The organism is Shewanella fodinae (genome assembly GCF_014651955.1).
GTDB classification, from domain to species: domain Bacteria; phylum Pseudomonadota; class Gammaproteobacteria; order Enterobacterales; family Shewanellaceae; genus Shewanella; species Shewanella fodinae.
Genome location: NZ_BMXW01000005.1, coordinates 173,014 through 221,954, shown reverse-complemented (window position 1 = coordinate 221,954; position 48,941 = coordinate 173,014). Strand labels below are relative to the sequence as shown.

The window sequence follows — 48,941 nt, the reverse complement described above, 5'->3', positions numbered from 1 at the left end:
TTTACGGGCCGTAAGTAATCGCTTTATGCAAATGTCAGATCGCGATGCGCCTGCTAGGGCGCTGCTGGTAGGAGAGCCTTATAGGCGCATATGAAAAACCTCCGGCTATGCCGGAGGATATTTTTTTATGGGCGGAGGTAACAATGAAATGGTATGTACTGATGGCATTCCTCTGGTCTGTAAGTGTTAACGCCGGACAAGTAGTGGTCAGAGATGCAAGCGAACCTTTTGATGCTTTTGCCGTAAGAGCTGAATTAATGCGGCAGCATGAGTGGCAGGAACAACTTCGTAACCAACAACAGCTTCAGATCTTGCAAGTACTTCCCTTAGGTTGTTTGCAATTGACTACGCCTTATGTGCATTTTCACTGTGGTGCTTCGTGGTATCGGCCCTATTCATATCTGGGACAACAAATTTATATTGCTATTCCACGTCCATCACGGTGATCTCCCTCAGCCGCAGGCAATGCAGTAAAAGCTGATATAAGCTTATATAAACCTCTTTGGAGGGGAGCAACTGCATGTCGGTGGCCGTACAGCGTTTTACCATGGTTATCATGCTGGTGGGTATTTGTGCCTGCACAGTGGTTCCTAAACCCTCAGCCGATATCTCTTCACTGTGGCAAGATCAGTATTTCCAATCAGTGCCAGTGCTTGACCCTGCTGCAATTTTTGCACTTCCGGTAGAGGTCGTGCGCGAGGTCAGACTCGATTTCCAACAACAACACTTAGCACAGCAATTATCGCCTCAGATGTGGTTAGCCCAATATCTCAGTGCTGCAGATGGCGGGTTTCGGTATCAGGATAATGATACTCGTGTTGCGGCAGATACCTTCTATCAGCGCCACGGTAACTGTATGTCGTTGGTGGTTCTGACCGCAGCGTTGGCAAAAGTGTTGGATGTGAAGGTGGTTTTTCAAAGTGTTCAGGTGCCTCCTGTTTGGGATCATCAGGGCAACTTCAACTTGTTGAATGGCCATATTAATGTCAGGCTAAAAGCGGCAGAAGGAGGTAACGTTTATCATGCGTTGGCCACAGATCTATTGGTGGATTTTGTGCCAACGGAAACGCTCAGAGCTTACCGAACAGAGCGCATTGATGAAGCTACGGTGCTGGCAATGTTTTTTAATAATCTTGCTGCCGAGGCGATGGTCACTCACCAGTGGGATCGGGCCTACGCATTGTTGAAGGTCAGTTTATCGCAACAACCGCAATTTATCGCGGCGCTGAATAATTTGGCGATACTCTACCGTAATAACCACCAGTTAGTGATGGCAGAACGGGTATATCGATTTGCCTTACAGCTACAGCCGCAAAATCTGACAACGCTTTATAACTTTGCGGTACTGTTAGACAGCGAAGGGCGCTTGGACGAATGGATTGAAGTCAATCGGATCTTAGAACTGGAACGTATTCGTAATCCTTATTATTACTATGGTATAGCGCAACAAGCTTATCGTGAACAACGTTTTGCGGAAGCCATTCATTGGTACCGTTTAGCCATTGAAAAGGCGGATTATCGGCATGAGTTTTATTTTGGACTAGCTCGCAGTTACTGGGCTTTAGGGGAGCGTAAGCAGGCTGCCAGCAGTCTGAAAAAAGCGTTGCAGTTGAGTCGTGATGATAGCTGGACGCACAGGTATCAGGCAAAACTCAATGCACTGGAGCGGCATTAAACTGAGGGGCCTTACGTATCAAAATTCAAGGCAAAAGCTCATTGCATCAGGCAGGTATACAGGCTAGATTTGTCCCTTGCCCCTAAAAAAACCAATGAGCTGGAGTTACAGAAAGATTATGTCGTACCAGAATGATGATGTCAGGATTAAAGAGGTTAAACAGTTACTGCCCCCAATCGCAATTCTGGAACGATTTCCCGTAACCGATAATGCCTCTGCCACCGTGTTTAATGCCAGACACTGTATTCATCAGATGTTGCGGGCCGAAGACGATCGCTTGTTGGTCATTATAGGTCCCTGTTCAATCCATGATCCTGAGGCTGCAATCGACTATGGTCAACGCCTGCTGGAACTCAGAGCGCGTTATAAAGATCAGTTAGAAGTGGTCATGCGAGTGTATTTTGAGAAGCCTAGGACAACCGTTGGCTGGAAAGGCTTGATCAACGATCCCTATATGGATAAAAGTTTCCAGCTCAACGATGGCTTACGCAAGGCGCGCAAGCTGTTACTGGATCTGAATGATAGTGGTATGCCAACGGCCGGTGAGTTTCTGGATATGATAACTCCACAGTATGTCGCCGATTTGATGTGCTGGGGGGCGATTGGCGCAAGAACCACTGAGTCTCAAGTGCATCGCGAACTTGCTTCCGGTTTATCTTGTCCTGTCGGTTTCAAAAATGGCACAGATGGCAATATCAAAATTGCCATTGATGCTATTGGTGCTGCTAGTGCCTCTCATTATTTTCTGTCAGTCACAAAATTTGGCCACTCAGCGATTGTCTCCACTAAAGGTAATGAAGATTGCCATATTATTTTACGTGGAGGCAAAGAGCCAAACTATGACGCAGCCTCTGTTGCTGCCACCAAGGAACAACTGCAAAAAGCCGGATTGCCATGCAATATTATGATTGATATCAGCCATGCAAACTCTCGTAAGGATTTTAAACGGCAGATGATTGTGGCTGAAGAGGTTTGCCAGCAATTACGGCAGGGAGAGCGCAGTATTTTCGGCTTAATGGTGGAAAGCAATTTGGTTGAAGGTAACCAAGCGTTAAAAATCGGTCAGCCCCTGCGTTATGGCCAGAGTATTACAGATGCTTGTATTGGCTGGGATGACACAGAACAACTATTGGCGATGCTTAATGATAGTGTGCTGCAGCGCCGCCGATTTAAATGAAGCTGCTATCCACAGAAAAGGCACCTTCGGGTGCCTTTTGCGTTGCAGCTCTGACTCTTTTTGACAGAAGATTTTTTTATTTCAGTTGCTGCTGCAAGTATTCATTGGCCTTTGCCAGACTACCAAAAGAGGCAATGAGGTTATTACGGCCTTTTTCCTGAATTTCAGGATTTTCAGATTCGACCATCATCCATACCCAAGTCTGAATGAGAGGAAGCGGTGGATACTGAACTTTTGAATCCATGATGCTTAGGTCCTTTAACGTAACGGTCTAATTGAGCTTCAACAAAAGGGCCCACAATCCAAGTGGTAATATAACGTCCTGAAAGCGGCTATAGCGTAGCAAATTCTATTGCTGGATATAACACAATTCACATTAATACTTTGTTCGAAAATGTAAAAGCAGCTACCGCCAGCAAAACCGAACTTTTAACATATTTCATCAGTTAATGGTACTGCGGCATTGTGACAATTTAGCGATAACTCCCTGTATCAACGCATTTGTTCCATCCCTAATTCATAGATTTTTTGTGCGAAATAACGTGCGGTAATTCAGTACTGATTCAGCAAGACGATTGCATACTGACGCTGCAGTTCACTTAATCTATCAGGAGGTGATGCTATGGAGAACATTGCACTGCTGGTAAACCTTGAAGGCACCAAAAAAAGAGTAACCACAGATTGGCGCAGTTTGGCTGCAACATTGCAACAGCGCGGCGTTGGTGAATGTGCATTACAACAGCTACATACAGAATTGCGGGCCGGGTTAATTGTATCCACCCGAGGTTTGACACTGTGTATGAAAGCTCAGCCCAAACCACGCTATGAATTGGACTGGGGGGCTATTAACCAATCTAAACTGGTGTCTGAGCAGTCACAAATGGCCCATTTTTGAAGATAACAGGGAATGTTTATCTGACTATTTATTGGAGGCAGACCGGCGTGTCTGCCATCCGTCACAAAGGATACTGACACAGCCATCTTGCTCAGAGATTGGTTTGAGTCCAGTGATTTTACCGCCACGGTAACACAGCATTTCACCTTCGATCTCAATCAACCGACTACAACTCTGGCAGCTTAAAGAAGCATTCTTGCTACAGTCGGCAGGAATAGGAATCCGACTGACATAAGTGGTCTTCACTTTAAACTCTCCCATTGTGAACCCGTCAGTATGTGGTTTTTGAGCATACTAACATTTTTTGTGAGCTGGCGCACAATCTAACTTAGGTAATAATTTCTGTTTATGCAATGGCTAATTTAGCGATTGCTGCATTTACTTTAATAGCAAAAATTTGCCACCACACATCCTGTTGAATGGCTTTCATTTCAGCGGAGCTTAAGTGGTCAGCATGTTAGGACGTTGTCGCATGACGCTTAAATAGAGATAAGGAAAATTAAAGTTGTGCAAAAAATGTCCGATAATTAGTTTTGAGTAACTAGTTAAGAGGAAAGGAAGATGGAGATCCAGAATCACGGTTCCCAGGTATCTCAAGTTGCCAAAGATAAGGACGCGACCGTTGATGGAAGTCATGGTAAAGTGGTGTCAGAGGTTGCCAATAATACCAGTGTACGCCATGTGAGTCGGCAATTAATGAATCAAGCAATTCTGTCTGCCCAAGAGCAAGTGACTATTAGCAGTGGTGATAAGCCAATGCAGCTTTTGTACCGGACGGCTATAGATGCAATTAATCAGGAATTGAAAGCATCCATGGGTGAAACTGCTTTTCAGCAGCAACAACAACAGCAAGTTGATTACTCTCCAGAGGCGACTGCCGGACGGATCGTCGATTTTGCTACCAAGTTCTATACCACCTATCAACAACAGAACGCAGATAAAAGTCCCGAAGATCAGCTTAATGGATTTATGGATATCATAGGTGGTGCCATTGATAAGGGGTTTTCCGAAGCCCGAAATATTTTGGATAAGTTGAAAGTCCTTGATGGCGATATTGCTGATGGGGTGGATGCGACTTACAGTCATGTGCAAAAAGGCTTACAGGCGTTCCGTGACAGTTTTACTACTAGTGAACAGTAGCTCATACAGCAGCTAGTGTGTCGTTGCAATTTATCAAACCCCTTTATTATAAGGGGTTTTTGTTATGTACTCGGTAGCGTATGCTTTAATCCACCAGACACTTTCTATGAGGAGAGCATATGTGGCAAGTTGGTAAGGTGATTGATCGAACTGACTGGAATGAGCGGCTCTTCAGCTTGAAAATTGCGGTAGATATTGGCCCTTATTTGGCTGGCCAGTTTATCAAGTTGGCAATGTCGCTACAGGATAAAAGAGTGGCTAGGGCATACTCTATTATCAATCCTCCAGGTAGCGATTACATTGAGGTGTTAGCGGTAACTGTTCCTGATGGTCAGCTGTCTCCAGCATTGCATCTACTGCAGCCAGGAGATGTTATTGATGTTAGTGTTCCCGCCACGGGATTTCTGACGTTGAATGAATTACCTCAAGGCGAGATACAGGGGCGGCATTTGTGGTTGCTGGCAACAGGAACAGCTGTCGGGCCATTTCTTGCAATACTGGACACCGCCGAGCCCTGGCAGCGCTTTGAAAAGATAGTGTTGGTTTATGGTGCCAGAAGGGCCGATGAACTTGCATATTTTGCCAAGTTGCAGGCATTGGCAATGCAACGGCCACAGTTCCGCTTTTTACCTGCAATTACCCGGGAAGAACACCCAGGAATGTTGCATTGCCGTATCCCTGATGGATTAGCATCGGGGAGCATTGAGCGGCACGCAGGGATCTCGATAGCAGCTGCTGACTCTCAGATAATGTTGTGTGGCAATCCTGGGATGATCCGCGACAGCATCTCGATTCTTACCGATAGAGAACTGCGTAAAAATCTACGACGGGCGCCAGGACAAATCACCACAGAGAAGTATTGGTAAAAGTGCTATACGAGTGGATCCCCAATGCCTGCAGCTACTTGCCGGTATTGTCATCGCCAAATTGCTGAAGCTGATGCTCAAAAGTCGCACCATATCATAGGTTTTTCCGCAGTGGCTGGTGAGGGCAACTACAGTGAGACATATTCATCATCGATGTAATAGTACTTATCTTGAGCGTCAGTAGCGTCGGTGGCGTCGGTGGCTGCTGTTTGCTCAGTCACATCGTTATGAATGGCAACAGATCTCACAATGATTAAAAGCTATGGCGGTAAGAGGTAATTTCTTAACTTCGTTTCCGTGAAATTTACTTAAGTTCCGGCGTGTTTATCTCTTGAGTGCGGCGGTCAGCAGTTTTCTGGCGTCGTTCTTTTTCTCCTAACGTACCGTATAGATCGGTCACTATACCAATTTTCAGGCGGCGGTCGCTGTTGTGAGCGCGGCGATCTTCATGGTGAATATAGCGACATTTACAGCTTGCATTATTGCAGGTCGCAAGGGGGATACTTGGCGCATCGTTGGGCAGGAAACGCTTATTGCTGAGTTTTGATACGGCCTTGCAGGGAAAACCTAAACACTCAATACTGACGGCTCGAAACGGCAAAATTTTTGCTGATACAGTTTTTGTGCGGGTTTCTTTATGACGTTGATTACCAGACCAGCGATGACGAAAAAGGTAGCCGAGGAGCATAATCGCCAGCAACAAAAACGTGCTTTCTAACATCGTATTCTCCTAACTTAGGGGTAAAAATATGGTGATTGTCTTTAATTCTAGTCAATAAGTTAAGTATTTGGGCGTAAGCTGACTGGCACCATCCATTACCTATGGGAGATAATTGTTTCAAGACGTTGCTCTCTATAATTAATTCATCATACTTGTGTTACGTTTAATGCCTCCCAGAATCATTCTGTTAACTGTCATATGACCATCCGAAACATCTATGCTATGTGGAAACATCACGTTTTTGCCTTATTTGCGGTGATTTGTAGCTCATCTATTGGCTTTTCTGCCCATGTTCTTGCTTATGATCGGGTGACCGGAAAGGCATTTGCCAGTCGCTCAGAAGTGTATGCCACTCATGGTATGGCGGCTACTAGTCAGCCGTTGGCGACTCAGGTTGCATTGGATATTCTTAAGCACGGTGGCAGTGCTGTAGACGCGGCCATTGCGGCGGACGCCATGTTGGGGTTAGTAGAGCCAACTGGCGCAGGAATTGGTGGTGATTTGTTTGCCGTTGTTTGGAGCGCCAAAGACAAGAAATTATATGGCCTTAATGCGTCTGGTCGCAGTCCTAAATCGCTGACATTGGAGATGCTCAAAGCCAAAGGGCTGGATTATCTGCCGCCATTCGGCCCGTTACCTGTGTCAGTTCCTGGTGCTGTCGATGGCTGGTATCAACTACACGACAAGTTTGGCAAACTGCCCATGGCAGATAACTTAGCGCCTGCCATTAGTTACGCCAAAGAGGGATTTCCGGTTTCGGAGTTGATTGCCTTTTATATGCAGTTAAGTGCTAAAAGACTGGCTAAATATCCCGGTTTTAAAGAGACATATATGCCCAATGGCAAGATGCCTAATGTTGGTGAGATATTTAGAAATCCAGCGCTTGCTAACACCTATGAAAAAATTGCCAAAGGTGGTCGTGATGAGTTCTATAAAGGCAGCATTGCTCGCAGTATCGCCGCTTATATGAAGGCCCAGGGCGGCTATCTTAGTTACGAGGATCTGGCTGCTCACCACAGTGATTGGGTTCAGCCGGTCTCTGCTAATTACCGGGGTTATGATGTTTGGGAGTTGCCGCCTAATGGACAGGGAATTGCAGCTTTGCAGATCCTGAAGACCATGGAACCTTTTAATCTGAAAGCGATGGGACAGACGAGTCCAGAGTATGTTCACTTATTTGTTGAGGCTAAGAAATTGGCATTTGCGGATCGGGCAAAATTTTATGCAGATCCGGCATTTAATGACATTCCGGTTAAACAGCTTATCTCTCAAGAGTATAACTACCAACGCGCAAAGTTAATTGATCCGCATAAGGCCGCTAAGAGTGTTGAGCCGGGTAATCCTAATCTGCTTCATGGCGATACTGTGTATCTTACTACCGCTGATCAGGAGGGCAATATGGTGTCACTGATCCAAAGTAATTATCGCGGAATGGGGTCAGGTATGACGCCGCCAGATTTGGGCTTTGTGCTACAGGATCGTGGTCAACTGTTTGATTTGACACCTGGTCATTTCAACAGTTATGCGCCGGGCAAACGACCTTTTCACACTATTATTCCAGCCTTTGTTACAAAAGATGGCAAACCTTGGCTGAGTTTTGGGGTGATGGGCGGCGCAACACAGCCTCAGATGCATGCACAAATCTTAATCAATATCATTGACTTCGGTATGAATTTGCAAGAGGCGGGCGATGCTCCCAGAATCTTGCATACCGGTTCAACGCAACCTACAGGTGAACAAATGAATGACGGTGGTTACGTTAGCCTTGAGTCCGGTTTTCCTATGGAAACCCGTCGAGAATTAAGTAAGAAAGGCCATATTTTACAGGATTCTTTGGGAGCCTTTGGCGGTTACCAGGCGATTGCACGTGACCCGCAAACTGGGGTTTACCGTGGCGCTTCAGAAAGTCGTAAAGATGGGCAAGTAGCCGGTTATTGATGCCTTGGCTCTCAAAACCCTTTGTTTCAGTGTAAATTTTGGCTTAATTAACAGATAATAGTGCCGAATACGGTTTAAGCTGATAAGGGATCTTTAGATGGGTACATTGGATATGCCACGCGAACAATTGGGTATCTGTGCTGAAGGTAATTTGCACGCAGTTTATTTGATGTTCAATGCTAATGATGGCGTTGAGGCGCAGATGCGCCCATGTCTTGCCAACATCGCTCAGTATATTTACGAATTGGCTGATCAATATGCCGACAGTGCTTTCAATGGCTTTGTCGCGATTGGTGCCAATTATTGGGATGCCTTGTACCCAGACGCCCGTCCAGCAGAACTGCGTCCTTTCCCGGCGATGGAGAGTGGCAACCGTGATGCACCGGCCATAGAGTATGACCTTTTTTTTCATCTGCGTTGTGATCGTATGGATATTCTGCACCTAGTAGCCAATGAGGTTTATGGCATGCTGGAAGGGCTGGCAGAACTGGAAGATGAAGAAAGAGGCTTCCGCTTTATGGATGCCCGAGATTTAACGGGGTTTGTGGATGGCACCGAAAACCCGAAAGGGCGCAACCGACAGCAGGTTGCATTAGTTGATGAGCAGGATCCTGAGTTTAGAGGGGGCAGCTATATCCATGTGCAGAAGTATGTACACAACCTGCGTAAGTGGCAACGGTTACCCACCCAAAAACAAGAAGATATTATTGGACGCACTAAACAAGACAATATTGAATATGAGTCTGAGGACAAGCCGTTAACAGCACATATAAAGCGAGTGAATCTTAAGGATGAAAATGGTCAATCGCTGGAGATCCTCAGACAGAGCCTACCTTTTGGTACCGTTAGACAACAAGGACTGATGTTTATCTCGACCTGTAAGACGCCTGAACATTTTGAGAAAATGTTGCATAGCATGATAGTGGGTGACGGTGCTGGTAATCACGATCACTTAATGCATTTTACTCAGGCAGTTACTGGCTCTTCTTTTTTTGCGCCATCGCTGGATTTCATTATTCAGTTTAGTGAGTAATTTCGCCACAGAAACAAAAAACGCACCTTAATGGTGCGTTTTTTGTTTAATTATGTGGTTAATCTGCATAATTAAAAAGAGATTTCACTGTTTCCAATGTATCTTCAATCGCTTTGATACTCGACGGGCAGATAAATATGGTATCGTCGCCAGCGATAGTGCCCAATATTCCCTCGGGTTTGCCGATAGAGTCGAGCAATCGAGCAATCAGTTGTGCGGCGCCAGGACTGGTGCGGACGACAATCATGGCTTGATTATGGTCAACATCGAGTACTAGATTTTTCAACGGACTACCAGCCGTAGGGACGCCCAATTCAGCGGGAAGACAGTAAACCATCTCTTGTTTGGCATTTCGGGTCCGTACCGCACCAAACTTACTCAGCATCCGCGAGACTTTGGACTGATTGATGTTTGAGAAGCCCTCAGTCTGCAGTGCAGTAACTATTTCGCTCTGCGACCCAAAGCGTTCTTCTTTTAAAATTGCCTTGAACGTCCTGATAAGATCGTCTTGGTTCTTGGTTACGGTCATGTTTGTTCCGGGTCTCTATTCATCCTGATCGGGCCATAGTGCATATTGAACGTTTTATTGTCAAGGAATAGTCATTTTTCATGAATAAAAATTCAATATTGATCAAGTTGTAGTGGCCGTGGGATAGAAACGTTAGTTTGCCGTGAAGGAACTGAATCTTTATAAAGGGTTATGTGACTAATGGATAATTGCTATTTAATGGTCAATGTCATAGATTTTGGCCACGATAAAACAAGATCTATGTCACATAAATCCCGAGAATGACGGAGAGTACTATGAAAGTTGCTGTACTTGGCGCCGCTGGTGGTATTGGTCAGGCCCTCGCCCTGCTGTTAAAAACCCAGCTGCCTGCTGGTTCTGAATTATCACTGTATGACATTGCGCCGGTCACACCAGGTGTCGCCGTAGATTTGAGCCATATCCCAACTGCAGTTACTGTGAAAGGTTTTGCAGGCGAAGATCCTTCTCCGGCATTGGTTGGTGCTGACGTTGTGCTTATATCTGCAGGCGTCGCCCGTAAGCCCGGCATGGATCGTTCTGATCTATTCAACATTAATGCGGGAATTGTGCGCAATCTGGTTGAGAAAGTTGCGGTAGTTTGTCCCTCAGCGTTGATTGGCATTATCACTAATCCTGTGAATACCACAGTGGCTATTGCCGCCGAAGTACTAAAAAAAGCCGGAGTTTATGATAAGAATCGTCTGTTCGGTGTCACCACCCTCGACGTTATTCGTTCAGAAACTTTCATTGCTGAACTTAAAGGACTGGATGTTGCAGATGTAAAAGTGAACGTTATTGGTGGTCATAGTGGTGTCACTATTTTGCCATTATTATCGCAGGTTGAAGGCGTCAGTTTCACCGATGAAGAAGTTGCCGCTTTGACAAAACGTATCCAGAATGCCGGTACTGAAGTGGTAGAAGCTAAAGCTGGTGGTGGCAGCGCTACTTTATCCATGGGGCAGGCGGCTTTCCGTTTCTGTATGTCACTAATACGAGGGTTGCAGGGCGAAACCAATGTGGTTGAATGTGCCTATATTGCCGGCGACAGTGAGTATGCGCCACTGTTCGCGCAACCCGTGCTGTTGGGTAAGCAGGGGATAGAGAAGATACTGGCAGTCGGTGAGCTGAGTGCGTTCGAAGTCCAGGCTCGCGACAGTATGCTCGATACCCTGAAAGCTGACATTCAGTTAGGCGTAGATTTTGTAAAGTAGCGTTGTTGTTCATTAAACATAAAAAAAGCGGCTAAAAGCCGCTTTTTTTATCAGATAACCAATAAATTTATCAATTACTGGTTAGTGACTGCGTGAAACTGCTATTTTAGCAAGACTTATCAACGCTTGTTTAAAATCGCTATCCGGTAAGATATCGATGGCACTGATGGCATTATCGGCTTCCTGTAATGCACGCTGATAAGTGTATTCAAGTGCACCGCAGGTATTTAGCGTCTCAACAATAGTTTCGATGTGTTCAGTGCCATTACCTTCTTCAATGGCTTTGCGGATGACCTGCTTGGCATGCTCATCACCGTGAGCCATCGCATATATTAGTGGTAATGTGGGTTTTCCTTCGGCTAAATCGTCACCGATATTCTTCCCTAACTCTTCTGTTTCCGCGGTGTAATCCAGCAGATCGTCAGTTAACTGGAACGCCGTGCCGAGATACTTCCCGTAGTCAGCAAGTGCTTGTTCTAATTCTTGGGGACACTTTGCCAATACACCGGCTAAACGAGTCGCGGCTTCAAACAACTTGGCTGTTTTACAATAGATGACGCGCATGTAGCTGGCTTCTGTGGTATCGGGATCGTTACAGTTCATCAACTGCAATACTTCACCTTCAGCGAGTACATTGGTGGTGTCAGCCAGTACTTTAAGTACTACCATCGAGTCCAATTCGGTCATCATTTGAAACGCTCGGGTATAAAGAAAATCGCCCACCAGCACGCTGGCACTGTTGCCAAATAACGAGTTAGCGGTTTCTCTGCCACGCCGCAATGTAGACTCATCGACGACATCATCGTGCAATAAAGAAGCTGTATGGATAAATTCGACGATTGCGGCCAACTTAAGATGAGCTTGACCTTCATAACCAATAGCTCTGGCGGCCAATACCGATAACAGTGGGCGCATTCTTTTACCACCACCGTTAATAATGTAAAAACCTAATTGATTGATCAGTGCAACATCGGATTCCAGCTGCTTGTATATCAGTTGGTTGACTGCCTGCATATCCGCATCAGCCAGCTGACGGATAATGGTTAAATCCATAGTAGACTCTGATTGAGCGGGACCGCATGAGAGCCCCGATAAAGTGTTATAATGTACGCAAGTTTACCTAAAATAATTGTATAAGACAGTAGTTAAGCAGCGTTTGTGGGCGATAACCTTAGCTTTTTTTGATCTTGCCCATTTTGGACTTGCCAGCTAGCAATTCTTCGCGTAGAATCCGCGCCCATTGTCATTAAAGTTTTTGTAGCACCCGGACCAGCAAACGGCCGGTGTGTTAGGAATTTCGGAGTAAAATAGCTATGTACGCTGTTTTTCAAAGTGGTGGTAAGCAGCACCGTGTTGCTGAAGGTCACACTGTACGCTTGGAAAAAATTGAAGTTGCTACAGGTGAAACCATTGAATTTGACCAGGTATTGTTGGTTGCTAATGGTGAAGACGTAAAAGTTGGCACTCCGTTGGTCGCTGGTGGCAAAGTGCTTGCTACCGTTGTAAGCCACGGTCGTGACGAAAAAGTAACTATTCAGAAGTTTCGTCGTCGTAAACACCACGAGAAGAAAATGGGCCACCGTCAGTGGTTCACTGAAGTTAAAATCACTGCAATCAATGCTTAATTAGGAGTCTGACTCATGGCACACAAAAAAGCTGGCGGTTCTACTCGTAACGGCCGCGATTCAGAAAGTAAACGTCTTGGCGTAAAACGCTTTGGCGGTGAGTCTGTACTGGCAGGCAACATTATTGTTCGTCAACGTGGTACTAAGTTCCACGCCGGTGTAAACGTAGGTATTGGTCGTGACCATACTCTGTTTGCCCTGACTGACGGCAAAGTGAAATTTGAAGTAAAGGGTCCTGAGAACCGCAAGTTCGTCAGTATCGAAGAGTAATCTTCAACCTTTGCTGCAAAGCCCCGCCATTGGTGGGGCTTTTGTTTTGGTTAATTTGTTTTTTGGTGCCAACCGGATTTAACAGATATAATTCTTGCATTCGGTGGTATCAGGAGAGTTTATGAAGTTTGTTGATGAGGCAGTAATTAGAGTCGATGCTGGCGATGGCGGAAACGGCTGCGTCAGCTTCAGGCGTGAGAAGTATCTGCCTGATGGTGGCCCCGACGGTGGTGACGGTGGTGACGGTGGCAGTGTATATCTGCAGGCAGATGAAAACCTCAACACCCTGATTGATTACCGTTTTGAACGTTTCCATGCGGCAGAACGGGGTGAGAATGGCCGTAGCCGTGATTGTACTGGTCACGGCGGTCAAGACCTTATCCTGAGGGTGCCTGTCGGTACCCGTGCAGTTGACGAAGATACTGACGAGGTCTTGGGTGACTTGACTCAGCACGGTCAAAAGTTATTGGTCGCTAAAGGTGGATTCCACGGGCTTGGCAATACTCGTTTTAAAAGCAGTGTTAACCGCGCTCCTAGGCAGAAAACTATGGGAACTCAAGGCGAAGTCCGTAGTTTGAGATTGGAGTTGTTGCTGTTGGCGGATGTGGGTTTGCTCGGGATGCCAAATGCCGGTAAATCTACTTTTATTCGTGCGGTTTCTCGAGCCACACCCAAAGTGGCTGATTATCCCTTTACCACACTAGTGCCCAATCTGGGGGTTGTAAATCCACGTCCAGGGCAGAGTTTTGTTATTGCCGATATTCCTGGTTTGATCGAAGGTGCGGCAGAAGGTGCCGGGCTTGGTATTCGTTTCCTGAAGCACCTGGAGCGTTGCCGGGTATTACTTCATATCGTCGATATTGAACCTGTAGATGGTAGCGACCCTGCAGAATCAGCTCGCGCAATTGTGGCAGAATTGGAGAAATACTCCCCTAAACTGGCAGGTAAACCACGTTGGTTGGTGTTTAATAAGGCTGATTTGTTGCTTGAAGAGGAACTTCAGGAAAAAGTTGCCAAGGTGGTCGCAGACATCGGCTGGGAAGGCGAGGTATATACCATGTCTGCCTACACCCGAGAAGGGACAGCAGCGCTGGCGGAAAAGTTATATGACTTCATCAGTAAGCTGCCCGTAGAAAAACAAGATAATGACCCGGATGACGAGGTCGAGTTCAAATGGAGTAGTGATCATCTGGAAAACGCTGACGATCTCAACGAAGAATATGATGATGAATTTGACGATGACTTCGATGACGATGATTATGATGTCGAGGTTATATATCAACGCTAATCGCTGATAAAGAGAGCCTGAACTCCTGTGTACGCTGATACCCAAAATGATATCACCCGGCAGGTAGTCCGGGCTGCGCAGCTTTTGCTGGCCTATGGTGCCGAGTCTGACTTAGTGGAAGAACTGAGCCAGCGCTTAGGACAAGCACTGGGGCTAGCTAGTGTCGAACTATCTATCTCATCAAATTCACTGGTGTTGACCAGTCTGGTCCATGGGCGGTGTGTCACCACGACCAGACGTATTCGGCAACATGGCATCAATATGGCGGTGGTTTGTGAGTTACAGCGGATCTGTCTGCTGACAGAAAAGGGGCTGTATGGTCCTAATGACGTGCGCAAAAGATTGGCGCATATTCACCCTCGTACCTATCCGAATTGGGTCCTTATCCCATCGGTAGCACTATCCTGTGGTAGTTTTTGCCATCTGTCTGGTGGTGATGCTGCGGCATGTTTTATCACTTTCCTGGCCGCTGCTGTCGGCATGTATGTACGTCTGGCGATGGCGGCAAAGCACTTTAATGTGCTGGTAAATTTCGCCGTGACTGCCTTTGTCACTAGTGTGCTGGCTCAAGTGGGTTTTATGTATCCATTAACGGCTACTCCTAGGCTTGCTGTCGCTGCCTCGGTATTGATGTTAGTGCCGGGGTTTCCAATGATTAATGCCATATCGGATATGGTTAAAGGCCATATGAATGTAGGTATTGCTCGTTGGGGGCAGGCAACGCTGATGACGGTTGCATCGGTGATTGGTATCACCATCGCTATGCAATTAGGGGGATTGTTGAAGTGATGGAACTATTGCTTAAACTCGCTGATGATGCTTTTTTTTCCTCATTTCCTGCCGTTGGCTTTGCCATGCTGTTCAATGTGCCACGGCGTTTTTTACCTTATTGCGCTTTGGCTGGTGCCGTTGGTCACTGTTTTCGTACTCTATTAATGCAGTTTTTGTCAGTACCTATTGAATGGGCCACTTTTATGGCTGCGGCGCTGATTGGCATTATGACTATCATGTTTGCCAAGCGCCATCTGGCGCCTCCACTGTTGTATGGCGTTGCGGCCATTATTCCGATGATCCCCGGCTCATATGCTTATAACACTGTTATCGCGTTAGTGGAGTTGGCCGCTCATTCAGAAGTTCGCCCAGACGTTTTGAATCAGGTCGTGCTTAATGGCGTTAAAACGGTGTTTATTCTGGGAGCATTGTCGGTTGGATTGGCGATGCCATCATTGGTGTATTATCGAACTCGTCCGATTATTTAACTCGATAGCTACGGAGTCTTCATGCGAATCGCCTTGATAGCCGCAATGGCCAATAATCGTGTCATCGGTAAGGATAACCAGATGCCTTGGCATTTGCCGGAGGATCTGCGACATTTTAAACAGGTGACCATGGGTAAGCCAGTAGTGATGGGGCGGCGGACATATGAGTCTATTGGTAAACCGCTCCCAGGCAGACAGAATATCGTTATCACCCGCAACAGTGATATGACAATTCCTGGGGTGACCATGGTGAGCTCTCTATCTGAGGCATTTGACCAAGCCAATGTATGCGATGAATTGATGATTATTGGCGGTGGGCAGTTATACGCTGAAGCGCTGCCTTGTGCAGACATACTTTATTTAACGCAAATTTCATTGGATGTGGACGGCGATACTTATTTCCCCTTCTGGGATGATGGTCAGTGGGTCAAATCCTCCGACGATTCAGGGATCAGCGCTAATGGACTGGAATTTCACTTTTTAAAATACGTTAAAAAGTGTTAAATTTGGCGTGTATTTTTAATACCCTGTATGAGGCCGGCAATAGCTGGTAAACAAAACTATAAAAACTTAAGGAGTGAATGATGCGTCTGTTCCCTGTGGCTATAGCTGCGTTGGTCGCTGTATCCTCGATCTCAATACCTGCGCCAGCAAAGGCTGCTGACGATGTCGCGTTGATTGCCAGTATTTGCGATTATGTGAAATCAAATGACAAGAATCGATTGCGTAAAAAGCTTAAGGAAAATCGTGTAAAACTACGTAACGTATATCAGGGCATTGTGTGTGATGGCAATAGCTTATTACGAACTGCGTACTTGGCCAAAGCTGAGGAAACGGGTGAGTTTGTTGCTAAACGATTGTCAACTAATGAACTCGGAGTGGCCGAATCTGACGGTAAAACCATTCTGGCCTGGGCCGAGGCCAATGGCTTTAGCAGCGGTGCAATTACTGCGGCGATTAAAGATCGTTTAGGCGGTAGCGGTGGGGAAGAAGATTAATCCCTGACCTCAGAAAAATAAAAAGCCGCTTTTTGAGCGGCTTTTTAGTTGTGCGTCGTATTTTTATACGTTGAATTCTCGTACAGACAGCTGCAGTTCTTCAGCTAGTTTTGCAACCTGATGACTGGATTGTGCAGTCTGATCGGCTCCGGTAGCGGTCTCTTCGGAAATCTGGGCGATATGCTCCAGTTTCTCTGAAACTTGCTGACTGACCAGATTCTGTTCTTGCGCGGCGCCAGCAATTTGAGTTCCCGCATCATGTGCTTGGCGAACCGAATCGCTGATGGCCAGCAGCGCGTTGTTCGACTGTTCGTTTTTCTCAACGCAGAGTTGTGCCTGTGATTGACCAAATTCCATGACGCTTACTGCTTCTTTAGTGCCTTTTTGCAGTACTTCAATCATCTGTTGAATTTCTGCAGTGGATTGCTGCGTCCGGGATGCAAGGCTACGGACTTCATCGGCAACTACCGCAAAACCACGGCCTTGTTCACCTGCTCGTGCTGCTTCAATGGCCGCATTCAACGCCAGCAGATTTGTTTGCTCAGCAACACCTCGGATAACATCTAAGATAGAGCCAATCGCACCACTGTCAGAGTGAACTTTATTGATCACCTTGGCGGCTTTGGCAACTTCGTTGGCAAGTGATTCAATTGTATGGCGATTTTCTTCCGCGATGCCGTGCATATTTTGCGCTTGCTCATCCGCTTTCTTGATTTGCGCCAACGCATGGTCAGCACTCAAGGATACCTGTTGGGCACTGGAACTTAACTCTGTGGTAGCAGTAGCTGCCTGAACCACTTGGCCTTTTTGCTCCTGAATACTCACCGTGGTTTGAGACGTAATAGCAGAGGTTTCTTCTGCCGCCGCCGCCAGTTGATTAGACCGATCTAAAATACCGGTGATAAGCTGCCGTAAACTGTCGACGAGTCGGTTGCAGTTGCGGGACAATTCAGCAAACTCGTCATGTCCTGAATCGTCGAGTTTATGAGTCAGATCCCCTGATGCCACCACACTTAGGGCATGGTTAATCTGCTTAAGTGCTGTTGTTAAAGGTCGGATGACTGCGATACTAACACCAATGGCAACCAGAATCGCAATAATGACCACCATTAACGTTTTAATGCTGGCAGAGTTAATGCTATTGAGGATATTGGCATTGACATCATTCGACAGCTTTTCAATTGCAGTGGAGAGATGTTTCATTGCATTAACAGCATTACCTTTTAATGCTTCGGACTGCTCCAAATCTTTACTAGTACTCAGTAACAGTTGTACTTGTTGACCTTTTCTCTCTTGGATGGAGCCGCTGCCCTGCAGCAACTTAAAGATTTTCGCTGTTTGTTGATTGATGGCTTTCAGGACTTCTGGTTTGACTACGCCATCACCGTGACGACCAATATAGTCGAGTTTAGTTTGCGCCTCGCCAATAATGTAGCCGAGTTCTTTATTGATCAGTTCATACTTACTCTGCTCCGTGGTGGCAACCAGATCATAAACCGTGCTGACGATGCTGGTGATACTGCTGTCGACAGAAGATGCGGCAGCGGCAATATCTCGTTTGGTTGCATCGCTGGCGTTTTCCATATCTACCAGGTCCAGCAATAATGAACCGGCATCATCGGACTCAGAATCCAACTGATCGCGGGTTTTTATCAAACCTTCTTGCAACTGCAGTGCTTGCAGTTTGTTATCCATCATTCTCTTACCAAGGCCAGTGAATTCTTGGTAACTGCTGTTAACCTCTGGCAGGATGCTTTGGATCTCTTCTCTGCCCTGCAATAGTGATATCAGCGTGTTGTATTTATCATCAAATGTGCTGTTTTGTTGTGCAAATTTGTTATTGACTTCAGGCATTTTTGAAGAGATCTGAATATGAAAAGCGACTAGGATCAGTCGTTGTTGTTCGCTGAGAATTTCGGATAAGGCATTGGTGGTGTCTAGCGCTGGCAGACTTAATTTCTGAGTAATCTGCGTCGCTTGCTTTAGCTCATTATTGGTCAGCCAGGAAACTGTGCCAAGAATCAGCAGCAACAGGGTCACTACCGTAAACCCGGCAATTACTCGGGTGGCCATGTTCAACTTCATAGGGTTACTCCGGAACAATTATTATTTTTTGTATGAGGGTAATCAGGCGCAATAGCAAGTTCATCGGCCGAATAAGGCGTTAGTTTAACTCTTTTTTAACCGCTTTTGCGTGATTTTTTGATTTGACTCCAGATGCCATAATGTCAGGTACTGATCCCAGCAGCAACCGGTATCTAGGGCTTGTATCTTGGGATTACCGGTTTCACCCATCAACGCAGCCCAGTGACCAAAAACTTTAATGTAATTATCGGTTTTAGAGGGGAATAGAAACCAAGGCTTCAGGTCAGAATCGACACATTCTTCTGGTGGAAGTTTGCAGGCAAAATCTAGACGACCATCACTGTACAAAAAGCGGATTCTGGTGAGTGCATTTATGCAATAACGGATCCGTTCATAATGATCGAGGTCTGGGTTCCAACCTTCTGGCGCATCGGTATACATACGGCTGATGATCACATCAAGATAGTCTGGTTGCTTTAACGCCTCAGATACACGAGTTGCTTCTTGACGTAGTGTGTCTACATCCCATTGCGGTGGTATGCCCGCATGAGTCATCAGTAGTTGGTGTTCAGGCATTTCGTGCAGCAGCGGTTGTAACCTTAACCACTCCAGCAACCGCGGGAAGTCGTCTGATGCAATAAGCTCAGTAAGCTGACAGGAAGGGCGGGGGGTGCGTATCCCAGCGTTGATACCAAAAAGATTAAGCTCGTGGTTGCCAAGCACCATTCTGGCAGCGTTGTCCAAATGCTCGAAAAAACGCAGTGTTGCCAGTGACTCTGAACCTCTGGCGATCAGATCGCCCACTGACCAAAGCACATCCCTTGATTGATTAAAATCCACGGTTTCCAGCAGCTTTTTTAACTCGCTGAAACAACCGTGAATGTCACCTACAAAATAATTAGCCACAGTACATTCCTTTCTAATGGATCATTCCGGGTACAGCCAGGCGAAATGCATTTATGGGAACATAAAAGCTCCGGCCCTGATCCGTTTCCATCAGATAACGACCTTCCATCACACCAAGTGGGGTTTCAAGCACTGTGCCACTGCTGTATTGGTATGCAGTGTTTGGCTGAATTTTTGGGGTTTCTCCAACCACACCAGCCCCCTGTACTTCTGTCTTTTTACCGTTAGCATCAGTAATAATCCAGTGGCGGCTCTTTAAGGTGACGCTTTCGTCACCCAAATTGATGATGGTAATGGTATAGCTGAACAGATATCTGTCCTCATTGGGCGCAGACTGATGGGCGATGTACTCGGTTTTTACTTCAACTCTGACAGAATTGTACTGTGCCATTTCCCTTCCTGTTGTGTGACTTGATGGGGAAACGCGGGACGCTAAAAAAGCGTCCCCGCTGTCTAGATTCTTTTATTGTACAGATAGTTGGCCATTGCCACATATTGACTAACACTTATCTGCTCAGGTCGCAGCCCCGCATCAATACCCAGTGAGGAAAAGTCTTCATCGCTGAATAACTGCTTCAGATTGTTCCTTAACGTCTTGCGGCGCATATTAAACGCAGTAGCGGTGATGCTCTCCAGCAATTTAATGTCTTTGCAGGGCCAAGGTCGCTGCTCATAAGGCACTAGGCGGACCACGGCAGAATCAACTTTGGGTGGCGGGGTGAAACTCTCCGGCGGCACTTCTAGTACGGGCACTACTTGACAATAATACTGTGCCATCACTGTCAAGCGTCCATAGGTTTTACTGCCAGGCGCCGCCGATAACCTTAGTACCACTTCCTTCTGTAACATAAAATGCATATTGCTGATATGTTCAGCAAAACTAAACAGATGAAACATCAGCGGCGTGGAGATGTTGTAAGGCAGGTTGCCAAACACTTTTAACTTCTTGCCATCGCGTAGCAGCTGTTTGAAATCAAACTGCAGCGCGTCACCCTGGTGAATTTCTAGCTTATCTTTCAACATCGGGTGATGCTGTAATCGCTCTACTAGGTCTCGGTCCAGCTCAATAACAGTCAAACTGTCAATGCTTTCGGCTACAGGTTCGGTCAATGCGGCTAAACCAGGGCCAATCTCCACCATGATATGGTCATTGTCAGGAGCAATCGCGGAAACAATGCGATTGATAATATTACTGTCTGTCAGAAAATTCTGACCAAAGCGTTTTCTGGCCGTATGGCCTAAATGTACTTTATTACTCATTAATGCTCAGTTGGGATTAGTTTTTATGTGCCAGTTCAATGGCTTTGTTTAAGGCACAGACAAAGCTGCCAAGATCTGCTTTACCGGTACCTGCAAGTTCCAGCGCAGTCCCGTGATCAACCGATGTCCTGATATATGGCAGCCCTAGGGTGATATTGACCGATTTACCAAATCCCATGGACTTCAGCACAGGTAACCCTTGATCATGGTACATGGATAAGACCACATCGGCATCTTGCAGATATTTAGGTTGAAACAGCGTATCAGCCGGCAATGGGCCGACAATCCGCATTCCCTGCTGCCTTAGTTCATCAAGCGCCGGAATAATCACATCTAGTTCTTCGCGCCCTAGGTGACCGTTTTCCCCGGCATGAGGGTTGAGACCACAAACATAAATTTTCGGGTTTTCCAGCGCGAAGCGGTTGACCAGATCATGATGCAGAATATTGATCACTTGGTGCAAGCGATCGCGGGTGATGGCTTTGGCAACATAGGCGAGCGGGATATGGGTGGTGACCAGCGCCACCTGCAATCCTGGGCAGGCCAACATCATGACCACATCCTTACAACCCGCTTGATGGGCAAAAAATTCTGTATGCCCAGAGAACGGTATTCCGGCCTGATTAATGATGCCTTTGTGTACGGGGCCGGTAACCACAGCGTCAAATTCGCCGTTCATGTTTTTCTCACCAGCATAACTTAACGTTTCAACCACGTAGGCACTATTTTGTTCATCCAGTACGCCACAACGCGCCTCTGCCGCCATCTGAAATGGGACGATAGTCAGTGTCCCCGCTTCTTGTGGCTTTGGTGCCTGTGACGGCTGATAGGGCCGTAGCTGCAAGCTCAACCCAAGCATTTTTGCCCGTGACTGCAACAATGACGGATCAGCGCACACGACCAGCTCTGCTGGCCAACTGCGCTGAGCCAGTTGTACTACCAGTTCCGGGCCGATTCCGGCAGGGTCGCCGGCGGTGATGGCAATACGTTTAGTGTCCAAACTGCTTAACCTCTGTTAGGTTGAGGATCGAAAACTTCAATGTATGCGCTTGCCCGCATTTCGTCCAGCCAGTTCTGCAATTCCTCATTGAACTTCCGACGGAAGATCAATTCATGAGCGCGGTTGGTGTTGAATTCTTTGGTGGCATCTGTAGTCCGGCGGCCTTCGAGCTGTACTATGTGCCAGCCAAAAGAGGAACGGAACGGTTCACTGATTTCGCCATCTTTCAGATGTGACAAGGTTTGTGCAAATTCTGGAACATAAATAGAAGGCTCAGCCCAACCCAATTCACCGCCTTTAGCGGCAGAACCGGGATCTTCAGAGTACTGTTTGGCCAAATCTGCAAACTTGGCCTTACCGCTTTTGATGTCCTTAATGAACTGTTCTAACGTGGCTTTAGCGCGTTCTTCTGAAAGGATCGGTGATGGCTTCAACAGAATATGACGGGCATTGACTTCTTGAACCTCTTTAGTTTCCATGCCCCGCGTATCCATAACCTTAATAATATGGAAGCCGGCACTGCTCTTAATTGGGCCAATAATGTCGCCTTTTTTGGCATTATTAACCACTTCGGCAAACAGTGTGGGCATTTCGTTAATATTCATGTAATCCCAAATACCGCCTTCCAAGGCTTTGGGTCCCGCTGAAGAGGCGATTGCCAATTCACGAAAATCAGCACCCTCTTTAAGGCGGCTTAACACATTTTCAGCACGTTTGCGGGCACTTTCCAGCTGTTCTGGTGTTGGATTCTGTGGTACTTCAATCAGGATATGGCCTATCTGAAATTCTACGTTCTTAAGCCCCTGTTCTTGGATCAGTTTCACTAGGTGATTGATTTCCTGAGGCGATACCTGGATCCGACGTTGTACCTGGATACGTTGAATCTCACCTAAGGTGATATCTTCTCGCAGCTGCTCACGATACTGGCTGAAGCTCTGACCATCGGCCTCAATTTTGGCCTGTAGCTGTGGCACCGTCATATTTTGCTGTTTGGCGATATTGGCAATGGTCTGGTCTAGTTGCAGGTCACCGATATGTAAGCCGATTCGATCTGCGGTTTGCAACTGCAGTTTAGTGAGGATCAGACGTTCAATTACCTGGGTGCGCAAGGCATTATCCGAAGGTAATTTTTGGCCTTTTTCTTGTGCACTGGCTTTAATTTCCGCCATCATATTCTGCACTTCACTTTCCAGCACTACACCGTTGTTTACCTGTACCGCAATGCGATCCAGCGGTTGCGGTTCCGCCACGGCAAAATGGCTCACTACCAGCGCACATAATGCAAACACTAAACTTTTACTGGGGGTCATTAACAAAATCCTTGCCACATTTTTATTTGGTCGGCAGCATTTCGCCACCGCAGTTGTCCAGTTTTTGACTGTCAGTTTTGTCTGAGGTTCAGCAATCTACCACAAATCCGCGCTAATTCCTCAGATAAAGTGGTTTTCGATAATTGAACAAGCCGTCATTCATCATGTCATCGACACCGAGTGGCCCTGTACCACCCAACCCTTTGATAACAAAGTTAAGATAGAAACCTGTTTCAAATAATTCACGATTATCAATCGCCGGATTGTAGTTGTCCTGATAGTTGGTCTTAATGTGGTAGTGATAGGCTAAACGCACTGCCCAGCAACAGGATTCATATTGGAAGCCGGTATAGGTTTCGACAGAACGGTCTTCGTTCAGGTCGTAATACCAGTTACCGACAAAGTACAGACTGTTAGTGACTGGCCATGTAGTTCTGAAGCCTGCTTGAGAAATGTCTACGCGATCATTGGTGTTTCGGTTGAGCAGATCGGGTACAAAGCGGTAACTGAGCTGTACCAACTTGTTGGGGCCCGGTCGATAGTCCAGGGTGACCTCGCTCTTTTTGTTTTCTTTATAGCGAGTGTCATATTGAATTGCGCCGCTAATAAACCAGTCGCTATAGAGATGGGCATCCAATTCCGCCGCCAACACTGAAGTAGAACTCTCCTGTCGCAGCTCATCGGAATAGAGATTGACCTTGCTGTTTTCAAAATACAGGATCTGCCCCAGACTGAATTTCAGTTGCTCCAGATTGTGCTCATCAAATAGCCGGGTGGTTAACCCTAATGTCAGCTGGTTGGCATCAGCGATTCGGTCTAGACCTGAATAACGACGGTCGCGGAACAGACCGGTATAATCTTGCTGCAGGTCGGCGCTGTCGTAGATGCCAATTTCGTCTTGGTTTCTATAGCCCACGTAGAGATATTGGAATTGGGGTTCAAGCGTTTGGCGGTAATTTTCGTCGAAATAATTGGTCTGACGTTCAAAATTGATTTGGCCGTGAACCCTTACTTGCGGCAATGTCCGGTTAACCGTCTCCTGTAACTCATTGTCGCTAATATTGTGTTGCCAGTAGTTAGTCTGTAACAGTTTTAGTTCACTGGTAAGTGAGCCGGCAGGCCCTTGAATAGGCAATGTTATTGTCGGTTCAAAATGCAGGCGATCAGCGGAGTTCCAGTCTTCTCCTCGATGCTCAAAATTGGTTAATTCAGAATACAGGCTAAAATCCAGTCCTTGCCAAAAGCGCGGCGCTCGGAAATTGTATGTTAGCTGGGGCATCACCTGATAGGGTGATTCGTCTTCTCCCAACACTTTGATGTCCTGCACTCGCACACCAAAGTCCCAATTATCAGTGTAGTAACCCAAGTCGCCGACGCGGTTAAGTTGATTATCGGTGGCTCGGTTCACATCTGATTTCAGGTCATTGAAATAGTTATTATCAGACACATCCGTGAAATTGGCGCGTACTCGCCAGTTTTCATCCAGCGCCCCTTGCTGTTGCCAGTGAAACATGTAGCGATCCGGGCTGTTTTCCAATTTGCCATCACTACCGAGATATTCCAAATTGACTTGTCCCTGCTGGTCATCTCCGGCCAAATAGCGGAATTCTGTTTTGGTGAACAGGCCGCGAGAACTCATATATGTGGGCGTAAAGGTAAGGTCATATTCTGGCGAAATATTCCAGTAATAAGGCGTAGATACTTCAATACCGTTAGTGGTGCTGGAACTAAATGTTGGAAACAAAAAGCCTGTTTTGCGTTTATCGGTAATCGGTATGGTCATATACGGAATATAAAACACCGGAACACCGCCCACGCGTAACTTAGCATCCCAGATTTCACCCCATTCATCTTTGGAGTCAATGCGGATGCGGCGAGCTTCTAGTACCCAGGATTCGTTCTCTGGGGGACAAGTGGTAAAACTGCTATCCTGCAGGATCAAATTGTTATTCTTAGTGATTTGCAGGTTTTTAGCTTTACCATGTAATTGCTGACCATGTAACCAATATTGAGCACCCGTCAATGACGCAACGTTAGATCGCATTTGCGCCTGCATTGACTCAGCCGTAACCGTTATCATCGAATCCTGAAATACGAGACTGCCATCTGCTGACAATTGTTGCAGCCGTTGATCGACCGACGCCTTATCTGCGGTGATCCGTCTATCTGCCTGTGATAACGATACATCGCCCTGAAAGACCGCACTCTGTCCCAACTTACTTTCAGAATAATCTGACGAAATTTCAATTTGCTGATTATTCTTGTTAGTGTCTTCCGTTGTTGGAGGATTATAAGGAACGGGAGGCACAATGATACACTGGCCGTAGGTTTCATCCGTCTGTGGGTCGGTGGCTGCTATTGCCACGGGGGTGACGAGGCTCAGAGCCAGTATCAGTCGCTTCCGCATCTTGGGTCTTTATCGGTTCTTCTTTGTCTGGAATCGTGTTTCGGAGAGTATAGTTGCATCTGTTAAGTTGCAACTCCAGCCAGGGAAAAACTCTGTCACCACAGGCTGTTTCCTGTTTTTTCCGCCGCTATAATAAAGCAATTTTATCCTAAGAGCCACGAGGTGACCTTGTCGGACTCCAGATTTCTTCAATTACAGCAATGGTTAGCGTGTCATTTTGGTGTTCCAGTGAACATGACCTTAATCTCCGGCGATGCCAGTTTCCGTCGTTACTTTCGCGTTGTCACTGGGGCCAAAAGCTATATTGTCGCCGATTCACCTCCTGAACAACTGGATAACAGGCCTTTTTTGGCGCTGGCTCAGGCGTACCATCAAGCAAATATCCCAGTGCCCACGATTATTGCTGTAAATGAAACAGAGGGTTTTATTTTGCAGCAAGATCTTGGTGACCAGCAGTTACTGTCGCGGCTGAACATTGACAATGTGAGCGACTTGTATCGGCAAGCGTTGGCGCTGTTACCTAAAATAGCCAAGGTCACCCGTAGCGGTTTAGCGCCCTTGCCTCAATATGATGCTGCTTTTGTACAACGTGAACTCACTATCTTTCCAGAATGGTTACTGGCGAAACATTGGCAGTTATCACTGGATAGCAGCGAGCAACAGTTGTTGCAGCGAGTTTTTGAGGTGTTAACCGAAAATGCGTTGGCGCAACCTAGGGTAGGGATGCATCGGGATTTCCATAGCCGGAATCTGATGGTATACCATCAGCAGTTGTATGTGATTGATTTTCAAGATGCTGTTCAAGGGCCTATTACCTATGACGCGGTATCTTTGCTGCGTGACTGTTATATTCGTTGGCCGGATTCCGTCGTTGATGAACTCCGTGATGCTTTTTATCAACAGTGTTTGACTCAGCAGTTGCTGGATAGCCAAGTCACTGCTGAGCAATTTGGCCGTTGGTTCGATCTGATGGGACTTCAGCGCCATATCAAGGCGGCAGGCATTTTTGCTAGACTGCTGCATCGTGATGGCAAGTCAGGTTATATAAAGGATATTCCGCTTACACTGGGCTACATTGCCGATGTCAGTGAGCGTTATCCTCAATTGCAGCCGTTTGGCAATTGGGTGCGGCACCGATTATTCCCCTTGTGTGGAGAGCACTGTTGATGCGCGCAATGATTCTAGCGGCCGGAAGAGGGGAGCGTTTGCGGCCGCTCACAGATACCTTACCTAAACCGTTAGTCCCGGTAGCCGGAAAACCATTGATTGCTTACCATCTGCAACATCTGGCTGAGTCAGGTATCCAAGAGGTGGTGATTAACTGTGCTTGGTTAGCGCCGTTACTGATGGAGACGCTGGGTGATGGTGGGCGCTATGGGGTAAAGATTCACTATAGCGTTGAAGCGCAAGCGCTAGAAACTGGTGGCGGTATTAAGCAGGCATTGCCGCTGTTGGGCAACGAGCCTTTTTTGGTGATCAACGGCGATATTTTTGTCGATAAGCTGCCACAGTTACCTGTGCTGAAGGATAATTGCCTCGCGCATTTGTGGTTGGTGGATAACCCGCTTCATCATCCTCAGGGAGACTTTGTCTTGAAAGAGGATTTTTTGGTGGCGGAAGAGGGGGCAAAACTGACCTTCTCAGGCATGGGTATTTATCATCCGCAACTATTTGCTGGCATAGACGAAACCCGTTTTTCATTGGGGCCGCTGCTTAGACAGAAGATAGCGGATGGACTCGTTAGTGCGGAGTACTGGCCTGCTTACTGGTGTGATGTTGGCACTGTAACGCGTTTGCAGGCACTGGAGCGGCGATTAACCGATTCGGTAAACGTTTAAATTCACTACTCATCCTATATGCTACGGCAGCAGATGTGTGAAATGACAGGATAAATGATGCAAATTTGGGGTAAATTTTTCGGCGGTGTTATCGGTTTTATGTTCGGCCGTTTTTTCGGCGCATTGCTGGGGATCTGGCTGGGGCACCAATTCGATAAGCGGATGTCTGGTGCCGGTGATGCTGCCGCGCGTCAAATGCAATTCTTCAATACCACCTTTGCTGTGATGGGGCACATAGCCAAGGCTTCTGGCCGCGTGACCGAAAATGATATTCGTATTGCCTCCATGCTCATGGATACTCTGCGACTGGACAGCGATGCCCGCCGCGAGGCTCAACAAGCATTCCGTGATGGAAAGGCCACTGATTTCGACTTAGAGCAGCATTTACGACGTTTTCGGGCCTTGACCTTGGGCCGCCGCGAAGTGCAGCAAATGTTTCTGGAAATCCAGATCCAAACCGCGTTGTCTGATGGTGAGCTGCACCCTAAAGAGCTGGATATTCTACACACGATTGCGCGGGAACTGGGATTCAGTCAGCAACAGTTAGAAGCGCTGCTGAAGCGCTGGCAAGCGGAGTTCAGATTTCAGCAGCCCAGTAATAATGCCACTTCGGAGCATGATGCTTACCATCTGCTGGGACTGACTCCTGCAGCCAGCGACCAGGATGTGAAGCGTGCGTATCGTAAGCTGATGAACGAATACCATCCAGATAAATTGGTCGCTAAAGGGCTGCCAGAAGAGATGATGGAAATTGCCAAACGCAAAGCGCAGGATATCCAAGCAGCTTATGAAAGAGTAAAACTAGCGCGTGGCATGCGTTGATCTCTGACGCTGACCCAAGTGCTGACGGCAAGTCCAACCAGTGAGGTGGATGATGAATCGATACAGTTTACTGTTGTTTGGTTTCTTGGCTTGTAATGCAGGTGCTACCGAAGTATTTGTCACTCCCTATGTAGGCTACAGTTTTGGTGGGCAGGGGCTTGATGTCAGCGATGCTGATTATTATCGTTCAGGCAAGGCGGAAGACTCCAGCCATTTGGGAGTGATGCTCGGTTTTACGCTGTCGCCGTTAAGCGATAGCTATTTTCTTTATAGTCACCAGCAGACAGACTTGCTCCAACGCGTTGATGGCATTGATCAACGACTTGATGAACTGACGGTCGATTACTGGCATACCGGTGGTACTCTGTACTTTTCTCGTGATAATTTACGCCCTTATATCACAGGCAGTTTTGGTCTGACGCGTTTACAACCTGAGCAGTCATTAGATGCATCCAGCTATTTTTCGATGAGTGTAGGCCTCGGAGCACAATTGTTGCTGACCGATAATCTGGTCTTACTGTCAGAAGTCAGAGGGTTTGCCACGTTTGTGGGTAATGATGAGCGTTTTGATTGCCATCAGAGTCAGCAATGTGCTTGGTATTATAGTGGCGACACTGTATGGCAGGGACAGGCCAATATAGGATTGAAGTTACAGTTTTAGACAAAAGGAGACAGTTGTTATGACCGAGGCACTCAAGATTGTGGTACTTGATGGCTACACCCTTAACCCCGGCGATCTTTCGTGGGAATCGCTGGCACAATTAGGTCAATTGCAGGTTTATGATCGAACAACTGCAGCAGATACAGTTGCTAGAGCTCAGGGCGCACAAATTCTACTGACTAACAAAACCGTATTGGATGCCGCCACGTTAAAGCAACTGCCAGATGCTCGCTATATCGGCGTGCTGGCCACAGGTTACAATGTGGTAGATCTAAATGCGGCTGCAGCACAAGGGATTGTGGTCACCAATGTGCCTGCTTATGGCCCTGATGCCGTAGCACAGATGGTGTTTGCCCACATTCTGCATCATACCCAGCAGGTTGCCAGCCATCATGCAGCAGTTGCACGCGGTGATTGGACGAATAGTATTGATTTTTGTTTCACCCTAGCACCACTAACGTCGCTCAGTGGCAAGACGTTGGGGGTGGTGGGTTACGGTGATATTGGGTCACAGGTGGTGCGCATTGGGCTGGCGCTAGGTATGAAAGTGTTGTTGCACACCCGTTCTCTACGCACAGGTCTGCCAGAAGGTGTGACACAGGTGGATTTGCCAACGCTATATCGTCAGTCCGATGTTATGTCACTGCATTGTCCGTTGAGCGATGCTACCGCCGGAATGATCAATAAAGACAGTTTGGCATTGATGAAGCCCGGTGCCATTTTGATCAATACCGCCCGTGGTGGATTGATTGATGAGGCGGCGTTGGCAGAAGCGCTGCACGCGGGGCGGATTCGTGCAGGTGTCGATGTGTTGTCTAGCGAACCACCGAAAGCCGATAATCCGTTGATCACTGCACCGAATATCAGCATTACCCCACACAATGCCTGGGCAACGACTGAAGCTCGCCAAAAGCTGATGGATATCGCGATCTATAATGTAGTGGCCTATTTACAGGGTAAAACTCAGAATCAGGTTAACTAACGCGATAGTGGCGGTAAACAAACGCCCGCAATTGCGGGCGTTTTGATGATCACTAGAAGGTGACTTTCACACAGGCTGCTGAGTGTAGTGCCTTATCGATAGCAGCCTGTATATTGTTATCACGCGCCAATGCAACCCCTAGCCGACGGCGGCCATGAATTTCTGGTTTACCAAACAGGCGCAGTTGGGTATCAGGTTCTGCTAACGCTGCAGCAATACCATCGTAGCGGATATTGCAGGAATCGCCTTCCCGTAACACCACGGCAGACGCACTGGGGCCATGCTGCTGGATGTTCGCAATTGGCAGACCGAGAATCGCCCGCACATGCAGCGCAAATTCCGACAGATCCTGGCTGATCAAGGTTACCATGCCAGTATCATGTGGCCGCGGGGAAACTTCAGAGAAGTAAACCTCATCGCCTTTAACAAACAGCTCCACACCGAATAAACCGTAACCGCCGAGTTCGGTAACGACTTTACGACCTATCTCTTTAGCTTTTGCTAACGCGGCATCAGTCATCGTCTGCGGCTGCCAGCTTTCACGGTAGTCACCGTCTTCCTGACGATGGCCTATCGGCGCACAGAAGTGAATACCGTTGACGGCATTGATGGTCAGCAAAGTAATCTCATAATCAAACGGTACAAAACCTTCCACAATGACCCGGCCTTGACCGGCACGGCCACCTTCTTGGGCGTACTGCCATGCTTTGGCAATTTGCGAGGCATCGCGGATCACGCTTTGGCCTTTGCCGGAAGAACTCATCACCGGCTTCACTACGCATGGAATGCCAATTTGTGCAACTGCGGCATTAAATTCAGTTTCAGTGTCACAGAATACATAAGGCGAGGTTGGCAGTCCGAGCGTTTCGGCAGCGAGGCGGCGAATGCCTTCACGATCCATAGTCAACCTAGTCGCACGCGCCGTTGGTACCACGTGTAGCCCTTCGGCCTCTAATTCAACCAGGGTTTGCGTGGCAATGGCTTCGATTTCCGGGATCACCAGATGTGGCCGTTCTTCGGCAATAACTTTACGTAACGCTGCACCATCTAACATGTTGATGACATGAAAACGGTGAGCTACTTGCATAGCCGGAGCGTTAGGGTAGCGATCCACACCAATAACTTCGACGCCAAGGCGTTGCAGTTCAATGGCCACTTCTTTGCCCAATTCGCCGCAGCCCAGTAACATGGCGCGCTTGGCGCCTTCACTCAAGGGAGTGCCTATCATTTGAGGGTACCTTTATGATTATAGTGAAACGCCTTTAGGCGTACTGCCCGCTAGTTTACCCATTTGTTGCTAGTGCTTGCAGTATGCTGATTGAAATGTGATGAAATTCACATAAAATTAGCCTGTTGTTTAACGTTTATTGAGGTGGCTAACATCGCCTTTTTAAGCAACAGATGATATACCTAAATAACATTATCACTTTGTTTGGGCTTGTATAAACTGCAGAGCTCTCGGGCCACTCAAGCGGCAATATATGGAACAGCTGGCGTTTTTTGATATTCCCAGTCCCTGCATTGGCATCTGTCAGTCTGATGACCGTGGCTATTGCAAAGGTTGTATGCGCAGCCGTGAAGAGCGTTTTGGCTGGTTAAATTTCTCTAATGCGCAAAAAGCTGACATCATCCGCCTTTGTAAAGCACGCAAACGGCGGCGCCAACTAGCGATAATGAAACACCAACAATTACAACAACGGGAACAAGCGGCGGCTTTAAATCAACAGTTAAATTTTGACGATACAGCCAATGATGCTGAGACCTTGGATTTCAGCAATTTCACGCTTGATTAGAAGGCGTTATAACTGATTGGATTGTGACGGTGTCAATGGTGTCTCGTTCTCTAGGCTGTTACATTCATTGACGACAAAACAACAAACCCGATTACGACCACTGCTCTTCGCCTGATACATGGCTTGGTCAGCATCATGCATCAATCCTTCTAATTTGTAGCCGGAAGTGCTGGTGTCTGAGACACCAAAACTAGCGGTCAGACTGAAGTCATAACCACTATCACTGGTGTAGAGTGTGCTCAGTCGTTGCCGTAAAAGTTCGGCCATCTCTTTAGCCTGTTTGAGATTGGTCTGTGGCAGCAAAATGCAGAATTCCTCCCCCCCTACGCGACCCAGCAGGTCATTATGTCGGCATAATTGGCGACTGCTCTGGGCGGCATTGCGTAATACCCAATCACCGGTTTTATGCCCCTTGCTGTCGTTAATCTGCTTGAAATGATCGATATCAAACATCACGCAACTGACAGATTCTTGATGTTGCTGGCTATGTTGCAACAGTTGATGTGCCATTGCCGTGAAATGAGCCCGGCTGAAGATATTAGTAAGACCATCATATTCTGCCAACTTTCGAAAATGACGCTGATTGCGCCATGACTGAACTGCACTGAATATCAATAACGCAATCACACACATCAGTGCCACAATCAAATCTCGCTGCGTGCGGCTTTCATTTTCTACTAGTTTTTGTTGTAGCTTCAGTAAGCGGTTTTGCTGATTGAGCAGTAAAATACGATTCTGTTGTTCAATACTTTGATGTTGTACCAACTGGTAAGCCATAGTCTTGGTTTTGATTTCATCAAGATTTGCTTTATCGGCTTCTGCATAATTAATGTAGGCATCCAATGCGGCAGTATCATCACCGTGGCTGCGGTAATATTCATATAACACCTTGTAAGCGCGAGTCTTTGGGCCGTTTAGTGGTGCTTGAATCTTTAGTATTGCTACCGCCTTTTGGGCGTGGTTGTATGCGTTTTTTTCTTGTCCTAGTGTCCAGTAGGCTTCACTAAGTAGTGCATAAAACACCCCGATAGTTGTTTTGTAACCCACTTTTTGTAATTCGGGGAACTGCGCTTCTAATAATTTAATTGCTTGTTTTGGTTGATTATATTTTAAAAATAATTCTGCTTGTGTAGCTACAATAATACTAGCCATGACAACTTCGTTGGCAGCGTTACATTGTGTCTTTGACGCTAAAAATTCATCAGAAGTGGCAGATAATTCATCTAACTTGGATTTACTTTCCACTAAAAGCTGAGAAGCCAAACATTTTTGGCGCGGGAGTTCTGTTTGATTGATGAGTTGTTCAGCATACTCCTTAGCCAGTTCGTATTGTCCTAATGCGTTGTAAAACAAAGCTGCGACGGTAAAGGACATCACTTTCAGATTTTGATCTGTTATCGAGTCTTGTTGCTTTAATGCGCTACTTAGGTACTTAAGACCATCTTCCCAATTTTTCGATATGGCATATTCATTTACTATTGAAAGTTCAGCCCTAAGTTTTAAGTTATTACTCGCATTAGAATTGAGTATCTGCTTGTATTTTTCTACTCCAGCGAGGATCTCGCCATTAAATGCTAACTCATATCCGGTAAGATATTGTAAATAAAGAAATTCATTTGTAGATAACTCTGGTAAATGCTTTCTTATCGCTGTTAGCTTGCGACTAAATAAACTTGGGTTACTAGATCGAACAATATCTGCAGCTTGAAGCTGGGACATAAAATCACTGGCGAACGCACCCTCCGTCGCCAGCAATAGCAACAGTATAATATGCCTGAATAACGAATTAGCGATTGATTGCTTCATCATCTTTGGGCTGTTTGTCTTCATCAGGTTCATCTTCATCGGGAGCAACCTGTGCACAACAAATAATGCTTTCATTAATTGCTAATTTATTCGCCAATCCCTTTAAGTCTTGTTGTTGTATTAATTTTTTCACGTCTTCATTGAGATTTGACTCTTCCAACAATGTTTGCAAATGCTCTGCTTGCAACGATGTACAGTCACTACCAAGTTTTTCCAATAAAGCGATCACATCCATCATAAGTGTTTTTTCCTATTTGTATCGAATGGTATTACGTTGTTTTTATATGTTGTCATCTTGTGTTTGTCTTTCAGCTGGAGTTGCTGGAGCCGAGCCCGCAGCAACGGATTCGGTATCATTGGCGCCAAAGGTGGGATCACCAATGTGGTGTGCAGATAAATGTCGGCGAACACCAATGACTTCAGTGGCATCTGTTCCATTCGTGGGGTTTGCAATGGATTGGTTGCTGCTTCATATAACCAACACAGATGATCGACCGGGTAATCTTGCGCGAGAAGCTCCAGTAATAACCGGCGCTCGGCAGCACCGGTTGCATCGATTCCCATGGAGAGATCACCAGCAAGACCTATCTGCCATAAAATCAGCATGGCGGTTGGATCTATTCGCCGTTTATACAACATAAATTGGCTGGCTTCATAATGCTGACAACCCTGTTTGCCAGGATCCATGCCCAGATCGGCATAAAGGCAATCTTCGGCGGAAATTCCGGGGATCATTTTGGCTTCATAGCCCATTACTCTGGCACGGGCGATGGCGTCATGGGGCGCTTTGGCAAATACACCGGGATGACCGTAAAAAGCACCAACCACATTCTTACCTTGCTTAACTTCAGCCAGCATGGTGTCGACCATTTCGCGGTAGGTAATGTGGCGAGACTTATCTTTGCCATAGAAGGATTGCAAGCTGCGGACATCGTGATGAATTTGATGCAGCCAGAGTTCGACAAATCCGTCAGAAACACCTGAAAAAACCACATCTGCATTCTCGATGTAACTGCGGCTCAACGGGCAGATATGCGCCCCAAGCGTCATTCCCACCCCTACACAATAAAGACTGCCTGCCATTATTTGTCCTGAAACTGTCTGTCCATGTGTTTGGTATTCAAGCGCAATTGTGTTGCTGTTTTTAGTACAGCAGGCAATTTGTCAGCTAAAAAGTTTGCTCTGGCGCCGTTTTGTAATTGTTGTTGCTGATGTTACCGATAGCGCTAACAAAATCCGCTGGCAGCTTATCTTTTCAGCAGTCGTTAATGCATTCTAAAGAGGACGGTGTGTGAAAACAATTGATGAATTGTTAATTCATGTGGTTATTTATATAAATAAAAAGCGACCTAATACGGGTCGCTTTTTATCATCTAAATCAAATGGTTAATTTTACAGCTTGGCTAACTCAACTTTCTGTTCGGCCAGTTTGTCCATATCACGTTTAAACTCGGCCAGCTTGGCGCGCTCTTTATCCAATACCACAGCCGGCGCCTTAGCAACAAAGCCTTCATTGCTGAGTTTGCCCTCCACCCGCGCCATTTCTTGGGCGAGTTTTTCCAGCTGTTTGTCGATACGCGCCATTTCGGCGGCCACGTCGATCAGCCCTGCCATCGGGATCAACAGCTCCATTTCTCCAACCAATTGGGTGGTGGACATCGGTGCAGTTTCATCGGCGCTCAGCACGCGGATAGATTCAAGTTTCGCCAGTGCCATCAGGAATGACTGATTAGCGTCCAGTCGCGCTTGATCTTCAACGCTGACGCCACGCAGCAGCATATTCAGTGGCTTGCCGGGGCCGATATTCAGCTCGGCGCGGATATTACGTACGGCGGTGATCACCTGTTTCACCCATTCCAAATCCGCCTGTGCGCTTGGATTGGCCTTCGCGGGCTGATATTCAGGGAATGGCATTAACATCAGCGTTTCACCTGTAACACCTGCCAGTGGTTTCACCCGTTGCCAGATGGTTTCGGTGATATATGGCGTCAACGGGTGCATCAGTCGCAGTAGCTGTTCCAGCACGGTGACCAGCGTGTGGCGAGTACCGCGCAGTTCAGCATCGCTGCCACTTTGCAGTACCGGCTTAGTCAGTTCCAGATACCAGTCGCAGAACTGATTCCAAGTGAATTCATATAGGGTGTTGGCCGCCAAGTCGAAACGGAAGGCATTGATGTAGTCATCAAAAGTTTTCACGGTTTCGTTGAACAGGCTGATGATCCAGCGATCGGCCAGTGACAAGGTCATTTCACCACCGCTTTGACCACAATCTTGCTCTTCGGTGTTCATCAACACATAGCGCGATGCGTTCCATAGCTTGTTGCAGAAGCTGCGATAACCATCAAGACGTTTCATGTCCCAGTTGATATCGCGGCCAGTTGATGCCATGGCGGCCAAGGTAAAGCGCAGCGCATCGGTGCCGTGGGCTTCAATGCCATCGGCAAACTCTTTGCGGGTACTCTTTTCAATCTTGGCGGCTAGCTGTGGCTGCATCATGTTGCCAGTACGTTTTTGGACTAGTGATTCCAAATCGATACCGTCAATCATATCCAACGGATCCAGCACGTTGCCCTTGGATTTGGACATCTTGTTGCCTTGTTCGTCGCGGATAAGGCCGGTGACATACACGGTTTTGAACGGTACCTGCGGTTTACCATCTTCGTCTTTGATGAAGTACATGGTCATCATGATCATGCGCGCCACCCAGAAGAAGATGATGTCAAAGCCGGTTACCAACACATCTGAGGGATGGAAGGTTTTCAGTTCAGGTGTTTGTTCTGGCCAGCCGAGGGTGGAGAAGGTCCACAGCGCCGAGCTGAACCAGGTATCCAGCACGTCATCATCCTGGCGCAGGGCAATGCCGTCAGCCAGTTGGTATTCGGCGCGTACTTCAGCTTCGTTGCGGCCGACATAAACCTTACCAGCTTCGTCATACCAGGCCGGAATACGGTGACCCCACCACAATTGGCGGGAAATACACCAGTCTTGAATGTCGCGCATCCAAGAGAAGTACATGTTTTCGTACTGTTGTGGCACAAATTCGATATTGCCGTTTTCGACCGCTTCGATGGCGGTTTTCGCCAGCGGCTTGACCGACACATACCATTGGTCGGTCAGCAGCGGTTCGATAACCACACCGGAACGATCACCGTAAGGTACCTTGAGGGCGTGAGGTTCGATTTTTTCCAGCAGGCCCAAGGTTTCAAACTCGGCCACGACAGCATCACGGGCTTTGAAACGTTCCATGCCAGCGTAACGTGCTGGCAAACTGTTATCCAGCGTAGTGTTCTGGCTACCATCGCTGTTCAGCACCTCTGCAACACTGCGGATATCGCCGTTGAGGGTCATGATGCTAAACATCGGCAGACTGTGGCGTTTGCCAACTTCGTAGTCATTGAAATCGTGGGCTGGGGTGATCTTCACGCAGCCAGTACCGAACTCGCGATCGACATATTCATCGGCAATGATCGGGATGCGGCGATTAACAATAGGCAGGATGATCTCTTTGCCAATCAATGATGCATAACGCTCATCTTGTGGATGCACCGCCACGGCGCTATCACCGAGCATGGTTTCTGGGCGGGTAGTGGCAACAATCAGATAATCTTTGCCATCGGCGGTCAGCGCATCACCCGCTAGCGGATAACGGAAGTGCCACATGTGGCCCTGTTTTTCTTTGTTTTCCACTTCCAGATCGGAAATCGCGGTGTGCAGTTTCGGATCCCAGTTCACCAAGCGTTTGCCACGGTAAATCAGCTTGTCTTTGTAGAGACGGACAAACACTTCTTGTACCGCTTTGGAGAGGCCTTCGTCCATGGTGAAACGTTCACGGTCCCAGTCCACGGAAGCGCCCATACGGCGCAACTGCTTGGTGATGGTACCGCCGGATTGTTCTTTCCATTCCCACACTTTGTCGATGAAGGCATCACGGCCCAAGTCATGACGGTTTTTGCCTTGTTCGGCTTCCAGCTTGCGTTCAACCAGCATCTGGGTGGCGATACCCGCGTGGTCAGTTCCCACTTGCCACAGAGTATTTTTGCCTTTCATGCGCTGATAACGGATCAGCGTGTCCATGATGGTGTCTTGGAACGCATGGCCCATGTGCAGGCTGCCGGTGACGTTTGGCGGCGGGATCATGATACTGTAATTGCCTTTGCTACTGTCGCCGCTGGGTTTGAAATAGCCTTTCTCTTCCCAGATTTGGTAAAGGGCCTGCTCAATCGACTTGGGGTTATATGTTTTATCCATGGGAACCAGTTTTCTCAAACAAAATTAATGGGTTGTGTTGCTAAATCTTGAGTGTTGAGCGCTATGCCCTGAGCGCGATACTGACGGTAACGCTCCCGAGCCTGTTGCTTTTGCACATCATCACCCGCAACAAAATCAAGGATCTGGCTAAAGTTGTTAGCAAATGTTGGCACTGCTGTGGCCAGATTAATCAGCACTGGCCGTCGCACATTGGGGCCAAGCCGGTCAAAACCTATCTCAACTGGCGCACCGTTTTTTGGCCCTTCACCTTTGAGGTTATGGGGCACAAAGGCGCTGGGTTCAAATTGCCACAGCAACTCATCTATCTGGTACGCCTGCGCTTGATCTTCACAATGTAGATACAGCCATTGCCCCTGTTGAAAATACTGCTGTGCTAAACGGCAGGCCAGTAGCGACACCTGTTCGCTGACATTGACGGCCGGATTTGCGGGCAGCAGATAAAACAGTGCTTGGCTCATGTATCAGCAATGCCTTTGGAGATCGATTCGGGAATGGGGATTCTACACCAAAGGAGGCGCTAGATTAAAGTGACGTGCGCGGCTAACGCTAATTCCGTTATCGCGTCAATCAATGGATTTTTGTGAGCAATTTTATGCCGAGAAAAATTAGCCCAACGAAATAGCTGAAGAGCTGGACGCTAATGAGCAATGCTATCAGCCAATGGGGCGTGGCGAGCGCAAGCGAAGGAATCATCAGTTTGAGCCAGTGCAGTTGCCACGGTATTAGTTTGAGGGTGAGCCAGAACGCTAAGATGAGAACAATTGCCAATGCGATATACACGGTGATGACTTTCGTAAATTCACGCCACATCTGCTCATCATCCTTTAATTGTGACTTATCACTAACCGATGGCTGCCATCACCTACAGGCACAAAATCCGCAAAATGATGAATCGCATCGAGAGTATCTTCATGATGGTGAGTAACGTACAGTAACTGGCTGATATTACTGGCAGCAATGCGATTGAGTGCATGAAATACCAGCTTGCGGTTGAGATAGTCCAGCCCCTGATAGGGTTCATCGAGAATTAACAGCGCTGGCTGTTTGATCAGCGCACGGGCAATCAGCAACAGTCGTTGTTGGCCATAATCCAGTGAGCGGAAGCCAGTCTTGGCAAATTCTCTCATCTCCAGCACTTCTAGCCAGGTCTGGGCATTACTGATTTGTAGCGCAGAGGGTTTTTGATAGAGACCGATGGAGTCAAAATAACCTGAGAGCAGCACTTCCAGGGCGCTGCAATTAACCCGGTATTGCAAGTGCAATGACGAAGACACTACGCCAATATGCTTTTTGATGTCCCAGATGCTTTCGCCGCTGCCGCGTTTAACACCAAGAATGGTGATGTTATTGCTGTAACACTGCGGATGATCGCCCAAAATCAGCCCCAGCAGCGTGCTTTTACCCGCGCCATTGGGGCCGCGTAATTGCCAGTGTTCACCGCGGTTAATGGTCCAGTTGACATGTTCAAAAATCAGCGTGTCAGTGTAAGCCACTTTTACATCAGTCAACTGTAGCAGCGGGTTGGGATAATTAGCTGCATCTTGTTGCTTTAGCAACGCCAGCATCCGCGCACTTTTCGCTTCCGATAACGCCTGCATCTGCACTAGTAAAGGATGCTGTTGCCATGCTTCTCGGCTCAAGGTTTGTGTCAGTTGGTGGTCATCAAACAGTGCTATATGACTGATAAACGCAGGTAGTTCATCTTCGCGACTGGTGAGTAACAACAGCTGCGTATGTTTGGCGAGCGTTTGCAGCAGTTTGCTTAATGCCGCCCGATGGGCAACGTCGAGTCCGGCATAAGGCTCATCCAGAATTAACCATTGCGGTTGTCCGGCAATGGCTTTGGCTAGCATTAAGCGGCGGGTTTCTCCGGTCGATAACAGCCGAAAACCACGATCTTGCAGGTGGGTTAGGTCGGTGATCGCCAATAGTTCCGGCAGTGTTTGCATATCACAACCATTATCCAGCAAGATCTGCGACACGGTGTCGCCGCTCTGCATCTCGCTTTCATCGTCGGCAATCTGTTGTTCCAGCAACTTTTGCTGCTGTTGCAGCGATACACAGGCCACTTTGGCTGGCAACCCTTCGATAGTTCCTTTATGGGGGGTTAACTCTCCACTCAGCAAACCCACAAGCAACTCGGCAGCTTGGCCTTGTCCGGCAAACACGCCCCAGTGTTCGCCCGGTGCGATGTGCCACTTTTCGATAAACAGTTTGCTGGAAGCCGTTTGGTATTTCAGATCCTGGATAAGCATTTGATTGTGAATATAAGCGATGACGACAGCAGGGGTTCCATACTGCAATAATCGCTTCGCGAATGCCAGTAGTTAAATGGCTGACGCTATCAGTGGCTAACGGAGTTTTGCTGCTCTGCTGCCGTTGCTAGATAAGGATAGGAGGCGGTGACTGGCCCAATATTCCACAGCAGATTAAAGTCGGCATTAGCTGATATTTGGCTGGTAAAGGGCGCAGGTTCACGAGTCACGCTCACTTTTTGTACCCCAATGGTATCTTCCCAAGCCCAGGCAGTACCGCCTGCGTAGCGTAATTTGATACTGTAAATTTGCGCTGGATAGTGCTGCTTAAGCACTTGTCCCATTAATGTGGCATTGGCATCCCATGCGGTGCCTGGCGTCTGCTTTGCATGAGTATCACCTGAATAAGTCAGCAATTTTTGGCCATGATAGTCAGCCATAATATTCTGCGCCATCGCCTCATCACGGGCGTCTGCATGACTATTAAATAGCAATATGGAGAGTTGCGGATAGGTCTGTCTAGCCTCTACCAGTTTTTCTAGTAACTGATACATGGCTTTGCTGCTGCGACCGTCATGAGGCCCCAGCCACTCTTTATCGGCAGTGAGCCACTGTTGTAGGGAATTTTTATCGGTGAGGGTGATGCCTTTGATGGCATTCAGTTCTAAAGCCACCGTAATGGCCTGTGGCTTGGCGGCTAATGCTGTACAGACCAGATCATAAAATGCCTGTGGCGCTTCGTTTGTCCCATGATATTCACCGACCATCACCATCTGATGTTGAAGAACTGCGTCAGTGACAGCTGGTGGCAGCGGGTTACAGGCCAAGGCGGTGGGGGCGCAGCATAATAGCCACGGCAACGCCAAGGTTGGTGAATAACGCATAATATCCTTCCTTTGATATGAATATCGCGTCTGCCAGACTTTACTATTGGCTTGCGGTGGTAAAGTTCCCTTGCCGGATTTTGTGAAAACACCCTAGAAAGTAAAAAATACCATAAAGATCATGGAACTATTTTTTTGTTAAGCGTAAAGACGATAACTTTCCTAGGTATTATTGATCTGGCAAGGCAGCATCGTTGGCAACTGCAGGGTGTGTCAGCCCGCTCGCATCATTTATGCTTTGGCTCGTATTAGGCCATATATCATCATCGGTCAGCGGCTTACCATCTGTTCCCCGAGCCAGTAATTGGTAATGTTCCTGATCCAGTCGTTGATAAAAGAAATCGCTTTGGCTGTTCTTAAAGGAGGTGTCCTGTAGCGGTACTCCACTGAGCGGAAAAGCCTGTTGCAGTAGCGCCAGTGACTGTGGATATTCGCCGTTTCGAAAGCGGTAGAGTTCCACTTGTGAATAGAGGGTATTGAGATTGTCCTGCAATAACTGAGTTGGCACTGGGTTAGGATCATTGATCCATGTCGTCAGTCCAGCTTTATGCATCATTAGGTAAAAATAGCTGTTAGCGCTGAGCATCGCTAAGACCCCAATACTCGCCAGCAATTTTCCGCCTTGGCGCGACGTCAGTAAGCCCCATACCAGCGCGATGACACCAAAGATAATCCCTAACAGCGGGATAAATGCCAGTGCACCAATCACATAAGGAAATACTCCCAATGTGGCTGGTTCACTCACCGCAGTAGATGGCGATGTGTCGATAACCATTTCACCCGAGTAATCCTGCGTTGTTGGCATACGGCGTTGTGTTAGTAGTTGTTCAACGGCTTGGTATCTTTCAGGAAATTGTGTTTGGTCAATATGGCGAAGTACATCTTCTAGTTCGGCTGTGCTGTAATTTGAGTAATCAGGTTCCATGTTGGTGATATTGCTGTCCTAATGTTGTTTTGCTGGGTATATGATGCCGCGGGATAACGATGATATACAACAGCTTTCCCCCAATAAAAAAGGTGCCAATTGGCACCTTTCTAGCCAGCCCGATCAGAGGGTCAGACTATTATTGCTACGGTCGGCATCGGGTAATTTGTGCTCGGGGTCCAGCGTGGCACTTTTCACCGCTTTAGTAACAGGTAACACTACGGTTGGCGTGCCAGTACGCATCCAGCTTTCTACTGGAACACGGAAGTCCTCAGTCGTGCCATCGCTGTATTGCAGGCGCAAGGTCGCGGGCATGACTAGCGGTTGCTTGCTGATAAGCGTAACTGCGGTACCTTTGCCTTTTTTATCGTCCACCGCTTTGACGGCGGTGATCCCCATATCCAGTTGCCAGTTATTAAGGTACCAACCACGCCACCACCAGGCGAGATCTTCTCCGGCGGCACTTTCCATGAAACGGAAAAAGTCAGATGGCGACGGGTGCTTATAGGCCCAAGTGGCAATATATTCTTTAAATGCCGGGTCAAAACGGTCTGGGCCGAGGATCTGCTCGCGCAGCAATACTAAGCCCAGCGCACCTTTAAAATAGGTCACGGAATGACGGTATTTTTCCGCGGTGGCTTCAGCCGGAGCCATCAGCGTTGGCGCTTCCGGGTCGGCCAATATCGGTAGAATTTCATCCACAGGGTTGCCACCTTTGGGGGCGTATTCACTGTCGCGCTTGGGCGCAAACTCACCCTTGTTAAAGGCATCTGAGGCATAAACGTCGATAAAGGTGTTGAATCCCTCATCCATGAAAGCGTGACGGCGTTCGTCTGAGCCAACAATCATCGGAAACCAGCTATGTCCCAACTCGTGGGCGCTAATCCAAAACAGCAGTGCGTCATGGTCGCGCATACCGTCAAACACAATCCCTGGGTATTCCATGCCAGCGCCATGACCACCGAGATTGACCGCTGCTGGCCACGGATAAGGATACCATTGGGAAAAATGCTCGATGGTCCCTTTTACATACTCGGTGGAGCGATCCCACTTGGTCGACCCGGCGGCTTCAGGTGGATAAGCGGACATTGCCAGTGACGTTTTACCGTTAGGTAGATTGATACGGGCGGCGTCGATTACGAAAGCAGGCGAAGCGGCAAAGGCCACGTCACGGGTGCGTTCCATACGGAAATGCCAGTCGAGGGTGCCGCTATTGACCGGACGACTATCGGCTTTACCCACTTCATCTGCTCGACGGATATAAACCGTCTTATCACTCTGTTGTGCTTGTTTCAGCCGTTGTTGTTCGGTTTTGGTCAGCACGTCTTTGGGGTTGATCAGCTTGCCGGAACCCACCACCCAATAATTCCAAGGAACGGTAACGGTATAATCGATCGTGCCGTATTCCAGATAGAATTCAGAGCCGATGTAAGGGTTGTTATTCCAGCCATGCAGATCATCGTAGACTGCCATTCGCGGGAACCACTGGGCGATTTCAAAGATTTTGCCTTTTTCTGAAGGGGTCACAGCGGTGCGGCCACCCCATGTACCAGGAACCTGATAGCTGTAGTTGATCTCCAGTTGCAGTTTTCCGCCTTTAGCTGCCAGTGGCTGCGCTAGGTCCACCCGCATACGGGTGTCGTTGATCAGAAACTTGGCATCATAACTCTCACCATCAATCCGTACGGTGACTTTGTCAAAACGGTAGCCATCGGTGAACTGGCTGCGACGCCACTCAGATGCCATGCTGGAGCGGCTATCTTTACGATAGATGTTTTGATCCAGTTGAACCCATAATGTCGGCAGGCTATCCGGGCTGTTATTGGTGTAAGTGATCACTTCTTCGCCATGCAGCGTATCGCTGTCAGTATCGATAGTCGCATGCAATTTATAGTCAACCCGGTTTTGCCAGAACATAGCGCCAGGTTTGCCAGCACCGCTGCGAATTGCGGTCGCCGGGGTTGGTAAAGATAAGGGGGCAAATAGGGCTTGAGGGTCAAATGGTTTTGAGTTCTGGGCCTCTGGTGCAGCGATAGCTAATGCTGAACAGCCCGCCATACAGAAGGCGGTTGCCCTGAGCCAATTGAGCATGATGATTCCTTTATTGTTATTTTTGCAGATGGTTTCAGCGGTGAATAAAGTCGAACCGGCTGACGCTAAACAGATCCCATAACATAGCAAGCAGATTGATTGGAGACGAGAGCCATAGGAGAAACAGCTGCAGATCTTTGTTGATGTAATTGTTACAAAACTTATTCTGCGGCGTTGATAGCGGCTTTATTGGCAGTAAGGTTGTTGATTGTTTGCCCTTCCTGCAGAAGCCAATGATTTGCTGGGTTAGCCTCAAGAACTTCCTGTAACTGATACTGCTTATAGTAACCAGCGTGGATAAACGGATCAGCCAGTAACAGTTGCTCTGCCTGTTGCCTGTCTGCGCATTGCAACAGCAGCATTGCGCCTTGGTTGTCAGCGTAAGGACCACAAAATCGGAGTTGTCCGGCAGCTGACAACTGTTGCAAGTGGTGCACATGCGCCAACAACAGTTCTGGGGTCAGTCCATTGGCTTTTTTATCTGATAACAACACTAAAAAACAGCTCATGTAAGCCTCTGCGGAATGTTTCTTACCTTTACGCTAACGCTTCCAACGGCAACTGGCAATAACCCTTCCTGGACGGTTTATCTCAGCTACGTTCGCAGTTGCCTGGTGAGTGGGTACTTGCCAGCGATGCCGGTTGCTCATTTCCGCGAATGTTTGCTGCGTATCACTCGGGTGCAGCAGTTGAATTTGAATGCTGCCACAGTTAAGCATTGTTGAGCTTTTGTGCCATGGTGTTTGCGGTTCGTTCAAAGGTGAGTGAGACGCGGGTAAACATCCCTTCAATCATTTCCAGTTGTTCCTGTGGCAGTTGATCGTCATGTATAGCCTGCAACAATTCTGCACTGCAGTCTTTAAACGCTGGCCATTGCTGCCCTCGGCTACTGGCCAGAAATGCTTGTGCCAACGCATGTTGCCATTGGTCTAGCAGCGGTTCCAGCCGTTGGTCACTGACACTTTGTAGCAAACGCCTAAGTCGTGTTGAAACGTGTCCCAAGTTTAGACCGGTTAATCCTAGATCGGTCATTTCTCTAGCATTATCCGCTGCTGCCTTGTCGTAGTTGGCCAGCCGCAACAAGCGGTCTCCCATACGCGCATTGAACCAGTTTTCCGGGGCTTGATGTACGGAAATGCTTACCAGATCATCCGCTGTTGCCTGTAGTAATCGGCGCTGCATAAGCGGGATGCCGGGGCCAGTGATCAGCTTGAACAGCCAATACAGAATTGTCACGCCGACACCTATCGCCAGTGCATTGCTGAGGGTGTAGTCCACAGAGAAGGCGTAGCTCATATCGTTGGCTGGGCGCACTAGGATCACAAACGGAATACACAGCCCTAGGCCATAAGGCAACGTTGGACGGTTCGCCAGCGCCATCAGGCCCACGAAGAATGGCCCGGCGAGCACCAGAATTAACATTTCAAAATCACCGGGACTTTGTGCTAACAGGTTTAGCGCAAAAAAGATGGCTAATGGGGTGGAGATTGCCACGCCTACTAATAGCCGTCTCAGCACCACCATCAACATGGTCAAGGGCAAGCGCGCCATCATCATGGAGAACATTACCGGTAGGATCATTAACATCAGCGCTGCGCTAGAGGCAGTGCCAATCCAGATACCCGCACCAATCAGGAACAGTACAGCGGTACGAAAACCCGTGGTCAGGCCGATGAGCGGATCTCGGTGGGGCTGCAAAGCAGGCGCATTCAACAGCGAATTGTCACTGTTTTCCAGTGCATCATAGGCTTTCAGCACCATAATTAGATCGGAAATAAATTCAGTGGCGACTTTCAGCAAACGGCTTTGCAGCGGTTGTCCACAGGGCAACTGATTACGCAAGTGGATGAGCTGGTGTCGCTGTTGCTGCGCCAGTTGGTAACATTCCGAATAGTCGCGAGAAGCCGACATCTGCATAAAGCTCTGGCGCAGCTGTTGCAACATCGTCTGCAATGTTTGTGACAGCTGTTCTGGATGGTTACGTTGCAGACGACCGAAAATCTGAATCACCGCTAGCAATGACATCACTTTATTACACAAAAGATTGGCTGCTCTGCCGCGACCAGGCCCTTCCGGCCCTTCATAAACCACCGCGCTGGAGTCATCATTGAGTGCCGCCAACTGCTCAAGAATAGTATCAATGCATTGGTGCCGCTTTTCATGGGAGCCGTTAGGAGCCAGTTCTTGCACCAAATAATCTAGCATTTGATTAATCACATTACGCGATTGCTGCCGAAGGCCGCTGGCAACTGATTGCGGCCACAACAGTAAACTGACCATTACCGCACACAGCGCGCCGACAATAATTTCACTGACTCGCGATTGTGCCACCTGGAAGATTGCCTCTGAGGTCGCCGTCGCCGGGCTGACCATCACCAATAAGACAATTAAGCACGGCGTAATCCCTGCCATGGCAAAGGCGTAAATGAAATTGATAGAACTCACCATGGCTGACAGGCCAGCATTGACGCCGAGCCATAGCGCCAAAGCCAGAATGGCCAGCTCTGGATAGCCGGCAAACGCCTGTAGTATGACGATGCCCATCACCCCGCCGATGAGTGTGCCGATTATCTGCATCAGCCCTTTTTCAATCACCAGACCGCTCTCGGGACGGATCTGCAGAAATACGGCGGAGATCAGTGCCCAGTATGGGCGATCCAAGTTCAGGTACATGGCAACGAACAACGCCAGCGTCATAGAGATAACGCCTTTGGTCGCGAAAATCAGCGTGCGTTTATCTGGCGTCAGAAACACCGCCTGTATCGGCGACAGTGTCATGGATTATTTGTCCTGCAGGAAAATAGAAACCGTCATGCCGGCACTGAGATTGATGTCATTCGGTATTTTGTCCAACTGAATATCTACCGGAATACGCTGCGCCAACCGCACCCAATTGAATGTCTGCTGGATTTGCGGTAGCAGTTGTCCATTACTGCTGACATTGGTGTCAGCAATCGCCTTGCCGATACTGGTGACAGTACCGATTAACGGTTTGCCGCCACTCATGAGGCTTACCTTAGCTTTCTGGCCCACGTGGATCAGCGGTAGTTTAGTTTCTTCAAAGTAACCAGTGACATACAGAGAGCCTGTCTGAACCAGTGACAGTACTGCTGTGCCTTGGTGTACATAATTGCCAGGACGTAGGGTCAGATTAATAATGCTGCCGTCGTCTGGTGCATGAATGACCGTGCGTTGTAAATTGATGCGGGCAGTATTGAGTTCCGCTTGCGCCAGTTGGAAAGCAGCCTTGGCTTGTTCAGTGTTAATTCGGGCCGTTTCCAGATCTTCTTCACTGATAGCTTCCCGTCCAGTCAATTGCTTACGGCGTTCATATTTATGGTTGGCAAGATCCCAAGCGTATTGCTTGCTTTGCAACTGTGCCTGCAACTCGACCAGTGCCGCTTGATAGCGAGTGGCATCGACAGAAAACAGTAAATCACCTTTGTGTACCTGCTGGTTATCCTGTACATCAACACTATTAACCCAACCGGAAACATCTGGCGCAATAGTAATGATGTTGGCGCGGATACGACCATCTCGAGTCCACGGAGAATAAAGGTAATGATCCCAGACCCAGCGTCCGGCGATAATTGCGACAACTACCACCGCCAGCGTGATGGCAACACGCAGTAATTTTCCCATAACTGAATTCATCTCCCGAATAAGTAAACAACCAGCGCCAAATAACAGATATACAGTGCCACTTCGAACCAGGCGACTTTCCAGATCCGCTGGTATAGCCCGGATACGTGCAGTATCTGGCGGGTGACGAACGATATGACAAACGCCAGCGGTGCAAACACCACCAAGGGGCTGAAAAGCAGTCCCCCGAGCGCTAATTCTTCAAACATGACGATAGTCCAAAACCGTAAACAACGTTGGCAATGATGGTAAGCATAAGAGATAGCGGCAAATACCCCAACTGGCGTATGTCTGCTGCAATATATGATGGCATAAAGCCTAACATAGATTTTCTGGCGGCTGGTAGCCTGAGTGTGGCTTGGTACGCCAGAAAAACGTTCAGGATGCTCGGCAAATTATACATACAGCTGGGCTGAGTTTAACGAGGTGTTGATTAATATCGCCAATCACCGTGATGTGATCACCACGTTGTTAGCAAAACAATGGAAGCTGCCCCAAGACAGGTTTTTGACATACTGTGTTATGGGCGAATAGGGTGAATCGCAGTTTAATGCTTGGCGTCGTGTCCGTATCGTTGCTGTATCGGTAATGGAGCCACAGTTGGTTGTGTGTAGTGGTCAGCCTGCGCGGATGGGTGCCAAAGGCGCTGTTAATCTCATCGCTATACCAGTGACAACGGCAGAAAAGGCAAAATATGTCGTATTTGCCAAAGTTATCCGGCAGGCACTGAGCAATGTCAATTGAGTATTTACCCTCAGTGCTCTGGATCAAATTACTGCAACATTCATGGCTCGGATGTGGTAAACTACGCGGCTGAATTCACCGATAACCGAGAGTAAACCGATTATGTCTGAGAAGTTCACGACAGTTGAACAGCAAGCAAGCTACGGTGTGGGTCGCCAGTTAGGGGAACAGTTGGCCGCTAACTCTTTTGATGGCTTGGACATTCCCGCCGTGCAGGCAGGCTTAGCAGATGCGTTTGTTGGTACAGAAAGTGCTGTCAGCATGCAGGAACTGCAGAATGCCTTTACCGAGATCAGCACCCGCATCAAACATGCGCAGGAACAAGCTGCTGAAGCCGCTTCCGCTGAAGGTCAGGCATTCCTCGCTGAAAACGCCAAGCGTGAAGGTGTGGTAGTGACAGACTCAGGTCTGCAATATGAAGTTATCACCGAAGGTACGGGCGCTAGACCTACTTATGAGTCTACGGTGCGTACGCACTACCACGGTACCTTTACCGATGGTAAAGTGTTTGACAGTTCAGTGACCCGCGGTCAGCCTGCTGAGTTCCCGGTTTCCGGTGTTATTGCCGGTTGGACCGAAGCATTGCAGCTGATGCCAGTTGGTTCTAAGTACAAACTGTATGTGCCGCATCATTTG

Annotated in this window: 51 protein-coding genes (1 of these 51 running past the window's edge); 25 read left to right on the top strand and 26 right to left on the bottom strand. The window is 47.8% G+C overall.

Annotated features, from left to right (window positions below; genetic code table 11):
- Positions 1–143 precede the first annotated feature (143 nt).
- From IE064_RS06990 to aroG, 3 genes are all read left to right on the top strand, one after another.
- Positions 144–446 carry a hypothetical protein gene (locus IE064_RS06990; protein ID WP_189617217.1) on the top strand — a complete coding sequence of 101 codons (303 nt, stop codon included), beginning with the start codon at positions 144–146 and terminating at the stop codon, positions 444–446.
- Between the two features lie 74 nt (positions 447–520).
- Positions 521–1,675, top strand: a complete 1,155-nt coding sequence (locus IE064_RS06985; protein ID WP_189617216.1) for a tetratricopeptide repeat protein — start codon at positions 521–523, stop codon at positions 1,673–1,675.
- Between the two features lie 118 nt (positions 1,676–1,793).
- Entirely contained in the window at positions 1,794–2,852 is a 1,059-nt protein-coding gene (gene aroG, locus IE064_RS06980; RefSeq protein ID WP_189617215.1) for a 3-deoxy-7-phosphoheptulonate synthase AroG, read from the top strand.
- A 76-nt stretch (positions 2,853–2,928) separates the two neighbouring features.
- Here the strand turns inward: aroG and IE064_RS06975 are convergent, their stop codons facing one another.
- The gene (locus IE064_RS06975; protein WP_165900149.1) at positions 2,929–3,096 is read right to left on the bottom strand and encodes a hypothetical protein; all 168 of its coding nucleotides are present in this window, start codon (positions 3,094–3,096) and stop codon (positions 2,929–2,931) included.
- A 378-nt stretch (positions 3,097–3,474) separates the two neighbouring features.
- On the opposite strand from IE064_RS06975, the gene IE064_RS06970 reads away from it, so the two are divergent.
- The 3 genes from IE064_RS06970 (at position 3,475) to IE064_RS06960 (ending at position 5,753) form a co-directional block, all read left to right on the top strand.
- The gene (locus IE064_RS06970; RefSeq protein ID WP_189617214.1) at positions 3,475–3,747 is read left to right on the top strand and encodes a hypothetical protein; all 273 of its coding nucleotides are present in this window, start codon (positions 3,475–3,477) and stop codon (positions 3,745–3,747) included.
- 561 nt (positions 3,748–4,308) lie between these two features.
- Positions 4,309–4,887 (top strand): DUF5610 domain-containing protein, encoded by a 579-nt coding sequence (locus IE064_RS06965; protein ID WP_189617213.1) that lies wholly within the window; start codon positions 4,309–4,311, stop codon positions 4,885–4,887.
- A 119-nt stretch (positions 4,888–5,006) separates the two neighbouring features.
- Positions 5,007–5,753, top strand: a complete 747-nt coding sequence (locus tag IE064_RS06960) for a ferredoxin--NADP reductase (protein ID WP_189617212.1) — start codon at positions 5,007–5,009, stop codon at positions 5,751–5,753.
- Positions 5,754–6,057: 304 nt separating this feature from the next.
- Here IE064_RS06960 and IE064_RS06955 read toward each other — a convergent pair whose 3' ends face one another.
- The gene (locus tag IE064_RS06955) at positions 6,058–6,474 is read right to left on the bottom strand and encodes a hypothetical protein (protein WP_189617211.1); all 417 of its coding nucleotides are present in this window, start codon (positions 6,472–6,474) and stop codon (positions 6,058–6,060) included.
- Positions 6,475–6,696: 222 nt separating this feature from the next.
- Here IE064_RS06955 and ggt point away from each other — a divergent pair, with 222 nt between their 5' ends.
- A complete protein-coding gene (gene ggt, locus IE064_RS06950; protein WP_189617210.1) occupies positions 6,697–8,412 on the top strand; it encodes a gamma-glutamyltransferase in 1,716 nt (571 codons plus the stop codon).
- A 97-nt stretch (positions 8,413–8,509) separates the two neighbouring features.
- Entirely contained in the window at positions 8,510–9,445 is a 936-nt protein-coding gene (locus IE064_RS06945) for a Dyp-type peroxidase (protein WP_133040357.1), read from the top strand.
- Between the two features lie 58 nt (positions 9,446–9,503).
- On the opposite strand, the gene argR is transcribed toward IE064_RS06945, so the two are convergent.
- Positions 9,504–9,974 carry a transcriptional regulator ArgR gene (gene argR, locus IE064_RS06940; protein WP_133040356.1) on the bottom strand — a complete coding sequence of 157 codons (471 nt, stop codon included), beginning with the start codon at positions 9,972–9,974 and terminating at the stop codon, positions 9,504–9,506.
- A 275-nt stretch (positions 9,975–10,249) separates the two neighbouring features.
- Between argR and mdh the strand changes: the two genes are divergently transcribed.
- Positions 10,250–11,185 carry a malate dehydrogenase gene (mdh, locus tag IE064_RS06935; RefSeq protein WP_189617209.1) on the top strand — a complete coding sequence of 312 codons (936 nt, stop codon included), beginning with the start codon at positions 10,250–10,252 and terminating at the stop codon, positions 11,183–11,185.
- Between the two features lie 81 nt (positions 11,186–11,266).
- Here the strand turns inward: mdh and ispB are convergent, their stop codons facing one another.
- Positions 11,267–12,238 (bottom strand): octaprenyl diphosphate synthase, encoded by a 972-nt coding sequence (gene ispB / locus IE064_RS06930; protein ID WP_133040354.1) that lies wholly within the window; start codon positions 12,236–12,238, stop codon positions 11,267–11,269.
- 260 nt (positions 12,239–12,498) lie between these two features.
- On the opposite strand from ispB, the gene rplU reads away from it, so the two are divergent.
- From rplU to IE064_RS06895, 7 genes are all read left to right on the top strand, one after another.
- Positions 12,499–12,810, top strand: coding sequence for a 50S ribosomal protein L21 (rplU, locus tag IE064_RS06925; RefSeq protein ID WP_133040353.1), 312 nt, complete (start codon positions 12,499–12,501; stop codon positions 12,808–12,810).
- Positions 12,811–12,825: 15 nt separating this feature from the next.
- Positions 12,826–13,080 (top strand): 50S ribosomal protein L27, encoded by a 255-nt coding sequence (gene rpmA, locus IE064_RS06920; RefSeq protein WP_133040352.1) that lies wholly within the window; start codon positions 12,826–12,828, stop codon positions 13,078–13,080.
- 121 nt (positions 13,081–13,201) lie between these two features.
- Complete coding sequence (cgtA, locus tag IE064_RS06915; RefSeq protein ID WP_133040351.1) at positions 13,202–14,368, top strand: Obg family GTPase CgtA; 1,167 nt, start codon at positions 13,202–13,204, stop codon at positions 14,366–14,368.
- 27 nt (positions 14,369–14,395) lie between these two features.
- Positions 14,396–15,157, top strand: coding sequence for a threonine/serine exporter family protein (locus IE064_RS06910; RefSeq protein WP_189617208.1), 762 nt, complete (start codon positions 14,396–14,398; stop codon positions 15,155–15,157).
- Entirely contained in the window at positions 15,154–15,627 is a 474-nt protein-coding gene (locus tag IE064_RS06905) for a threonine/serine exporter family protein (RefSeq protein ID WP_189617207.1), read from the top strand. Before IE064_RS06910 ends, IE064_RS06905 begins: the two co-directional genes overlap by 4 nt.
- Before the next feature lie 21 nt (positions 15,628–15,648).
- A complete protein-coding gene (locus IE064_RS06900) occupies positions 15,649–16,131 on the top strand; it encodes a dihydrofolate reductase (protein ID WP_189617206.1) in 483 nt (160 codons plus the stop codon).
- An 80-nt stretch (positions 16,132–16,211) separates the two neighbouring features.
- The gene (locus IE064_RS06895) at positions 16,212–16,625 is read left to right on the top strand and encodes a DUF3718 domain-containing protein (RefSeq protein WP_189617224.1); all 414 of its coding nucleotides are present in this window, start codon (positions 16,212–16,214) and stop codon (positions 16,623–16,625) included.
- A 63-nt stretch (positions 16,626–16,688) separates the two neighbouring features.
- Here the strand turns inward: IE064_RS06895 and IE064_RS06890 are convergent, their stop codons facing one another.
- The 7 genes from IE064_RS06890 to lptD form a co-directional block, all read right to left on the bottom strand.
- A complete protein-coding gene (locus IE064_RS06890; RefSeq protein WP_189617205.1) occupies positions 16,689–18,710 on the bottom strand; it encodes a methyl-accepting chemotaxis protein in 2,022 nt (673 codons plus the stop codon).
- 84 nt (positions 18,711–18,794) lie between these two features.
- Positions 18,795–19,616, bottom strand: coding sequence for a symmetrical bis(5'-nucleosyl)-tetraphosphatase (locus IE064_RS06885; RefSeq protein ID WP_189617204.1), 822 nt, complete (start codon positions 19,614–19,616; stop codon positions 18,795–18,797).
- Between the two features lie 13 nt (positions 19,617–19,629).
- Positions 19,630–20,007: a Co2+/Mg2+ efflux facilitator ApaG/CorD gene (gene apaG, locus IE064_RS06880; protein ID WP_133040345.1), complete on the bottom strand. Its 378-nt coding sequence runs from the start codon at positions 20,005–20,007 to the stop codon at positions 19,630–19,632.
- 62 nt (positions 20,008–20,069) lie between these two features.
- The gene (gene rsmA / locus IE064_RS06875) at positions 20,070–20,876 is read right to left on the bottom strand and encodes a 16S rRNA (adenine(1518)-N(6)/adenine(1519)-N(6))-dimethyltransferase RsmA (protein ID WP_189617203.1); all 807 of its coding nucleotides are present in this window, start codon (positions 20,874–20,876) and stop codon (positions 20,070–20,072) included.
- A gap of 16 nt (positions 20,877–20,892) precedes the next feature.
- Positions 20,893–21,876 carry a 4-hydroxythreonine-4-phosphate dehydrogenase PdxA gene (pdxA, locus tag IE064_RS06870; RefSeq protein ID WP_189617202.1) on the bottom strand — a complete coding sequence of 328 codons (984 nt, stop codon included), beginning with the start codon at positions 21,874–21,876 and terminating at the stop codon, positions 20,893–20,895.
- 5 nt (positions 21,877–21,881) lie between these two features.
- Positions 21,882–23,186, bottom strand: a complete 1,305-nt coding sequence (gene surA / locus IE064_RS06865; RefSeq protein ID WP_133040342.1) for a peptidylprolyl isomerase SurA — start codon at positions 23,184–23,186, stop codon at positions 21,882–21,884.
- Positions 23,187–23,298: 112 nt separating this feature from the next.
- Positions 23,299–25,593 carry an LPS assembly protein LptD gene (gene lptD / locus IE064_RS06860; RefSeq protein WP_189617201.1) on the bottom strand — a complete coding sequence of 765 codons (2,295 nt, stop codon included), beginning with the start codon at positions 25,591–25,593 and terminating at the stop codon, positions 23,299–23,301.
- A gap of 162 nt (positions 25,594–25,755) precedes the next feature.
- On the opposite strand from lptD, the gene IE064_RS06855 reads away from it, so the two are divergent.
- Genes IE064_RS06855 through IE064_RS06835 form a run of 5 tightly spaced genes read left to right on the top strand, consistent with a single transcriptional unit; the run spans position 25,756 to position 29,896 of the window.
- Positions 25,756–26,760: an aminoglycoside phosphotransferase family protein gene (locus IE064_RS06855; protein WP_189617200.1), complete on the top strand. Its 1,005-nt coding sequence runs from the start codon at positions 25,756–25,758 to the stop codon at positions 26,758–26,760.
- The gene (murU, locus tag IE064_RS06850) at positions 26,760–27,431 is read left to right on the top strand and encodes an N-acetylmuramate alpha-1-phosphate uridylyltransferase MurU (RefSeq protein WP_189617199.1); all 672 of its coding nucleotides are present in this window, start codon (positions 26,760–26,762) and stop codon (positions 27,429–27,431) included. The genes IE064_RS06855 and murU overlap by 1 nt, the downstream gene beginning before the upstream one ends.
- A 57-nt stretch (positions 27,432–27,488) precedes the next feature.
- Positions 27,489–28,253: a co-chaperone DjlA gene (djlA, locus tag IE064_RS06845; protein ID WP_133040361.1), complete on the top strand. Its 765-nt coding sequence runs from the start codon at positions 27,489–27,491 to the stop codon at positions 28,251–28,253.
- A gap of 49 nt (positions 28,254–28,302) precedes the next feature.
- The gene (locus IE064_RS06840) at positions 28,303–28,914 is read left to right on the top strand and encodes an outer membrane beta-barrel protein (protein WP_189617198.1); all 612 of its coding nucleotides are present in this window, start codon (positions 28,303–28,305) and stop codon (positions 28,912–28,914) included.
- Positions 28,915–28,933: 19 nt separating this feature from the next.
- Entirely contained in the window at positions 28,934–29,896 is a 963-nt protein-coding gene (locus tag IE064_RS06835) for a D-2-hydroxyacid dehydrogenase (RefSeq protein WP_189617197.1), read from the top strand.
- 52 nt (positions 29,897–29,948) lie between these two features.
- Here the strand turns inward: IE064_RS06835 and purT are convergent, their stop codons facing one another.
- The gene (gene purT, locus IE064_RS06830) at positions 29,949–31,124 is read right to left on the bottom strand and encodes a formate-dependent phosphoribosylglycinamide formyltransferase (protein WP_189617196.1); all 1,176 of its coding nucleotides are present in this window, start codon (positions 31,122–31,124) and stop codon (positions 29,949–29,951) included.
- A gap of 253 nt (positions 31,125–31,377) precedes the next feature.
- Here purT and IE064_RS06825 point away from each other — a divergent pair, with 253 nt between their 5' ends.
- Entirely contained in the window at positions 31,378–31,689 is a 312-nt protein-coding gene (locus tag IE064_RS06825; protein WP_189617195.1) for a DUF1289 domain-containing protein, read from the top strand.
- 6 nt (positions 31,690–31,695) lie between these two features.
- Here the strand turns inward: IE064_RS06825 and IE064_RS06820 are convergent, their stop codons facing one another.
- The 11 genes from IE064_RS06820 to IE064_RS06770 all read right to left on the bottom strand — a co-directional run bounded on the left by IE064_RS06820 (position 31,696) and on the right by IE064_RS06770 (position 44,428).
- Positions 31,696–33,534 (bottom strand): tetratricopeptide repeat-containing diguanylate cyclase, encoded by a 1,839-nt coding sequence (locus IE064_RS06820; RefSeq protein WP_189617194.1) that lies wholly within the window; start codon positions 33,532–33,534, stop codon positions 31,696–31,698.
- A complete protein-coding gene (locus tag IE064_RS06815; RefSeq protein ID WP_189617193.1) occupies positions 33,476–33,733 on the bottom strand; it encodes a hypothetical protein in 258 nt (85 codons plus the stop codon). Before IE064_RS06815 ends, IE064_RS06820 begins: the two co-directional genes overlap by 59 nt.
- A complete protein-coding gene (locus tag IE064_RS06810) occupies positions 33,730–34,578 on the bottom strand; it encodes an SAM-dependent methyltransferase (RefSeq protein WP_189617192.1) in 849 nt (282 codons plus the stop codon). The genes IE064_RS06815 and IE064_RS06810 overlap by 4 nt, the downstream gene beginning before the upstream one ends.
- Before the next feature lie 309 nt (positions 34,579–34,887).
- Complete coding sequence (locus IE064_RS06805) at positions 34,888–37,743, bottom strand: valine--tRNA ligase (protein ID WP_189617191.1); 2,856 nt, start codon at positions 37,741–37,743, stop codon at positions 34,888–34,890.
- 14 nt (positions 37,744–37,757) lie between these two features.
- On the bottom strand, positions 37,758–38,222 hold the full coding sequence (locus tag IE064_RS06800) for a DNA polymerase III subunit chi (RefSeq protein WP_189617190.1): 465 nt from the start codon (positions 38,220–38,222) through the stop codon (positions 37,758–37,760).
- Between the two features lie 109 nt (positions 38,223–38,331).
- Positions 38,332–38,574 carry a hypothetical protein gene (locus IE064_RS06795; protein WP_189617189.1) on the bottom strand — a complete coding sequence of 81 codons (243 nt, stop codon included), beginning with the start codon at positions 38,572–38,574 and terminating at the stop codon, positions 38,332–38,334.
- A 14-nt stretch (positions 38,575–38,588) separates the two neighbouring features.
- The gene (locus IE064_RS06790; RefSeq protein WP_189617223.1) at positions 38,589–40,019 is read right to left on the bottom strand and encodes an ATP-binding cassette domain-containing protein; all 1,431 of its coding nucleotides are present in this window, start codon (positions 40,017–40,019) and stop codon (positions 38,589–38,591) included.
- A gap of 89 nt (positions 40,020–40,108) precedes the next feature.
- On the bottom strand, positions 40,109–40,903 hold the full coding sequence (locus IE064_RS06785) for a TraB/GumN family protein (protein ID WP_189617188.1): 795 nt from the start codon (positions 40,901–40,903) through the stop codon (positions 40,109–40,111).
- Between the two features lie 169 nt (positions 40,904–41,072).
- Positions 41,073–41,828 carry a hypothetical protein gene (locus IE064_RS06780; RefSeq protein ID WP_189617187.1) on the bottom strand — a complete coding sequence of 252 codons (756 nt, stop codon included), beginning with the start codon at positions 41,826–41,828 and terminating at the stop codon, positions 41,073–41,075.
- 123 nt (positions 41,829–41,951) lie between these two features.
- A complete protein-coding gene (locus IE064_RS06775; protein ID WP_189617186.1) occupies positions 41,952–43,919 on the bottom strand; it encodes a M1 family metallopeptidase in 1,968 nt (655 codons plus the stop codon).
- Between the two features lie 161 nt (positions 43,920–44,080).
- Complete coding sequence (locus IE064_RS06770; protein WP_189617185.1) at positions 44,081–44,428, bottom strand: YciI family protein; 348 nt, start codon at positions 44,426–44,428, stop codon at positions 44,081–44,083.
- 15 nt (positions 44,429–44,443) lie between these two features.
- Here IE064_RS06770 and IE064_RS06765 point away from each other — a divergent pair, with 15 nt between their 5' ends.
- Positions 44,444–44,644 (top strand): hypothetical protein, encoded by a 201-nt coding sequence (locus IE064_RS06765; protein WP_189617184.1) that lies wholly within the window; start codon positions 44,444–44,446, stop codon positions 44,642–44,644.
- Here the strand turns inward: IE064_RS06765 and IE064_RS06760 are convergent.
- Genes IE064_RS06760 through IE064_RS06750 form a run of 3 tightly spaced genes read right to left on the bottom strand, consistent with a single transcriptional unit; the run spans position 44,631 to position 47,770 of the window.
- Positions 44,631–46,697, bottom strand: a complete 2,067-nt coding sequence (locus IE064_RS06760; protein WP_189617183.1) for an FUSC family protein — start codon at positions 46,695–46,697, stop codon at positions 44,631–44,633. The two genes, IE064_RS06765 and IE064_RS06760, sit on opposite strands and share 14 nt — an antisense overlap.
- A 3-nt stretch (positions 46,698–46,700) precedes the next feature.
- On the bottom strand, positions 46,701–47,561 hold the full coding sequence (locus IE064_RS06755) for an efflux RND transporter periplasmic adaptor subunit (RefSeq protein WP_189617182.1): 861 nt from the start codon (positions 47,559–47,561) through the stop codon (positions 46,701–46,703).
- 8 nt (positions 47,562–47,569) lie between these two features.
- Positions 47,570–47,770 (bottom strand): DUF1656 domain-containing protein, encoded by a 201-nt coding sequence (locus IE064_RS06750; RefSeq protein ID WP_133039735.1) that lies wholly within the window; start codon positions 47,768–47,770, stop codon positions 47,570–47,572.
- Positions 47,771–48,161: 391 nt separating this feature from the next.
- Here IE064_RS06750 and IE064_RS06745 point away from each other — a divergent pair, with 391 nt between their 5' ends.
- Both IE064_RS06745 and bamJ read left to right on the top strand, forming a co-directional pair.
- Positions 48,162–48,305, top strand: a complete 144-nt coding sequence (locus tag IE064_RS06745) for a hypothetical protein (protein WP_189617181.1) — start codon at positions 48,162–48,164, stop codon at positions 48,303–48,305.
- Positions 48,306–48,407: 102 nt separating this feature from the next.
- A protein-coding gene (bamJ, locus tag IE064_RS06740; RefSeq protein WP_189617180.1) for a BamJ family beta-barrel-assembly machinery protein crosses the window boundary here: on the top strand, positions 48,408–48,941 show its 5' portion. It continues 84 nt past the right edge of the window; 534 of the gene's 618 nt are visible here — the first part of the coding sequence; it begins with the start codon at positions 48,408–48,410; its stop codon lies beyond the right edge, outside the window.

Bases quoted from the DNA above. Each gene is read 5' to 3' on its own strand.
- IE064_RS06990 (WP_189617217.1), top strand. From the start codon at position 144: ATGAAATGGTATGTACTGATGGCATTCCTCTGGTCTGTAAGTGTTAAC.
- IE064_RS06985 (WP_189617216.1), top strand. From the start codon at position 521: ATGTCGGTGGCCGTACAGCGTTTTACCATGGTTATCATGCTGGTGGGT.
- aroG (WP_189617215.1), top strand. From the start codon at position 1,794: ATGTCGTACCAGAATGATGATGTCAGGATTAAAGAGGTTAAACAGTTA.
- IE064_RS06975 (WP_165900149.1), bottom strand. From the start codon at position 3,096: ATGGATTCAAAAGTTCAGTATCCACCGCTTCCTCTCATTCAGACTTGG.
- IE064_RS06970 (WP_189617214.1), top strand. From the start codon at position 3,475: ATGGAGAACATTGCACTGCTGGTAAACCTTGAAGGCACCAAAAAAAGA.
- IE064_RS06965 (WP_189617213.1), top strand. From the start codon at position 4,309: ATGGAGATCCAGAATCACGGTTCCCAGGTATCTCAAGTTGCCAAAGAT.
- IE064_RS06960 (WP_189617212.1), top strand. From the start codon at position 5,007: ATGTGGCAAGTTGGTAAGGTGATTGATCGAACTGACTGGAATGAGCGG.
- IE064_RS06955 (WP_189617211.1), bottom strand. From the start codon at position 6,474: ATGTTAGAAAGCACGTTTTTGTTGCTGGCGATTATGCTCCTCGGCTAC.
- ggt (WP_189617210.1), top strand. From the start codon at position 6,697: ATGTGGAAACATCACGTTTTTGCCTTATTTGCGGTGATTTGTAGCTCA.
- IE064_RS06945 (WP_133040357.1), top strand. From the start codon at position 8,510: ATGGGTACATTGGATATGCCACGCGAACAATTGGGTATCTGTGCTGAA.
- argR (WP_133040356.1), bottom strand. From the start codon at position 9,974: ATGACCGTAACCAAGAACCAAGACGATCTTATCAGGACGTTCAAGGCA.
- mdh (WP_189617209.1), top strand. From the start codon at position 10,250: ATGAAAGTTGCTGTACTTGGCGCCGCTGGTGGTATTGGTCAGGCCCTC.
- ispB (WP_133040354.1), bottom strand. From the start codon at position 12,238: ATGGATTTAACCATTATCCGTCAGCTGGCTGATGCGGATATGCAGGCA.
- rplU (WP_133040353.1), top strand. From the start codon at position 12,499: ATGTACGCTGTTTTTCAAAGTGGTGGTAAGCAGCACCGTGTTGCTGAA.
- rpmA (WP_133040352.1), top strand. From the start codon at position 12,826: ATGGCACACAAAAAAGCTGGCGGTTCTACTCGTAACGGCCGCGATTCA.
- cgtA (WP_133040351.1), top strand. From the start codon at position 13,202: ATGAAGTTTGTTGATGAGGCAGTAATTAGAGTCGATGCTGGCGATGGC.
- IE064_RS06900 (WP_189617206.1), top strand. From the start codon at position 15,649: ATGCGAATCGCCTTGATAGCCGCAATGGCCAATAATCGTGTCATCGGT.
- IE064_RS06895 (WP_189617224.1), top strand. From the start codon at position 16,212: ATGCGTCTGTTCCCTGTGGCTATAGCTGCGTTGGTCGCTGTATCCTCG.
- IE064_RS06890 (WP_189617205.1), bottom strand. From the start codon at position 18,710: ATGAAGTTGAACATGGCCACCCGAGTAATTGCCGGGTTTACGGTAGTG.
- apaG (WP_133040345.1), bottom strand. From the start codon at position 20,007: ATGGCACAGTACAATTCTGTCAGAGTTGAAGTAAAAACCGAGTACATC.
- rsmA (WP_189617203.1), bottom strand. From the start codon at position 20,876: ATGAGTAATAAAGTACATTTAGGCCATACGGCCAGAAAACGCTTTGGT.
- surA (WP_133040342.1), bottom strand. From the start codon at position 23,186: ATGACCCCCAGTAAAAGTTTAGTGTTTGCATTATGTGCGCTGGTAGTG.
- lptD (WP_189617201.1), bottom strand. From the start codon at position 25,593: ATGCGGAAGCGACTGATACTGGCTCTGAGCCTCGTCACCCCCGTGGCA.
- murU (WP_189617199.1), top strand. From the start codon at position 26,760: ATGCGCGCAATGATTCTAGCGGCCGGAAGAGGGGAGCGTTTGCGGCCG.
- djlA (WP_133040361.1), top strand. From the start codon at position 27,489: ATGCAAATTTGGGGTAAATTTTTCGGCGGTGTTATCGGTTTTATGTTC.
- IE064_RS06840 (WP_189617198.1), top strand. From the start codon at position 28,303: ATGATGAATCGATACAGTTTACTGTTGTTTGGTTTCTTGGCTTGTAAT.
- IE064_RS06835 (WP_189617197.1), top strand. From the start codon at position 28,934: ATGACCGAGGCACTCAAGATTGTGGTACTTGATGGCTACACCCTTAAC.
- purT (WP_189617196.1), bottom strand. From the start codon at position 31,124: ATGATAGGCACTCCCTTGAGTGAAGGCGCCAAGCGCGCCATGTTACTG.
- IE064_RS06825 (WP_189617195.1), top strand. From the start codon at position 31,378: ATGGAACAGCTGGCGTTTTTTGATATTCCCAGTCCCTGCATTGGCATC.
- IE064_RS06820 (WP_189617194.1), bottom strand. From the start codon at position 33,534: ATGAAGATGAACCTGATGAAGACAAACAGCCCAAAGATGATGAAGCAA.
- IE064_RS06815 (WP_189617193.1), bottom strand. From the start codon at position 33,733: ATGATGGATGTGATCGCTTTATTGGAAAAACTTGGTAGTGACTGTACA.
- IE064_RS06810 (WP_189617192.1), bottom strand. From the start codon at position 34,578: ATGGCAGGCAGTCTTTATTGTGTAGGGGTGGGAATGACGCTTGGGGCG.
- IE064_RS06805 (WP_189617191.1), bottom strand. From the start codon at position 37,743: ATGGATAAAACATATAACCCCAAGTCGATTGAGCAGGCCCTTTACCAA.
- IE064_RS06800 (WP_189617190.1), bottom strand. From the start codon at position 38,222: ATGAGCCAAGCACTGTTTTATCTGCTGCCCGCAAATCCGGCCGTCAAT.
- IE064_RS06795 (WP_189617189.1), bottom strand. From the start codon at position 38,574: ATGTGGCGTGAATTTACGAAAGTCATCACCGTGTATATCGCATTGGCA.
- IE064_RS06790 (WP_189617223.1), bottom strand. From the start codon at position 40,019: ATGCTTATCCAGGATCTGAAATACCAAACGGCTTCCAGCAAACTGTTT.
- IE064_RS06785 (WP_189617188.1), bottom strand. From the start codon at position 40,903: ATGCGTTATTCACCAACCTTGGCGTTGCCGTGGCTATTATGCTGCGCC.
- IE064_RS06780 (WP_189617187.1), bottom strand. From the start codon at position 41,828: ATGGAACCTGATTACTCAAATTACAGCACAGCCGAACTAGAAGATGTA.
- IE064_RS06775 (WP_189617186.1), bottom strand. From the start codon at position 43,919: ATGCTCAATTGGCTCAGGGCAACCGCCTTCTGTATGGCGGGCTGTTCA.
- IE064_RS06770 (WP_189617185.1), bottom strand. From the start codon at position 44,428: ATGAGCTGTTTTTTAGTGTTGTTATCAGATAAAAAAGCCAATGGACTG.
- IE064_RS06765 (WP_189617184.1), top strand. From the start codon at position 44,444: ATGTTTCTTACCTTTACGCTAACGCTTCCAACGGCAACTGGCAATAAC.
- IE064_RS06760 (WP_189617183.1), bottom strand. From the start codon at position 46,697: ATGACACTGTCGCCGATACAGGCGGTGTTTCTGACGCCAGATAAACGC.
- IE064_RS06755 (WP_189617182.1), bottom strand. From the start codon at position 47,561: ATGGGAAAATTACTGCGTGTTGCCATCACGCTGGCGGTGGTAGTTGTC.
- IE064_RS06750 (WP_133039735.1), bottom strand. From the start codon at position 47,770: ATGTTTGAAGAATTAGCGCTCGGGGGACTGCTTTTCAGCCCCTTGGTG.